Below are 54,951 nucleotides of genomic sequence, written 5' to 3' on the forward strand. Positions count from 1 at the left end.
CTCCAGCGCTCCCACATCAACGCCTTCTGGCTTTCCGAGTAATAGATCCGAGGTCGCTGTTTCATCTGCAACACCCCTTCTGCCCGCGTAGGCTCTAGTGTGTTGCATCCACCGGTTGAATCCACAGGCCTTTGCTGTCTCTACCTTCCCTTGCGAATCAACTATTTCGAGAGGGTCGCCCGTGAGGCCGTTTATATTTGTCACTGCTATTGCTTGACGCTAATAGATTTTGCTTGTTACCGCTGTAACCGGAATCTGACCAGACTCCGTTGTGGCAGATTTCTGCTGGGCGGGACGTCCTGCCTCGCGACTGCGACGGTTGAATTTTAAGCTATTAAAAGGCCAGCCCCCTGCGAGGCGAGGAGGCTAGCTAGCATTCATACATGGAACTCGCGAAGGTTTTCAATATAGGCCTTCGTGAGGTATCTCTCTGCAAAGTACCGAGGGATTTTGTATCGTTCCGCGATAGCGGAATATTCCAAATTTCCATGCTGGAGAATTGCAGCACGTTCCGCGTAAGGGAAGAGGAACTCCATTGCTGCGATTTCGGCAAGCAATTCCGCTTGAGCAGATGGTGGAACGGGACATTCAAGCTCAGTAATGCCGCCGTGGAAATTGATCAGATGATCTTCGAGAGAAGAGTTCCAGTCTTCTTCACAGTCCAAAATGATGTGAAAAAGCTCCTTGCACAGTACAAACCGCTTCCAACAATTGTTAAGATCGCTAAGGGTGCAGATTTCATAGCGGTCATCTTTTACAATTACAAAGCTCTGTACCAAGTGGTTAAGTGCAGAGTCAGAATGTACGTACCAATCAATATTCTTCGCGAGATACGTGCGGCACAACTCCAGAAGGTTATTTACGCTGCGCTTCGTCGCATCCGATCCAATGAACTTAAGTCGGTATGCTTCTTTAATTTCCTGAACTTTGCTGAGCGTATTGGTGAGTTTTTGTTTGTTGATCAGCATAAAAAACAGCCCCTTTCGGGGCTTAATTGTTAGGTGTCTAGTTGACCAGTCGATATTTTTGGTGCGAGATTTTGAATCAAGCCGCGGAAGGCAGTACTTCTTCCGAAAAGTCTGCTACTGCGGACTTTTCGCTGTGAAGATATTTTGTCAGAACGTCAACTACGTCGTTTTGAAGGACGCTATAAAGTGCGGATTTGGCTTCCGGTTTAAAAAAGAATTTGACGTCCCGCACCCCTAGTCCGTTTAGTTCTTTCTGTACTTGCTGCAGCTTCACGTTAGCGACCATCTCGACCTCCACAAATTAATCAACTATATAAACAGATAAAAGTGGCTTCTTTCTCCTTGTAGAAAGAAGCCACTGCTCCGCCCAGCGTCAGGCGGGGTGTCCCGAAATTTTGGCACTTGCTTTGCGACGAGTCGCCATAACACACTGCGAAATCGCCGTCAATACATACGCTTTTAGTATAAGGAAACCAAGAGGGGGTGTCAAACACGTTTTTCGCAGGGAGTCAATGCGTGTTCGCGCCCCCTTCTGCTCTTACATGTTTTTCCTACCAAGGAAGGGGGGCGAATAGAGAGGGGGGTACTAGATGTTGTAGTTTTTGGGTTGACGTTCAGAGTGCTTTGTTTTTGTCACCCCTGCGGCGTGAGTGGTGGCGGAGGCTTTGATGACCATAGCCACAGATCCTTGACGGGGCATTGCTCAGTGGCTGGACGACGCTGGACGCACCTCGACCGAACCCTACCCACCTCCGACCAGACATCGACCAGACAACAAAAAGGCCAACCCCTTCAGGTTGGCCTTTTTTCTTGCAGATCAACGACCTGCCGGAATCCGATGTGGAGCGGGCGATGGGAATCGAACCCACGGCATCAGCTTGGGAAGCTGAGGTATTACCATTATACGACGCCCGCTCGGGAGCCCAAGATTGTACGCATCGGCGCGGGCGAGGGCAACGGGGGGCGTGATAAACTCGCGCCCATGACTTCCGCGACCCATCCGGCCCCGGCAACCGGGGCGACCCTCTCCCTCACGATCAACGGCGAAGCGCGCACGCTGGCGGCGCCGGCCACGGTGGCGGGCCTGCTCGACGAGATGGGCCTTGCCGGCAAGCGGCTGGCGGTGGAGCGGAACGGCGAGATCGTGCCCAAGGGCCTGCACGCCAGCACCCCGCTTGCCGATGGCGACGCGCTGGAGATCGTGGTGGCGGTGGGGGGCGGTTAGCCCAGGGTTTGGCGGGCCGTGTGGCCCGCTGTCGTTTTTCACTCCGATTTGATGAGGCCGACGCTTCGATGGACGATTTGCTGACGATTGCAGGCAAGGGCTATGCCTCCCGGCTGCTGGTGGGCACCGGCAAGTACAAGGATTTCGCGCAGACCCGCGAGGCCGTGGACGCGAGCGGGGCCGAGATCGTCACGGTGGCGATCCGCCGCACCAACATCGGGCAGGATCCCAACGCCCCGAGCCTGCTCGACGCGCTGCCCCCTTCGCGTTTCACCTACCTGCCCAACACCGCGGGCTGCTATACCGCCGATGACGCGGTGCGCACCCTGCGCCTCGCCCGTGAGCTGCTGGACGACCACCGGTTGGTGAAGCTGGAGGTGCTGGGCGATCCGCACACCCTGTTCCCCAACATGCCCGAAACCCTCAAGGCCGCCCAGGTGCTGGTGAAGGAGGGCTTCGAGGTGATGGTTTACTGCTCCGACGACCCGATCCAGGCAAAGATGCTGGAAGACATCGGCTGCGTGGCGGTGATGCCGCTGGCCTCGCTGATCGGCTCCGGCATGGGCGTGCTCAACCCCTGGAACGTGCAGCTGGTGCGCGACGCGGTGAAGGTGCCGGTGCTGCTGGATGCGGGCGTGGGTACGGCGTCGGACGCCGCCATTGCCATGGAGCTGGGCTGCGACGGCGTGCTGATGAATACCGCCATCGCCCTGGCGCAAGATCCGGTGAAGATGGCCGGCGCCATGAAGAAGGGTGTCGAGGCGGGCCGCGAGGCTTTCCTGGCCGGGCGCATGCCCCGCAAGTTCTATACCGCCAGCCCCAGCTCGCCCACCACGGGGATGATCGGCAGCTGAAGCGGCAACACGATTGATCGACGGCGCGCTGCGGCGCGCCGTTTTCCTTGAATCAACCCCTGCAGATCGGGCTGAAGGTCGATCCGCAGGGTGCAATGAAAAGCCTTGACCGCCATGAGCGACGAACAGCAAGCCATCCAGTCCGACGACCAGCCGCAGGGCGGCGGCCGTCTGACGTCACAGTCCATCCGCAGCTTCGTGCTGCGCCAGGGCCGCATGTCGGATGCCCAGCATCGCTTCCTCGACGAGATGATGCCCAAGGTGGGCGTGCAGTACCGGCCCGAGCCCATCGACCTCGCCGACGTCTTCGGTCGCAAGGCGCCGCAGATCGTCGAGATCGGCTTCGGCATGGGCCAATCCACCGCGGCGATCGCCCAGGCCCGGCCGGGGGACGACTTCCTCGGCATCGAGGTGCACGCGCCCGGCGTGGGCAGCCTGTGCAAGTTGATCGACGAGGGCGGCATCGCCAACCTGCGCATCGTCCAGCACGACGCGGTCGAGGTGCTGCGCGACATGATCCCGGAGGGCTCGCTGGCCGGCGTGCACATCTATTTCCCCGACCCCTGGCCCAAGAAGCGCCACCACAAGCGCCGGCTGGTGCAGGGGCCGTTCGTGAAGCTGATCGCCAGCCGCCTCGCCCCCGGCGGCTACCTGCACTGCGCCACCGACTGGGAGGAATACGCCCAGCAGATGCTGGAGGTGCTCGGGGCCGAGCCGCTGCTCGCCAACACCGCCGACGGCTACGCGCCCAAGCCCGATTACCGCCCGCTCACCAAGTTCGAGAACCGCGGCATCAAGCTTGGCCACGGGGTGTGGGATCTGGTCTTCAAGCGGGTGTGACGATGGGGCTCAAGCGACTGCCGGCCGGCGCGTGGCTGATGGGCGTTCCGGGCCTCGCCTGCCTGATCGCGGGGTTGTTGCTGCTGGCGGGCTTTGGCGAGGGGCTGCATCCGCTGCTGCAGGAATCCGGCGCCGGGCTGGTGCTGGTTGTATCCGGCGTGGCGCTGGTGGGCAGCGCGGCGTTTCCGCTGGTGCTGGCGGAGCTTGCCGCGAAAGATGGTCAGGAGGGCTGAGGCCGCCCCGGCCGTCCGGTTTCAGTAGAGCTTCGGCTCGCCCGGCGGGCGGGTCTTGAAGCGGCGGTGCACCCAGTAGTACTGGGCCGGCATGGTGCGGATCTGGTCTTCGATGCAGGCGTTCATCCGGCGCACGTCGGCGTCCACGTCGGCGGTGGGGAAGTCGCTCCACGGCTCGCCCAGCTCCACCACGTAGCCCTGGCCGCCCGGCAGCATGCGGGTGAAGCAGGGCATCACCACCGCGCCGCCCAGCTTCGCGAGGCGCGGCAGGGCCGACAGGGTCGCCGCCGGCACCCCAAAAAAAGGCACGAAGATGGATTCGTGCGGCCCGTTGTCCATGTCCGGCAGGTAGTAGAACGGCCGGATCTCCTTCATCGCCTTGATCGACGCCCGCACGCTCTCGTCCCGGCGCAGGAGCTGCTGGCTGCCGAAGCGGCTGCGGCCGTGGTAAAGCCAGCGGTCGATCACCGGGTCTTTCTGGCGGGCGTAGATGCTCACGCAGTCGAAGGAGATGGCCATCCGGGTGCCGCCCAGGTCCAGCCCCAGGAAGTGGGGGGTGAGCAGGATCACCGGCTGGCGGGCTTCCACCAGCTGCTTCAGGCGATCTTCGCCGTCGATGCGAACCAGCTTGCGCAGGCGCGCTTCCGGGGCAAACCACGCCAGCCCCCGTTCGATCATGCTGCGCCCGGCCAGGGCGAAGTGCTCCTTCGCCAGCGCCTTGCGTTCGGTGTCGGAGAGCGCGGGAAAGCACAGCCGCAGGTTGGTGAGGGTGACCTTGCGGCGGGCCGGGATCAGCCAGTACAGCAGCCTGCCCAGACCGCGGCCGATGGGGGCCTGGACCGACAGCGGCAGCCAGTGGATCAGCCACAGCAGGGCGACGAGGATTCGACTCATGATGGGTTTGCGGCGGTGGTGGGGGCGGGGGCCGGAGGCCCGTCCTTCGGGCGCTTGTAGCGGTTGTAACCCCACAGGTATTGGGTGGGGTTCTCGCGGATCTGGGCTTCCATCTCGCGGTTGATGGCGGCGGCGCGGGCGTCGGTGTCGCCTTCGAGGGGGGCGAGCGGGGGGCGCAGGCGCAGGTGGAAGCCCTCGCCGCCGGGCAGGCGCTCGGCCCAGGCGAAGATGGTGGAGACGCCGGCGACCTCGGACAGTCGCGCCGCCAGCGTCATGGTGTAGGCGGGGCGGCCGAAGAAGGGCACCCAGGCGCCTTCGCCGGCGCCGGGCACCTGGTCGGGCAGCATGCCCACCGCCTCCCGGGCGCGCAGGGCCTTGATGAGCCGGCGCACGCCGCCCACGTCGGCCGGCGCCAGATGCATGTTGCCGCGGCTGCGGCCAGCGTTGATGACCGGCTGCAGCACGGCCTTCTTGGGCGCGCGGTAGAGCACGGTGATCGGCCGGTGGGTGGAGAAGTACTGGGCGGTGATCTCGAAGCAGCCCAGGTGCGGGGTGATGAAGAGGATGCCGCCGCCGCGGGCCTCGGCGGCCTCGACATGCTCCCAGCCGCTCACGCGGACGACCTTGGCGACCAGCTCGGCCTGGGGGCGCAGCAGCATCCAGGGCAACTCCAGCGCCTGCTTGCCGGTTTCGCCCACGGCACGGCGCCACACCCGGTCGGCCTCGGCCTTGCCCAGGGCGTGTTCGAGGTTGGCGCGCAGGCGCCGGCGGTAGGTGGGCGACAGGGCGTAGGTGACCCAGCCGGCAAACACGCCCAGCTTTTGCAGCGTGCCCAGGGGCAGGCTGGCGAGGAAGGAGAAGATCGACGACGCCATCGGCAGTGGAGGACGGGGGTGTAGGGAATCGGCTTAATTGACGGCCGGAGGCGCAAAGTTATAATTGTGATTCCGCCGAGTTAATCCGACAACTTGCAGGGCGGAGGAGGTGCACGGCAGTGCCGTGTCCCAGGCCAAAAAATACTGCTAAAGCGTCGCCGCTCAGACGAATCCCCAGAGACGGCAACGGCGCCAGTCCCGGGGATTTTGTTTTTTAGGAGTGCCTCATGGCCAAAGAATACCTGTTTACCTCGGAATCCGTCTCCGAAGGCCACCCCGACAAGGTTGCCGACCAGATATCCGACGCCGTCCTCGACGCCATCCTGGCCCAGGACCCGCGCGGCCGCGTAGCCTGCGAGACGCTGGTGTCCACCGGCCTCGTCGTGATCTCCGGCGAGATCACCACCAAGGCCGACATCAACTACATGGACATCGCCCGCGAGACGGTCAAGCGCATCGGCTACGACGATTCCGACATCGGCTTCGACTACAAGAGCTGCGCGGTGCTCACCGCGATCAACCGCCAGTCCTCCGACATCGCCCAGGGCGTGAACGAAGGCGAGGGCCTCGACCTCGACCAGGGGGCCGGCGACCAGGGCCTGATGTTCGGCTACGCCTGCAACGAGACGCCCAGCCTGATGCCCTTCCCGATCTACTACGCCCACCGCATCATGCAGCGCCAGGGCGAGGTGCGGAAGGACGGCCGCCTGCCGTGGCTGCGCCCGGACGCCAAGAGCCAGCTCACCGTGCGCTACGTGGATGGCAAGCCGGTGGCGATCGACACTGTGGTGGTGTCCACCCAGCACCATCCGGACAAATCCCACAAGGAGATCGAGGAGGCGGTGATCGAGGAGATCATCAAGCCGGTGCTGCCCAAGGAGATGCTCTCCGACAAGGTGCGCTACCTCATCAACCCCACCGGCCGCTTCGTGATCGGTGGCCCGAACGGCGACTGCGGCCTTACTGGCCGCAAGATCATCGTCGACACCTACGGCGGCGCGGCCCACCACGGCGGCGGTGCGTTCTCGGGTAAGGATCCGTCGAAGGTGGACCGTTCCGCCGCCTACGCCGGCCGCTACGTGGCGAAGAACATCGTCGCCGCCGGCCTGGCCGACCGCTGCGAGGTGCAGGTGGCTTACGCCATCGGCGTGGCCCAGCCGGTGAGCCTGATGGTCGAGACCTTCGGCACCGGCAAGGTGTCGGACGAGACCATCGTCGAGCTGGTGCGTCGCCACTTCGACCTGCGCCCGAAGGGCATCATCGCCAGCCTCGACCTGCTGCGCCCGATCTACTCGCGCACCGCCGCCTACGGCCACTTCGGCCGCGACGAGGTGGATTTCACCTGGGAAACCACCGACAAGGCCGCCGCCTTGCGCGCCGACGCCGGGCTGTAAGCCGGGCCGGTTTCCGGTTCAAACAACAAGGGCGACCCGCGGGTCGCCCTTGTTGTTTGCGGCGATGCCGCGCTTACTTGTCGGTGCGGATCGGGCTGTACTCCACCGGCACCCAGGCGTAGCCCTTGCCTTCGGTGCGCACATGGCCGATGCCGGGGAAGGGCAGGTGCATGCCGGAGACCAGCAGCTTCTCCTTGGCGGCCCAGGCGAACAGCTTCTTGCGGGCGGCGATGGCGGCCTTCTTGTCGGTGTCGAACTCGATGGCCACCTCCGGGCGGGCGAACTGAACCGCGTGGGCGTGCACCGCGTCGCCCAGGATGAGCAGGCGCTGGCCGCCGGACTCGACGAGGTAGCTGGTGTGGCCGGGGGTGTGGCCGTTGGAGGGCACGGCCTTCACGCCGCCGAAGTCGGCTTCGCCGGTGAAGGTCTTGTACTTGCCGATGGCCTGGTAGGGGGCCACGGACTTGCGGGCCAGCTCGAAGAAGGGCTTGAAATCCTTGGGCGCGCTGGCGGCGTTGGCTTCCGACAGCCAGAAGTCGCTTTCGGCCTTATCTACGTGGATCTCGGCGTTGGGGAACAGCGGCTTGCCTTCGGGGGTCAGGATGCCGGCCACGTGGTCGGCATGGAGGTGGGTGAGGAGCACCACGTCCACCTGTTCGGGGCTGTAGCCGGCGGCGCGGAGCTGGTCGCCGATGAAGCCGAGGGTGGGGCCGAAGGCCTTGGCGGCACCGGCGTCCACGAGGATCAGCTTGCCGCCGGCGTTGATGAGGTAGGCGTTGACGGCGGTCTGCACCTTTTCGCCGGCGATGAACTTGCTGGCGAGCAGCTTCTGCACGTCGGCCTTGCTGGCGCCGAGCAGCACGCTGGCGCCCAGATCGACGTAGCCGTCGTAGAGGGCGGTGATCTCGAGCTGGCCCAGGGCCATGCGGTAGTAGCCCGGCACCTGGGTGCCGACGGCGGGGGCTTCGGCGTGGGCGGGGGCGGCGAAGGGAAGGAGGCTGGCGCCCACGGCGATGGCCAGGGCGGTGAGGCTGCGTCGGATCATGGGGTGTTCTCCGGTGGATGGAGGACAGGAGAATACGACAATCTGCGCGGCGGCGGTGTCAGGGCGCGACGTGCACGGCCAGCCAGACGGTGTCCGGCCCGGTGGCGGCGACCCGGTGGCGGCAGCCGGCGGGGATCAGCAGCCAGTCGCCCGGGGCAAGCCGCTCGCGGCGGCCGTCGTCGAACTCGAGTTCGGCGCTGCCCTGGGCGAGCATCACCCACTCGTCGGCGGTCTGGTCGTACCAGAAGCCGGGCGGGCTGGCGTGGCGGTGGGAGACGATGCGCTCGATGCGCACCCGGGGGCTGACGAAGAGGGTCTCGAAGTGCTCGTCGGGGCCGGGCGGCGGGAGCGGCGAGAGGAGGTTGGGGGGGGACATCGGGGGAGAAAAAGTGGGCGCCGGGATCGGTCTCTGTGGGGTCTTGGGGGGTATTGTGTGATTTACCCCGGCGCGCCGAGTGCAGCTTGCTAGCCTGGGCCACCCTTGAGGGGCAGCCGTTTCAGACATTGGGCCATGCTACGGCAGTGCCGCCACGGCGCCAATTGTTTATTGCGATGCTCAGAATAGGCTGCGGCTATTCTGGCGGCGCCGTGGCCCGGCGCCGGCCGGAGGTCAGGGCAGGACGCGGTCGATGCGCAGCCGGATGCCGCTGGCGCCGGCCTTCACCGGGCCCGCTTCGCCGGCCAGATCGCCCGGTTGGGCGGTGGCGTCGCCGCGCTTGGAGACCCGGGCCTCGATGCGCAGCTCGCCGGCGGAGGAGAGCTTCAGCTCGGGGCTCATGGCCATGCTGTCGTCGAGGGTGAAATCCACCGGCAGATCGGCAACCCTGGCGCGGACCACGGCGAGGGGCATCCGCGGGCCCTGGGCGGCGCGGGCGAAGATGAAGACCACGTCGTCGAGGCCGGCCTTGGCCTTGAGTTCGGGCGCCAGCTCGACCTTGCCGCTGACCTTGCCCGCGCTGGCGGCCGACTTTCCGCCGGCGGGGGCGGCGCTCATCCGGCTGCGGGCGCTTTCGATGCCGGCGCTGAGGTTCTGGGCGTCCGGGGAGTCGGGCGGGACCATGGCGAGCAGCTTCTCCCAGTGCTTCACGGCGTCGGCGTATTGGGCCCGGGCATAGGCGTCGTAGCCGGCGAGGACCAGCGCCTGGGGGTTGTCGGGCTGATCGGCCAGCACTTTCTGGAGCAGCTGGCGGGCCTTGCCTTCGATCTTGCCGTCGTTGCGTTCGGCCGCGAGTTCGACGAGTTCCAGCATCAGCTCGGGGTCGCTCTCCATGGCGGCGCCGGCCTTCTCGAAGGCCTGGGCGGCGTCGTCGAAGCGGCCGAGGGCCTTGTAGCTGCGGCCCAGCATGGCCCAGCCCTGGGGGTTGTCCGGGTTCTTTTCGAGCCGCGCGGCGAGGGTGGCGACCATCTGCTCGACTTCGGCGGCGCTGGGGCCGGCGTTGTGGGCGGTGGCGGCCGGGTCGAGGGCGGCGGGGTTGCCGAAGACGAAGTAGAGGGCGACGGCGGCCAGGGGCAGGGTGAGGACCAGACCCAGGGCGGTGCGCGGCAGGCGACGGGGGGCGTCGGCGGGGGCGCTGTCGTCGGCCACGTCTTCGAGGACGCGTCGTTCGATCTCGCTGCGGGCGCTGGCGTAGTCGGCCTGGGAGAGGGCGCCGCTGGCCAGATCCCGGTCGAGTTCGGCGAGCTGGTCGCGGTAGATGGCGGTGTTGATGGCCTGGCGGGAGGCGTGGGCGGCGGGCTTGTGACGCAGCAGCGGCCAGCACAGTACGGCGAGGACGAGGGTGCCGAGCAGGCCGGCGGCGATCCAGAAGGCGGTCATGCGTCGTTTTTCGGGCGTTGGGGGGAGTGTGCACCGAGGAGGGCGTCGGCGGCGGCGCGCTGTTCGGCGGTGAGGTCGGGGGCGCTCACCCGGCCGGCTCGCCGGCGCAGGTAGGCGACGAGGCCGACGGCGCCGCCGGCCAGCAGGGCGAAGGGGCCGAACCACAGCAGCCAGGTGGTGGGCTTGACCGGTGGGCGGTAGAGCACGAAATCGCCGTAGCGGGCCACCAGGTAGTCGCGGATCTCGGCGTCGGACTTGCCCTGGTGGATGAGCTTGCGGACTTCCTCGCGCAGGTCGTTGGCGAGTTCGGCGCGGGAGGCGGCGAGGCTTTCGTTCTGGCAGACGAGGCAGCGGACTTCTTCGGAGTTTGTTACGTTCCGGTGCTCTCCCGCCGGGTCTTCGGCCTTGCCGGTGGCGTCGGCGGCGTGGAGGTGGAGGCTGGCGGCGAGGAGCAGGGCGGCCACGGGGGCGAGCAGGCGACGGGTCATGGCGGTCGTTACTCCGCGGCCAGCTGCTTCGCCAGCGGCAGGATCTTCTGGCTCAGGGCTTCGGGGGTGATCGGGCCGATCTGCTTGAAGCGGATCACGCCTTTCTTGTCGATCAGGTAGGTCTCGGGCACGCCATACACGCCGTAGTCGATGCCGACCCGGCCGTCCATGTCGAGCACCGACAGGCGGTAGGGGTTGCCGTGGCGGTCGAGCCAGGCGCCGGCCCGTTCGCGGGTGAGGGCAAGCTCCTGCCCGGGGGGCAGCTTCCTGGCGTCGAGGCTGCCGTCGCCGCGCACCTCCTTGTAGTTGAGGCCGACCACCGGGAGCTGACCCTCCTTGGCGAAGGCCACCAGCAGCGGGTGTTCGGCACGGCACGACACGCACCACGAGGCCCACACGTTGAGCAGCCACACCTGACCGCGCATGTCGGCGGGGGAGAACTCCTTGGCCGGATCGGCCAGGGTGGCGAGACGGAACTCGGGCGCCGGCTTGCCGACCAGCGGCGAGGGCACCTCGTGGGGGTCGCGGTTGAGGCCGATGGCGAGGAACACGACCAGCACCAGGAATATGCCGAGGGGGATCAGGAAGCGTTTCACGATGCGGCTCCGGGGGCGAGCTGGGTGGCGGCGCGGGTGGCGGATTTGAGCCGGTAGCGGCGGTCGCTGGCGGCGAAGAGGCCGCCCAGGGCCATCAGCACGGCGCCGGCCCAGATCCAGCTGACGAAGGGCTTGTAGTACACGCGCACGCTCCAGGCGCCGTCGCCGCCTTCGAGCGGGTCGCCCAGCGAGACGTAGATGTCGCGGGTGAGGCCGGGGTCGATGAAGGCTTCGGTCATGGGCATGGCGGAGGAGAGGTACTTGCGCTTCTCGGGGTGGAGCGGCATCAGCACCCGGCCGTCCTTGAGCAGCTCGAGATTGCCGCGGGCGGCGTTGTAGTTGGGGCCGGTCACGCCCTCCACGCCCAGGAAGCGGATGGTGTAGCCGCCGGCCGCCACGGTGTCGCCGGGGGCCATGCGCACGTCGCGCTCGGTTTCGTAGTGCTTGACCATCACGATGCCGACCACGGTGACGGCGATACCCACATGGGCCAGGTGCATGCCCCAGAAGGCCGGCGGCGGCATGCCGGACTTGGCCCTGGCGAGGATCTGCAGCACCGACGCGCCGACGATCCACATGGCGAGGCCGAGGCCCAGCGCAACGCCGGCAGACCATTCACCGGCCGCAAACGGGGCGCCGACGCCCACCAGCACCGCCAGCGCGAAGGCGGCGCGCAGGGGGCGGACGATGTCGGCGAGGCTGGCCTGCTTCCAGCGGGCCACCGGGCCGGCGGCCATCAGGAACAGCACCGGCACCATCAGCGGCGCGAACACCGCGTTGAAGTAGGGGGGGCCGACCGACAGCTTGCCCAGGTTGAGGGCGTCGATCACCAGCGGGTAGAGGGTGCCCAGCAGCACGGCGCCGGCGGCGCACAGCAGCAGCAGGTTGTTGATGAGGAGCAGGGTCTCCCGCGACACCAGCGCGAAGGCGCCGCCCAGGCTGACCTTGGGCGCCCGCCAGGCGAACAGGGTGAGGGAGGCGCCGACCACCACCGCCAGGAAGATCAGGATGAACACGCCGCGCTTGGGGTCGGACGCGAAGGCGTGCACCGAACTGAGCACCCCCGAGCGGACCAGGAAGGTGCCCAGCAGCGACAGGGAGAAGGCGCCGATGGCCAGCAGCACCGTCCAGTTCTTGAAGCTGCCGCGCTTCTCGGTGACGGCCAGGGAGTGGATCAGCGCGGTGCCCACCAGCCACGGCATGAAGGAGGCGTTCTCGACCGGATCCCAGAACCACCAGCCACCCCAGCCCAGCTCGTAGTAGGCCCAGATCGAGCCCAGGCCGATGCCCAGGGTGAGGAAAACCCACGCGGCGGTGGTCCACGGCCGCGACCAGCGGGCCCAGGCGGCATCCAGCCGGCCCGACAGCAGCGCGGCGATGGCGAAGGCGAAGGCCACCGAGAAGCCCACGTAGCCCATGTAGAGCATGGGCGGGTGGAAGATCAGGCCCGGGTCCTGGAGCAGCGGGTTGAGGTCGCGCCCGTCTTCGGCGCCGGGCAGGAGGCGCACGAAGGGGCTGGAGGTGGCCAGGATGAACAGGATGAAGCCGGCCGCCACGAGGCCCAGCACCCCCTGCACGCGGGCCACCATGTCGTCGGGCAGGCTGCGGGAGAAGGCCGCCACCGCCAGCCCCCACAGGGACAGCATCAGCACCCACAGCAGCAGCGAGCCCTCGTGGCCGCCCCACACGCCGGCGATGCGGTACTCCAGCGGCAGGCGCGAGTTGGAGTGCTGGGCCACGTAGAGCACCGAGAAGTCGTTGTCGATGAAGCTGGCGGTGAGGCAGCCGAAGGCCACCGCGATCAGCAGGAACAGGGTGGAGGCGGCCGGTCGGGCCAGCGCCACCCAGGCCGCCACGCCCCGCTGGGCGCCGACGAGGGGCAGGGTGCCCTGGACGAGGGCCACCAGCAGGGCCAGCACGAGGGCGAAGGTACCGATTTCGGGGATCATGGGTTTGCTCGCGCGAGGAGGTGGGGGGCAGGAGTGAGGCGTGAAGCGGTGGCCGAGTGAATCGGGAGGGCACGAGGCCCGTACTCGGCCTCCTCACTCATCTCTCTTCACGCCTCACTGTTTCAGGGTTCGGGAGGCTTCGTGGGCTTTATCCACCGCGGCCTGGGCCTCGGGCGGCATGTAGTTCTCGTCGTGCTTGGCCAGGACTTCGGTGGCGGTGAACTGCCCGTCCTGCCCTAACGAACCCTGGGCGACCACGCCTTTGCCCTCGGAGAACAGATCCGGCAGGATGCCCTTGTAGGTGACGGGGATTTCCTTGGCGGTGTCGGTGACCACGAAGCGCGCGGTGATGTCGGTGCGCTCCAGGCTGCCCTCCTTCACCAGCCCGCCGATGCGGAAGGCGCGGCCCTTGGGGGCCTCGCCCGCCGCCACCTGGGTGGGCGTGAAGAAGAACACCAGGTTGCTCTGGAAGGCGTTGAGGACCAGGGCGGCGGCGATGCCGAGGGCAGCCAGCCCGCCCACGACGATGGCGAAGCGTTTTTGACGTGGTTTCATGTCAGCCTTGATCGTTGCGGTCGGCGGCAAGTTCCCGGCGCAAGGTGCGGCGGGTGTCGGCAAGCCGTTTCCTGACCAGCAGGGTTTCCATCAGCAGGGCGGCGGCGGTCACGCCGAAGCTGCCCCACACGTAGAGGCCGTAGCCCCCCATTGCGAAGAATTCGCTGGCGCTGCCCCAGTTCATCGCTGCATCTCCGGCAGTTCGGCCACCCAGGTGGTGTGGCGTTCGCGTTCGAGGATGATCGCCCGCACCCGGTAGAGCGCGATGGCGATGCTGTACATCCAGAAGGCCAGCGCCATCAGCAGCATGCCCCACAGCATGGTGGTGGCCATCGACGGCGCCTTGGTGAGGGACACCGACGCGCCCTGGTGCAGGGTGTTCCACCACTTCACCGAGAAATAGATGATCGGCACATTGACCACGCCCACCAGCGCCACGATGGCGCCCGCCTTGTCGGCCCGGCGCGGGTCGTCGATGGCGGCGGTGAGGGCGATGTAGCCGATGTAGAGGAAGAACAGGATCAGCTCGGAGGTGAGGCGGGCGTCCCACACCCACCAGGTGCCCCACATGGGCTTGCCCCACAGGGCGCCGGTCCACAGCGAGATGAAGGCGAACAGCGCGCCGGTGGGGGCCAGGGCCGCGCTCATCATGCCCGACAGGCGGGTGTTGAAGGTGATGCCGATGGCCGCCCAGAAGGCCATCACGCAGTAGATGAACATGGACATCCACGAGGCCGGCACGTGGATGAAGATGATCCGGTAGCCCTCGCCCTGCTGGAAATCGGTGGGGGCGACGAAGAAGCTGAGCCACAGCCCGGCGGCGCAGAAGGCCGTGGCGAGGGCGGCAAACCACGGCCAGGCCTTGCCGGCGAGGGGGTAGAAGCTGGCCGGTGAGGCGAACTTGAACCAGTTGATGAGGCGCTGACTCATGGGACGAATCCGGTAAAGGGTGGGGCGGCGCTATTCGAGGGCGATGCGCAGGGCGGCGGTGGCGGCCCACGGGGCAAAGAACACGCCGAGCGCCAGGAGGGCGCCCAGCAGCGACAGGTGTCCGCCCACGCCGAGGCCGGCCATGTCGGCCTCCACCGCGCCGGCGCCGAAGATCAGGGCCGGAATATACAGGGGCAGCACCAGCAGCGACAGCAGCACGCCGCCGCCGCGCAGGCCCAGGGTGAGCGCCGCGCCGATCGCCCCGATGAGCGACAGCAGCGGGGTGCCCAGCAGCAGCGACAGCATCAGGATGCCCAGCGAGCGCATCGACAGATCGAACTGGATGCCCAGCACCGGCGCCAGCAGCACCAGCGGCAGCCCGGCGGTGAGCCAGTGGGCGAGGGTCTTGCCGGCCACCAGCAGGGCCAGCGGGGTGGGCGACAGAGCCATCTGCTCCAGGGTGCCGTCGGCGTGGTCGGCGGCGAACAGGCGGTTGAGGGACAGCATGGCCGCCAGCAGCGCCGCCACCCACAGCACGCCGGGGGCGATGCGGCGCAGCAGCGCGGTCTCGGGCCCGATGCCCAGCGGGAACAGGCTCACCACGATCATGAAGAAGAACAGCGCGGTGAGCACCTCGCTCTTGCGGCGGGCGGCCAGCAGCAGGTCGCGGCGGACGATGGCGAGGAAGGCGCTCATTGGCCCAGCCTCACGCTGGAGGGCGTGCCGCCCAGCTGCACGGCCTGGTGGCTGGTGAACAGCAGCAGGCCGCCGCGGGAGAGGTGCTCGTCGAGGATCTCGCAGAGCTGGGCGACGGCGGCCACGTCGAGGGCCACGAAGGGCTCGTCGAGGATCCACAGCCGGGCCTGGCTGCACAGCAGGCGGGCCAGCGCCACGCGGCGCTTCTGGCCCTGGGAGAGTACCCGGGTGGGGAGGTCTTCGCGGCCCTTCAGGCCGATCCGGCGCAGGGCGGTGAGGGCGGTGTGTTCGTCCAGCGGGCGGCCGGCGATGGCGGCGGCGCTCTGGAGGTTCTCGAGGGCGGAGAGGTCGTCCTTGATGGAGGGGGCGTGGCCCAGGTAGAGCAGGCGGGCGTGGTACTCGTCGCGCACCTCGGAGACCGGCCGGCCGTCCCAGTCGATGCGCCCGTCGGCCGCCGGGGCGAGCCCCGCGACGATGCGCAGCAGGCTCGTCTTGCCGGCCCCGTTGGGGCCCTCCACCTGCAGCCATTGGCCCGGGGCGAGGGCGAAGTCTACAGCGGAGAAAAGACGGCGGTCGCCGCGATCGCAGGCAAGACCGTGAGCAGTGAGCATCGGCGGGTACGCAAGTCGGAGTCGGCGCATTCTGCCCGACCGACCCCGACGGGTAAACCGCGCGGATCAAGGAATTGTTCCTGCCCGCCGGCGGCGCGCGCGCCGGCCCGCCGGGGTGGCCGCGGCGCAGGCGGCCGCGGGGTGCGGCCTCAGGCCCGGAACTGGGCGGCCAGGGCTTGCAGCTTGTCGGCCAGGCGGCCGATCTGGCGCGCTTCGGCGGCCGAATCGCGGGCGATGCCGGCGTCGGTCTCGGCGCTGCGGGCGACGGATTCCATCTGCTCGGCGATGTGGCGGGTGGCGGCGCTGCTCTCGGCGAGGCTCGCGCCGATCCGCTCCACCGCGTTGCCGGCTTCGATCACCGAGGCCTCTACCGACGCGGCCACCTCGCCGGCCTGCAGGGCGTTGCGGGCGCCGGCGCCCACCTCCCGGCTGCCGGCCGCCACGGCGCCGGCCACGAGGGTGCTGGTGTCCTGGATGCGCTTGACGACCTGGGCGATCTCCTGAGTGGAGCTGCCGGTGCGTTCGGCCAGCTTGCGCACCTCGTCGGCCACCACCGCGAAGCCGCGGCCCTGCTCGCCGGCGCGGGCCGCTTCGATGGCGGCGTTGAGGGCCAGCAGGTTGGTCTGGTCGGCAATGTCGTGGATGACCTGCACTACCCGGCCGATCTCGGCGGACATCCGGGCCAGCTCGACGATGCTCTCTTCGGTGTCGGCCACGACGCGGGCGGCGCCGTTGATGCTCTCGGCGGCGTTGCGGCTGATGGTGGCGCTGTTGCGGGTGCTGGCGATGGAGCTGCGGGCGGCGGCGAGGGCGTCGCCGGCCGTGTCGCTCATCGACGCGCTGCTGGCCGACAGGCGCTCGACGGTGTCGGCGATGCCGCACAGCACGCTGGACTGGGCGGCGGTGGCGTCCACCGTGGCCTCGCTCGCGCGGGCCAGCCGGGCGCTGGAGGTGGCCAGCTCGCGGGCGCTCTGCTGGATCAGGCTGATGGCTTCGTGGAGCCGGTTGCGGAGGATGGCGACGTGGGTGAGGATCTCGCCGATCTCGTCGGTGCTGCCCGGGCGGATCGCCATGGAGAGGTTGCCGCCGGCGACGGTGGCCACCATCGCCCGGGCCCGTGCGGCCTGCCGGGCGGTGCGGGCGAGCAGGCCGGCGCCAAGGAGGAGGCCCAGCAGCACGGCGCCCAGACCGAGCCCGAGGCTGCGCCGGATGCCGGCGTCGGAGGCCGCCTTGAGTTCGGCCAGGAGGCGCGGCGAGGCTTCGTCGAGGCGCTTGATCTCGGCCAGCAGGAGATCCCGCATCTCGCGCCACTTGGGCGTCTCGTCCTTGTTGAGGAGGGCCCGGGCCTCTTCGCCCCGGCCGTCCTTCACCAGCGCGAAGATCCGCTCGTGGATCTGCTTCTGGGTGTCGCGCAGGGTCTGGACGTGGGCGGGCAGGCCCGAGGCGAAGTGCTGCTCGTCGAGGCCGCGGGCCTTGCCGGCCACGTTGTCGAAGGCGTCGGCGGCCTTGGTGTAGTTGTCGTAGGCCTTGGGGTTGCCCGGGTCGAGCATGGCGTTGCGCAGGGCCTGGCCCATCTGCAGCCCCTGGGCGTACATGCTGTAGAACTCCACCCGCCGCGCCCCGTCGCGGGCGATGTGCTCCTGGTAGCGGGCCTCGATCTGGCGCGCCGAGCGCTGGCTGTCGGCGAGAGTGGCGCAGAGCAGGACCATCACGATGACCATCACCCCGAGCAGGCGGCGGCCGATGGGCATGTTGTCGATCCGGGCCACGCTGCGCTGGGCGAAGCCGGCCAGCCCCCGCCGGCGCACGCGGCCTTCGTGCAGGCGGATCGACGGGTCGAGCTTCATCTGCCGGTAGAGGGCTTCGGCGGCGCGCACCTCGTCGGCGCCGGGCTTGACCCGCACCGACATGAAGCCGCCTTCGGGCTTGGGCGTGACCGAGGCGCGCACCCAGTAGAAGTCGCCGTTCTTGCAGCGGTTCTTGACCAGGCCGGACCAGGGCCGGCCGCGCTTGAGGGTGGCCCACAGGTCGCGGAAGGCTTCGACCGGCATGTCCGGGTGGCGGACGATGTTGTGGGGCTGGCCCAGCAGCTCGTCGCTCGAGAAGCCGCTGACGGTGACGAAGTCGTCGTTGACGAAGTTGATCCGGCCCGCGTCGTCGGTGTGGGAAATGATGGCGACGTCGTCGCCGAAAGTGCGTTCGGTGGTGGTGGTCGGCTCGTTGCTGCGCATCTGCGTGCTCTCCCTGTCGCCGCGGTGGGCGCTGTCTCGTCCGACAGTTATTTCGGCGCGCCGGGGGAAAACCTCAGCGTTCGTAGGGTCTTTTTTTCAAGCGTGCGATGGCGGCAGGGGGCGCGGCCGGCGGTCAGTGGCGGGCGGCGCTGGCGTAGCCCTGGGGCAGGGCGGCGGCGGGGATGGCGGCCGTGGGCTGGGCGGTGTGCCGGTCGGCCTCCGCATCGCCGATCTCGAGGATCTCCAGCACCTGCCGGGCCAGGCTGCGGCAGGCGTTGCCGAGGTTGGAGGGCAGGCTGTCGGGGATCTGTTTCTGCAGCAGCAGCTTGGAGGCCGACAGGCTCGCCACCGGCTGCAGCAGGCGGTCGCGGTAGTCGCCCAGGAGCTGGGCCACGTTGCGGTCGGCGGCGTCCCGTTGCCAGGCGTTGGTGGGCCACTGGGAGGGCAGGCCGTAGGCGTGGGGGAAGGTCTGCAGGTCTGCCAGGGTGGTGCGCAGGTCTTCGTGGGAATCCCGGAAGGGCACGATCACGATGTCCGAGAGGCTGTCGAGCAGGCGGTCCACGTCGGCCCGGTTGCCACCGCCGTCGATCACGCCGACCCAGCCTTCCATGGTGCGCAGCTTGCCGACGATCTTGTGCAGAGCCTCCGGCGTGCGTCCGTCGGCGGTCACGTAGCGGCGTCCGTCGGGGGCCAGCGGCTCGCGATGGGTGTCGGTCAGCACGCAGGCCGAGCGCTGACCGAGCAGGCCCAGGCCCTGACACAGCATGTGGGACAGGGTCGTCTTGCCGGTGCCGCCCTTGTTGCCGATGACGCAGATGATGCGGGACATGGTGGAGATCCTCTCGCTGAACGCAAGGCGCGATGACGCCATTATTGCTGCCTTAACGGCCGGACGAGGGGCGGAATTGAGGGGGGATTCGACCGCTTATCGGCGATCAAAACCTTTTGACGCCAAGGGCTTGGGGGCGGGCTCAGGGCCGGCGGGCAGGTAGCAGTAGAGCCGCGTGCGGCGGCGGTCGGGCACCTCGATCACCTGCTCCGGTTCGACGCCCCCGACCGGAAAGCTGTTGCTCACCAGCAGCGCGCCGGGGCGCAGTTCGGCGCGGGCCTTGTCCCACACCGCGTTCATCGGCACCGGGGAGAGGAAGGCATACACCAGATCGTAGTCGCCCCAGGGCATCTTGAAGAAGTCGCCCCGGGCCAGCGCGATGTTGGGCTGGTGGCGGGCCAGCAGGCGCGACAGCAGGTAGGGCGCGGGGGCCGATTCGACGCCCTCGCAGCGGCAATCCGGCCGCAGCCGGGCCAGCGGGCGCAGCAGCGAGCCGGTGCCGCTGCCCAGATCGAGCACCGACGGCGGCCGATCCCGGCGCAGCAGGCCGGCCACCGCCTCGGCGGTGCGCGGGTTGGAGAGGAACAGCGGCACCTGGGTGCGGAAGCTGCTCCAGTAGATCGCCGCGAACACTGCGAAGGCCGCCAGATACCAGCCCGGGGCGATCTGCAGCGCCAGCGCACCGGCCACCACCGGCATGAAGCCCAGGTGGATCCAGCGCCACCAGCGGTCGCTGCGGAGCAGCGTGGCGATGCCCGCGGCGGCGATGGCCTGGACGGCCACCACCGGCCACGCCCCCGGCGGCAGCAGCCCGCCCCGTCCCGCCGCGTAGGCGACACCCACCCCGCCCAGCTGGGCCAGCAGGGCCTTGAGGGCGGGCGGCAGGGTGAAGGCAGACAGGCGGCGCATGGGCTGCAGTTTAGCGTGTTGCACACGATGGGCGTAGGCGCGAAAGACGGCGGAATGCCGATGGTATTCTGTCGTCCCTTTCCTTGCGGAGTTGAACGTGCAGCCTGAGCATGCCCTCGCCATCGTCGGGCGAGCCTTGAACCGCGCTGCGTCGGCGCCGGGCGGCCTGCCCTCCAACCGGGAGCTGCGCGCAGCGGTGGCCTGCCTGCTGGCCGTGCCGCCGGTGCCGGCCCTGGCGGCCGAGCGGGCGCGCCTGGAGGCGGCCCTCGCGGCGCCCACCCTGCGGATCGACGCGGCCTTCGAGGCGAGCCTGGCGGCGCTGGCCGATCACCTGCGCAGCCTGCACCCCGTGGCGCCGCCTGGGTGGGCCGGGGAGGCGCCGGCGGGCTGCCCGCCCGACGACATTCCGCGGGGCGTCCGGCTGGGGCGCGCGGCGGCGTTGTGCATCCTGGCCTACGCTGGGTACGGCCTGTTCGTCGACAAGCGGCTCATCCAGTTGCCGGTGCGGTGGCGGGCGCGGCTGGTGGATTCCCTGCACCTGCACGGGGTGGTGGCGTGGACCATGGCCGCCGCCGTGCTGTGCGCGGTGGCGGTGCTCCTCAGCGCGGTGGTGGATCACTACGACCCGCGCGATAACGGTGCGGCCTACCAGCGCTTCGCGGCCCGGGGCTATCAGGCTGCGTGGACGCTCGGCGTCGTCGCGATGCTGCTGCACGGCGTCACGCTGCTGCTCGTGCAAATAAAGGGCTGACGCCTCAGGCCGCGTCTGCCGGTCGGTGGCCGGCCTCGCGCCACCTTGCCAGCAGCGCCTCGCGCTTTTCGGCCGCCCGCTGCATGGCCGCCGCCTTGACGTGCCCGTAGCCGCGGATCTCGTCCGGCAGGCGGGCCAGCTCGATGGCGATGGGCAGGCGCCCGGCGTCGAGTTCGCCGATCAGTCGGCCAAGGTCGGCTTCGTACCGGGCGATCAGCGCCCGCTCGGCCTTGCGCTCCGGGTGGTAGCCGAAGACGTCGAAGGGCGTGCCGCGCAGGCGCCGCAGCTTCGCCAGCCAGCCAAACGCCGTCTTCATCCAGGGGCCAAACTTGAGCTTGCGGATGCGTCCGGAGTCCGGATCGGGCCGCGCCAGGAAGGTGGGCGCGAGGTGGAAGCTCACCCTGAAATCGCCCTCGAAGCGCTCGCCGATCTGCTGCCAGAAGGCCGGGTCGGCGTAGAGCCGGGCCACCTCGTACTCGTCCTTGCAGGCCAGCAGTTTGAAGTAGCCGTCGGCCACCGCGTCGGCGAGGCGCTGGCTGCCCAGGGCGGCTTCGGCCTCGCGCACCCGGGCGACGAAATCGGTGTAGCGGCGGGCGTAGGCGGCGTCCTGGTAGGCGGTGAGGAAGGCCGCGCGGCGGGCGATGCGCTCGTCCAGGTAGCGGGGCGCCGAGGCTGGACGCAGCGGGATGACGGCCGGCGGCGCCACGACGCGTTCGACCGCGGCCCGGTCTACCGCCGCCCGGCGGCCCCAGGCGAAGGCCTGACGGTTCATCTCGATGGCCGCGCCGTTCAGCGCGATGGCCTTGTCGAGGCTGGCCTCGCTCACCGGCACCCAGCCCTTCTGCCACGCAAAGCCGAGCAGGAACAGGTTGGTGGCGATGGCGTCGCCCAGGAGCGCGGTGGCCAGCGCCGTGGCGTCGAGGAAGCTGCAGCCCTCGCGGCCGACGGCCTCGACGATCGCGGCCTGCATCTTGTCGAGGGGGAACTGCCAGTCCGGGTTGCGGGTGAATTCCGATGTGGGCGTCTCGGCGCAGTTGACCACCCCGTGGGTGGTGCCCACCGCCATCCGCGACAGGGCGTCGGCGCTGGCGGTGACCACCACGTCGCCGCCGATCACCGCGTCGGCCTCGCCCACCGCGATGCGCACCGCGTGGAGCTGGGCCGGGTCGTCGGCGATGCGGATGTGGCTGAACACCGAGCCGCCCTTCTGGGCGAGGCCGGTCATGTCGAGCACGGTGACGCCCTTGCCGTCCAGGTGCGCGGCCATGCCGATCAGCGCGCCGATGGTGACCACGCCGGTGCCGCCCACGCCGGTGACCAGGATGCCCCACGGCCGGGCGGTGGCGGGCAGGGCGGGGGCGGGCAGGGGCGGCAGGTGGCTGGCGTCCATCGCGGCGGCGCGGCCCTTCTTCAGCCGCCCGCCTTCGATGGTCACGAAGCTCGGGCAGAAGCCGTTCATGCACGAGAAATCCTTGTTGCAGGCCGATTGGTCGATCTGCCGCTTGCGGCCGAACTCGGTCTCGACGGGCAGGATCGCCATGCAGTTGGATTCGCGCCCGCAGTCGCCGCAGCCCTCGCACACCGCCTCGTTGATGAAGACGCGGGTATGCGGGTCGGGGTAGGTGCCGCGCTTGCGGCGGCGGCGCTTTTCGGCGGCGCAGGTCTGGTCGAACACCAGCGCCGACACGCCGGGCAGGGTGCGCAGCTCGCGCTGGATCGTCTCCAGCTCGTCCCGGTGGCGGATCGCCACCCCGTGGGGGATGTCGGCCACGTGCCAGGGGCGGTCGGTGCCGTCGGTGACCAGCACGATGCTGCCCACGCCTTCGGCCTGGAGCTGGCGTAGCAGCCGCGGCACGGTGAGTTCGCCATCCACCGGCTGGCCGCCGGTCATCGCCACCGCGTCGTTGAAGAGGATCTTGTAGGTGATGCCGCCGGTGGGCTGGCGGCCCCGGGGGGCGCGGTTGAAGGCCGCCACCGCCTGACGGATCGCCAGGATGCCGGAGTGGAAATAGGTGCCGTCGCCCAGGTTGGCAAAGATGTGCGGCTCGTCGGTGAAGGGCGCCTGGCCCACCCACGGCACGCCCTCGCCGCCCATCTGGGTGAAGGGGCCGGTGCGCCGGTCGGGCATGAAGCTGGCCATGTAGTGGCAGCCGATGCCGGCGGTGGCGCGGCTGCCTTCCGGCACCTTGGTGGAGCTGTTGTGGGGGCAGCCGGGGCAGAAGGTGGGCACCCGGTCGATGGCGAACACCCGGTGGGCCAGGGTGTTGTCCTTGGCCTGCAGGAAGGCCAGCCGGCTCTCGATGCGCGCCGAGGTGAAGAAGCGCCCGATGCGCGCGGCGATCGCCCGGGCGATCATCGCCGGAGAGAGTTCGCCCGCCGCCGGCAGCAGCCACTCGCCGTGGTCGACGGTGACCCGCCCGTCCGGCCCCGGCGTGGCGATCGTCGCCCACTCGCCTTTCTCGTCGAACTTGCCCACCACCCGCGGGCGTACGTCCTCGCGCCAGTTGTAGAGTTCCTCCTTGAGCTGGTATTCGAGCAGCTGGCGTTTTTCTTCCACCACCAGGATCTCGTCCAGCCCTTCGGCAAAGCGGCGCACGCCCTCGGCCTCCAGCGGCCACACCATGCCCACCTTGTAGAGCCGGATGCCGATCTCGGCCGCGAGCGCCTCGTCGATGCCCAGGTCGTCGAGGGCCTGCCGCACGTCCAGGTAGCTCTTGCCCGACGTGATGATGCCCAGCCGCGGCGCGGGGGAGTCGATCGTCACCCGGTTGAGCCGGTTGGCCCGGCAGTAGGCCAGCGCGGCGTAGAGCTTGAAGTGCAGCAGGCGGCGCTCCTGCACCAGCGGCGGGTCGGGCCAGCGCAGGTTGAGGCCGTCCGGCGGCAGCGCAAAGTCGGTGGGCGTGACGGTGGTCACCCGCTGCGGGTCCACATCCACCGACGCCGAAGTCTCCACCGTGTCGGCCAGCGCCTTGAAGGCCACCCAGCAGCCCGAATAGCGGGACAGCGCCCAGCCATGCACGCCGTAGTCGAGGTACTCCTGCACCCCCGCCGGGGCCAGCACCGGCATCATCATCGACTTGAAGAAGTGGTCGGTCTGGTGGGGCAGGGTGGACGACTTGGCCGCGTGGTCGTCGCCGGCGATGGCCAGCACCCCGCCGAAGCGGCTGCTGCCGGCCGCGTTGGCGTGGCGGAACACGTCGCCGCAGCGATCCACCCCCGGCCCCTTGCCGTACCACATGGCAAACACGCCCTGCACCCGCGCCTTGGGCGACAGGGCCACCTGCTGGCTGCCCCACACGGCGGTGGCGGCCATGTCCTCGTTCACGCCGGGCTGGAACACGATGTCGTGGCGGGCCAGGTGGTCCTGGGCCTTCCACAGGCTCAGGTCCAGCCCGCCCAGGGGCGAACCCCGGTAGCCGGACACGAAGCCCGCGGTGTTGAGCCCGGCGGCCCGGTCGCGCTCGCGCTGGATGAGCAACAGGCGCACCAGGGCCTGATAGCCGGTGAGATACACGCGGCCGCTGTCAACGGTGTATTTGTCGTCGAGACTGGCGCCGGGGGTCGGCTTGAGGGGGAGGTCCTGCTCGGCCATGGTGGTGTCCTCGCCAAATCGGGGTGCGACTGCGGGATGGCGCGGCCTTGTGGGCGGCGCCCGGTCCGGGGCGGAATCTGGAGTTTGGATACAAAGAATTGCCGCGGGTTCCGGCGGCATGCAAGGCCGGTGCAAAGCGGGGCCGTTATGCTTGCGGCTGGAGCGACGACCGGAAGGCTGCGATGGCCAGGCAACGAACCGCCCGGGGGGCACCCGCCCCCGCGGGCCCCAGCGACGAACTCATCCTTGGCCGGCTCGCCTTCGGGCCCGGTCCGGCGGCCGAGCGCCAGCACCTGCGCGAGGCGGGCCTGTCGGCGTGGCTGGCCGAGCAGCTCGCCCCGCCCGAGGGCGACGACCCCGACTGCGCCGCACGGCTGGCCGCCGCCCGCCTGCGCATGCGCTACGACGCGGGCAAGGCGCCGGGGCCGGAATACCCGGCGATGGACGAGCTGCGCCCCCTCGATACGCTTGCCGCGCCCATCGCCCAGCTCTGGCCGCTCACCGACTACAAGCGCCCGATGGCCGGCCCCGAACGCTTCCGCCCGCGCAGCGAGGTGGCCGCGGCCTGCCTGATCCGCGCCGTCTACAGCCGCTGGCAGCTGCGCGAGGTGCTGGTGGATTTCTGGCACAACCACTTCAACGTGGACGCCAGCCAGACGGTGCAGGTGGCGGTGGCCCTGCCCACCTACGACCGGGACGCGATCCGCCGCCACGCCCTGGGCAACTTCCGGGAGTTCCTCGAAGCCGTGGCCGGCAGCACCGCCATGCTCTACTACCTCAACAACCGCTCGTCCCGCGCCGGCGCCGCCAACGAGAACTACGCCCGCGAACTCTTCGAGCTGCACAGCCTGGGCCGCGAGCACTACCTCAACGAGTTCTACAACCGCTGGCGCGACGTGCCCGGCGCCCTCAAGGGCCAGCCGCGCGGTTTCATCGACCAGGACGTGTACGAAGCCGCCCGCGCCTTCACCGGCTGGGTGGTGGAGGACGGCAGCGGCCTGGGCGGGGCCGAGCGGCTGCCCGCCAGCGGCCGCTTCGCCTACGTCGAAGGCTGGCACGACAACTACCAGAAGCGCGTGCTGGGGGTGGAGTTCGACCCCTTCCAGCCGGCCCTCGCCGACGGCCGCAAGGTGCTCGATCTGGTGGCCGACCACCCCGCCACCGCCCGCCACCTGAGCGGCAAGCTGTGCCGTCGGCTGGTGGGCGAGGGCGCCTCGCCGCGGCTGCTGTCCGCCGCCGCCGACCTGTGGTGGCGGGCCCGCCGCCAGCCGGACCAGATCGCCCGGGTGGTGGAACTTATTGCCCTGTCGCCCGATTTCGCCCGCAGCGGCGGCGCCCGGGTGCGGCGTCCGCTGGCGCTGGCGGCGGCCTTCGTGCGCGGCAGCGGCATGGATTTCAGCGCCAGCGAGGGGCTCGTGGCCGGCCTGGGCTACGCCGGGGAGCGCCTGTTCGGCTGGGGGCCGCCCACCGGCCACCCCGAGGAGACCGCCTACTGGCTCAGCGCCAACGGCCTGCGCCAGCGCTGGCAGCTGGTGCAGGGGCTGGCGGAGAACCGCTGGGGCAACGGCGCGGTGGACCCGGCCCGCCTGCCCGGCGCCGCGGCCGGCAGCGCCGGGCAGGTGGCCGAGGCCCGCGCCGCGCGCCGCGTGGGCCCGGCCGGCGCCCCGGTGGCGGCGGCGATCCTGGCCGGCCTCGCCGTCGACCCGGCCCGGCCGCTGGATGCCACCCGCCCCGCCGACGCCAACCTGCTGCGGCGCATCCTGGCCTTCGCGGCGATGAGCGCCGAGTTCCAGACCTGCTGACGAGAGGCGCCCCATGACGACCCGCCGCGATTTCCTCAAAGCCTGCGCCGCCGCCGGTGCCCTCGCCCCGGGCCTGGGGCTGGGCCGGCTGGCCTTCGCCGCCGACGGCCCGCCCGCGCCGCTGCTGCTGGTGGTCTTCCAGCGCGGTGGTTGCGACGGGCTCAACCTCGTCGCCCCGGCCAACGACAAGCCCTACATCGACGCCCGCCCGCCCGAGCTGCGGGTGCTCGACGGGGGCGAGCGCCCCGGGCTGGCGCTGGCCAACGGGCTGGGCAGCGGGCTCGACTTCCGCCTGCACCCGGAGGCGACGCCGCTCTTCGAGCTGTACGAGGCCGGCCGGCTGGCGGTGATCCACGCCGCCGGGCTGATGAACGCCACCCGCAGCCACTTCGAGGCCCAGGATCTGATCGAGCGCGGGGTGGTGAATCAGCTCGACTACGCCCGCAGCGACAGCGGCTGGCTTACCCGCTATCTGGCCGCCATCGGCGAGCGCGGGGGCGACGACCGGCGCATCGCCGCGGTGTCGGCCAACGCCGGCCTGTCGGCCTCGCTGCTGCGTTACGACGACGCGCTGGCGCTGCCCGATCTCTCCGGCGGCGTGCCGCTGGCCGGGGGCAAGGACGCCGCCGCCGTGCTCGCCCGGCTCTACCCCGCCGGCACGGCCGACCCGGTGCGCCAGGCCGGCGCCCGGGTGCTGGCCCGCACCGCGCTGATCGATGCGCGCCTGCCCCGCCAGCCCGACGGCCGGCTGGCGCCCTACGCGCCGCCCGGCGCCAACTACGAGAACAACGGCTTCACCCAGGGCCTGCAGGCCATCGCCCGGCTGGCGAAGATGGACGTGGGCCTGCGGGTGGCGTGCATCGACCACGCCAGCTGGGACACCCACGACGCCCAGCCCGGCCGCTTCAACGCGCTGGTGGGCCAGCTCGCCCGCGGGCTGGCGGCCTTTCACCGGGACATGGCGGCCGCCGGGCTGCCGCTGCGGGTGGTGGCGATGACCGAGTTCGGCCGGCGCCTGCGCGCCAACCGCAGCCAGGGCACCGACCACGGCCACGGCGCGGCGATGCTGGTGCTGGGCGACGGGGTGCGCGGCGGGCGGATGGCCGGCGAGTGGCCGGGGCTCGAAACCCCGCACCTCGATCAGGGCGTCGATCTGGCGGTGACCACCGACCACCGCCACGTGCTGGCCGAGCTGCTGGCGCTGCCCGAGCGCGACCGGGCGGCGGTCTTCCCGGGCCTCGCGGCGCGGCCCGCGCTGGGGCTGGTGGGCTAGAAGTAGCGCTGCCAGCCCAGCGCCATGCGGCGCTCCTGGCGCCCGTCGGCGCTCAGTTCGGCGCGGGTCCATTCGTACTCCGCCACCAGGTTGTTGTCGCGGCCCAGGCTGTGGCGCAGCAGGGCGCGGGCCTGGCTGCGCTCCAGGCGCCCGTCGTTGAACCACTGGCGGCTGGCCTCCAGCTGCAGGCGGGTGGCCGGGGCCGGATCCCACAGCACGCCGGCCAGGGGGCCGGTGCCGATGGCCCAGCGCTTCTCCAGGTGGCCGTGGGCGAGGAGCTGGTTCTCCAGGAAGACGTAGCCCATCAGCGGGCCGGCGCCCGACGTCCATTCCCACGCCGCGCCGGGGCCGCCGGCCACCGTGGGGCTGGGGGCGAGCCGGTAGCCCAGGCTGCGCTCCCAGCCGAAGCGCACCTTCCACGACAGGGGCTGGGTCCATTCCCGGCGCGGGGCGACGGAGACGATATCCACCGGCAGAAAACGATCCAGCCGCCAGCCGTGGCCTTCGCGCTGGCTGGCTGCGATGTCGAAGAAGCGGATCTGGGCGCCGCGGCTGTAGCCGGTCTCCGGGTCGAGCAGGTCGTGGTAGGCCGGGCGCAGGCCCAGGAACAGCGCCGGGGCGCCGGCGGCCCGCCCCGCCGCCAGCCCGAAGCGGCCGGAGGCGTGGCCGGTCTCGGGGCGGGGCGGCACCGGCACGCTGCCGGTGTCGATGGCGGGCAGCTGGCTGCGGGTGGTCTGGATGGCCTTCAGGCGGGCCAGGGCGTCGTCCCGGTCGAGCTTGCCGGCGTGGCCGCGGAAGGCCACCAGCCGGTCGGCAAACTCCAGCTGTTCGATGGCCAGCGGCGCGGTGCCCAGGCTCGCGGGCGTCTGCCGGCCGTCGGCCACCGCGATGGCGGCGGCCATGGCCGCGGGCGGCAGGCGGCTGGCCCGGTGGGCAAGCTCGGTGCCGCCGGCGGGGCGGAAGGCGATCTCGGTCACCAGGCCCGGCACCTCCACCACGCCCTTGACCGTATCCACCGGGATGGCGGTGAGGGGAAAGCGCCGGGACACCCGCAGGCCCGGCCGGGCCACGTCGAGCAGGCGCAGGATCATGTACGAGCAGTTCTCGTCGAAGAACCAGTAGTCGAAGCGCGTGGCGCCGATCTCCCAGGCGTGGCGCAGCAGCTGGCGGGTCTCGTCGGGCGTCAGGTTGAGCCGGTATTCCCACACGTCGCGGCTCTCCATGTCGCTGTATTCGCGCACCTTCACGTAGTAGGGCGAGCTGGACAGGGTGCCGGGGTAGAAGCCGAAGAGGCCCTTCATGGCGAAGGTGAAGCCGTCGGTGGCGTCGGCCTTGGCGGCGTAGTTGATGGTGTAGGCGAGCAGCCGGGTGGCGTCGGTCTGGCCTTCGGCGTCGATGCGCAGCAGGGTGTGGCCGAACATCGAGGCGGGGCTGTTCACGTAGGCCGACGGGAACACCAGGGTGGCGCCCGCCGGGCGGATTTCGGCGGCCCAGGCGGAAAGCCGCGGGCAGGGCCGGTCGGGGGTGGCCTGGGCGAGCTGGGGCAGGCGCGACTTGAGCCAGTGGAATCGGGCCGGGAAGCGGCACTGGGGGTGCTCGTCGGGGGCGTCGGGGCGGGCGGGCTCGACGAGCCGGGCGAGGGTGGCGTCGAGTTCGGCGGCGGCGTTGGTGGCGCCGTCGGGGGCGTTGAAGAAGCCGGCGTCGTCGGCCAGGCTGCGCAGGCGGCCGGTGACCGGGGCGGGCTCGTACTGCAGCAGGTCGGCCCAGGCGGGGTCGTCGGCGAGCTGGGCTGCGCGGGCGGCGGCCTGGAGTTGGGGCAGCGCGATGGCGGTGTCGGCCCGGGCGGGCTGCGCGGCCAGCGCGAGCAGGGGGATGAGGGCGGAGATGAGGACGGGGACGAGGGGGGCGGGCAGGGTCTTCATCGGGGGCGGGCAGGCAACAAAAAGCCCTGTGCGGGCACAGGGCTTGAGGTGCGGCGGGTGGGCATCGCCAGCCCGCCGGAGAGGGGCTTACACCGCGTCGGCGTACTTGGCCAGGCGGGCGTCGGATTGCAGCGCGGCCTTGAGCTGGGTGGCGATGCTGTCGGCGGAGTCGACCGAGGCGAAGATGTCGGCGTGACGGGCCTTGGCGAGGCTGACGAAGGCGGCCTTGTCCTGGGCGTCGATCTTCAGCAGGGCGGCCAGCGCGTCCAGGGTTTCGCCCTGGCCGGAGGCGGCGTCGCGGGCCAGCTGGGCCTTGTTGCCGTCGATGAACATGGCGGTCTTCCAGTTGGAGCTGACCACGCCGTCCTGGGTGCAGCCCAGGGTGCCGGAGGTGATGCCGAAGGTCTGGTTGCCGAAGGTGCCGTTGGTGGTGACGGCCAGCACTTGCGGGACGATGCCCTTCTGACCTTCGAACACCTTGGAGCCCAGACCGCAGGAGCCGACGTTGTTGGCGGTGGCAAAGGCGGAGGCGGGGAGGAGGACAGCCAGGGAAATCAGCAGTTTCTTCATAGTCGTTACCCTCTTCATGCGTTGTTGGAAGTTTGTTCGTGCTGCCGGATGATGCCGGAACGATGTTAGCGCATTCCGGCGGGAGCGGTGCTTACCCGCTTCAAATGTTGTATTTGCGCAAATCGGGTGGCGGGTGGGTCAGAACAGGTCGATCTCGCCGGCGCTCACCGCGGTCTGGCCGACCGCCTCGAAGCGGATCTCGGCGGCGGAGCGGGTCGACTCGTGGAGCAGGTGGGTGAGGGTGCTCACCCGGCGCTGGATGCGGGTGAGGCCGTCCTTTTCATCCACGTCCCGGTGGGCGTCGAAGAAGCCCTGGGTGTAGCGGCGCATGAAGGCGGTGTGCTGCTGCAGCTTGCCCAGCACCTGGCTCACGATGTCCTCGAACTGCATCGACAGGATGCCCTGCATCACCAGCCGGTGGATCGATTCGGACACCTCGTTGATGCGCTGCGCCTGCACGGCAGTGCGGGCGTTGAGTTCGCTCATCTCGGCCCAGATGGCGTTCACGTTGTCTTCCGACGCGCGGGCCTTGCTGATGTCGGTGGAGGCCGACACATCCACCGCCACCCCCACGTCGTCGATGGCGACGTGGATCTCCCGGAGCAGGGTTTCGATCTGGGTGCTGAACACCTCGGTGCGCTGGGCGAGCTTGCGCACCTCGTCGGCCACCACCGCAAAGCCGCGGCCCGCCTCGCCGGCCCGGGCGGCCTCGATGGCGGCGTTGAGGGCCAGCAACTCGGTCTGGTTGTTGATCTGGTTCACCTCGGTCATCAGCCGGGTGACCGCGTTCACCTTCTCGCGCATGGCCATGAAGCGGGCGGCGATGTCGGCGCCGCTGGTCTGCAGCGCCCCCACGGTGAGCACGAACGCCCGCAGCGCCTCGCGGGTTTCCTCGGCAAAGCGCTGCAGCCCGCTGTGCTGCCGGGCCTGGTCTTCGTTGGCGGCCAGGGCCACCAGCTCGTCCACCTGCTGGCGCAGCTGCTCCCGGTGGTCGTTGCCGCCCATGGCCTGGGCGGCGCTGGCCACCACCTCGTTCATCTGGGTGAGGGATTCGCCCAGCCGGGCGTAGTGGGCCTCGCTCTCGGCGGCGATGCGGTCGCACAGGGTGTCGTACTCGAGCACCCCGGAGTCGATGCGCTCGCGCTGCCGGCGGGTGTGCTCGCGGGCGCGGGCCCGGGCCCGGTGGCTGATGACGGTGGCGGCGATGAGCGCCGCGATCACCCCGCCGCCCAGGGCGTAGTGCAGCCAGGCCGGGGCGCCGGCGGTGTGGGCCACGATGCCGGCCAGGGCCAGCACGATGCCGGAGAGCGTGGCGATGTCATCGGCGCGGATGGAGGAGGCGGACATGGCGGATCGCGGGGGTGCGGTGGACGATCCCTCGGGTATCGACCCCGCCCAGGCCGACTTGATCGCCGGATTGTTAATTCCGGATAAATCTGCGGGCCGCCCCGCCACCCCCCGCCGGCGGGAGGATCAGCCGATCACCTTGCCCGGGTTCATCAGCCCCAGCGGGTCGAGCGCGGCCTTGAGGCTGGCCATCACCGCCACCCCCTCGCCGTGCTCGGCGAGCAGGAAATCCTTCTTGCCGATCCCGATGCCGTGCTCGCCGGTGCAGGTGCCGTCCAGCTGCAGCGCCCGCTCGACGATGCGCCGGCCCAGGGCCTCGGCGGCGTGCACCTGCTCGGGCTTGTCCGGCTCGGTGAGGATCACCACGTGGAAGTTGCCGTCGCCCACGTGGCCCACGATAGGGGCGATCATCCCGCTGGCGTCGATCTCGGCCTGGGTGGCGGCGATGGCCTCGGCCAGCCGCGAGATGGGCACGCACACGTCGGTGGTGATGCCGCGGCTGCCCGGCAGCAGGTTGAGGCAGGCGAACAGCACGTCGTGGCGGGCCTGCCACAGGCGGGTGCGGTCTTCGGGGCGGGTGGCCCACTCGAAATCCAGCCCGCCGTTGTCGCGGGCCAGCTCCTGCACGGTCTGGGCCTGCTCCTCCACGCCGGTGGGCGAGCCGTGGAACTCGAAGAACAGCATCGGCGATTCGCGAAGCAAGGTCTTGCTGTAGCGGTTGACCGCCTGCACCGTGAGGGTGTCGAGCAGCTCGATGCGCGCTACCGGCACGCCCAGCTGGATGGTCTGGATCACCGTGCGCACCGCGCTGGCCACGTCCGGAAAGGCGCAGGTGGCGCTGGAGATCGCCTCCGGCAGCGGATGCAGGCGCACCGTAAGCTCGGTGACGATGCCCAGGGTGCCCTCCGCGCCCACGAACAGGCGGGTCAGGTCGTAGCCCGCCGACGACTTGCGGGCCCGCCCGCCGGTGCGGATCACCCGGCCGTCGGCCAGCACCACCTCCAGCCCCAGCACGTTCTCGCGCATGGTGCCGTAGCGCACGGCGTTGGTGCCGCTGGCCCGCGTCGAGGCCATGCCGCCGAGGCTCGCATCCGCGCCCGGATCGATGGGGAAGAACAGCCCCGTGCCGTGCAGCGCCGCGTTGAGCGCCTTGCGGGTGACGCCCGGCTGCACTACCGCGTCCATGTCCTCGTCGTGGAGGGCGACCACCCGGTTCATCTCCGACAGATCGACGCTGATCCCGCCGTTGGTGGCCAGGATGTGCCCCTCCAGCGAGCTGCCCACCCCAAACGGGATCACCGGCACCCGGTGCGCGTGGCACAGCCTGACCACCTCCACCACCTCGTCGGTGGAATGCGGCCACACCACCCCATCGGGCAGCGCATCGGCAAAGTGCGACTCGTCGTGCCCGTGGTGGGCGCGCACGGCTTCGGCAGTGGAGAAACGCTTGCCGAACCGTGCGGCAAGGGCTTGGGTGAAGGCATCGGGCAGGGGCATGGCGGGGGGGAAGTGGGGATTGGGAAGTGGGCGAGAGGGTAGCGCGGTTTGGGGCCGTGGGGCAGTGGGGAGTGGGGAGTGGGGGGTGAGGAGTGAGGGGTGAGGAGTGAGGAGTGAGGAGTGAGGAGTGAGGAGGGCGGGCGGCGCTAACGCCGATTTACGGAGATGCGCGCGCCCACCCGGCGGGGTGTAGGTCGGCGTTAGCCCGCAGGGCGTAACCCGACGTTGGGGTAGTGAGGCGTAGGTCGGGTTCGCGCAGCGTCACCCGACATGTCCCCGCCCCGTCCGACACCCCGACCGGATGAAGCGCCCGTCACACCTGCCACCCCAGGCACCGGCCTCGCCCGGCGCCAAACGACTCCCGCCTGACACGCCCGGCCGCCGGGGTAAGGCCGACCCCTTCGAGGGGCCCGTTCACCCTCGATTGCCTAATCTTTAGGCAATCGACCCTCCCGATTACCCTCTGCTGCCTAAACTTTAGGCACTGCCGCCTCATTGTCAGGCAGCGCTGCCTAAAGTTTAGGCAATGTCGCCTAAAAATGAGGCAGTCGAGGGTGCCGTTCACCCTCGATTGCCTAAAGATCAGGCAGCGTCGCCTAAAAGTTAGGCAGTGGAGGGGGGCAATTACCCCCTGTCGATGAAAAACCACCCCCCACCCCCTCAAACCCCGGGCCGGGCTCAGGCCGCGCTGTCGGCCTTGGGCGGCGCGGTGCGGCGCACGTTGGAACGCATGGTCTCCTTCAGCGGCGTCACGTTGTCGGCCTTGCCGAAGGTCTTGAGCAGCCGGTAGCCGTCGTAGCTCGCCGAGAGGATGTCACTGCCCAGGGCCACCTGGGTATCGGCGCACTTGGCCGCCAGCGCCTGCAGGCGGATCAGCCGCGGGCGCAGCGCATCGAAGGCCGCCAGATCGCGCTTCAGCTCGTCCAGATCGAAGCCCGGCGGCAGGGCCTGCCTGTTCTGGTCGAGGATCGCGACGGTCTGCCGGCAGAAAGTCTCGCTCTTGTCCCCGATCTTGGTGAGCTGCCGCATCTGCTCCGGCGTAAGCGACACGAAAACATCCATCACCCCCTCGATGGCATCCAGCGCCCCATCGAACTTGGGCAGGTTGTCGGTGAGATCGAGGGACACGAGGTTTTGCGTCATGACGGTTCTCCTGAAGTCGGATGATGTTGTGTGAAAGTACAGCAATGCGTTGTTTACGCTTTTCAAATAATACATGAATGTAGGCGACATAGATTTGTGGGTGACGGGTGGGTGTGCGCAGCCGGATTGTTGGCGAGCCTCGAAAACCGCGGTAAGAGTAACGTCGCGACCGACGAAGCGCTGCTGGTCCGCCAGCGATTTGGCGGTGGCTCGGGTGGGGGCGAACACAGCAGCGGGGCTGGGCTCAGGCAGGACGTTACCGTTGAGTTGGCTGCTGCTGGGCGCGGGGTTAGCGTTGGTGTAGAGCGCGGGGAGAACCACGGCGCCGGCGAGTTCGCCGGATGGAGCGAGGATAAGCACTTGCTCCTCGACGGTGGGCGCGCTCTAGCTGGGGTGCGCCAGCCCGCCACGTAAACCAGGGGAGCCAGGTGGTGACGATGTCGCCGGAGCGGACGCGGACGCGGGCGGCGGGGTGGTCGATCTGCTCGATGGTGCCGAGGCGATGCGTGTTGGCCAGCCGGCGGGCGAGGTTGATTACGTCGAGGAGATCAGGGGAGAGGGATGGCATGCGCGGCGATCCGTGATGGGGGGGCCGTCAGGATGCCGCGCGCGCGGGAGGGGGAGGGAGGTTAGGGTTGTACTGTGGTTGGCCTTACTTCATTCACGACAAGTATCTGAATCTTAAATTTGAACTTGATATTCTTTTTAGATGGCCAACAATGAAAAGTGCTCGTATGAGCATTTCATTCAAACCATCGATCAGCCTTGGTCGGTGCGTCGACACCACAGGGAGGCATCATGAAAGTCAGGACTGTAGTTGTCGGTTCGGTTTCCGCTTTGCTGCTTAACGCGTGCGGATTCATGAACGTTAAGGACCCGGACGAAAAGATCGCGAGCGTGTCTGAGGTGCTCAATCTCGTCAAAGACGAGATTACGGTTTACCGGATGACGGAGGCAAAGGTGCAGCCGAACACGGGGACGTGCTACGACGGGAAAAAGCCGATGAACTTGGTTCCGAAGGCAGTGACGGCAACGCTCAAGACCGTTGCGACGCGCACGCGTGAGCCGACTGCGGGTGTTGCGGACCCGATTGGCGTAGTGAGCTTCGATCCGAGCTTTTCAGGGGAATACGGGCGGACCCACTCTCAGACGGTGGTGGTAAGTCTCGTGCCGCAGGATCAAACGAGCGATACCAAGCCGAAGGAAGGTAACCATGAGATCGCTTCGGCGATCAGTGCTCTCCGCGATCAGATACTGGCGGTTGACCATAGTCGCGTCCCTTGTCTGAGTACTGAACTCGGCAAGGACAATCCGATCAAGTTGTCCGTTGAGTTCAGCGTGTCGAACAAGAGCACCGGTGGCTTCGAGTTGAAGCTCGTGGCCTTCAAGTTTGGGAACAAATACACCAAGTCGAGCGAGTACACGCAGACGCTCGACATGGAGTTTGCAATGTCACCTGGCGCAACCGTTTTGGCGGTTCCAAAGGCAGACCAGTAAGCGGGCTGAACGGGCATGTAGCGAGCTGCACGTGCTACATGCCGCGCTCCATCTTGCCCCAATCACCCAATGATTCAGGAACTGGCGATCTCGGGCACCCAGCACTCGACGCCCGTGCCGGTGATCCTGCTGTTCGTCGTGTAGCTGTCGAGGCTGGGGCGGCCTGCGGGGGCCGCATCGTCCTCGAAAGCCGCGCTGGGCGCGGCGGTTACCTTTTGGCCGGGATTGTTCACAAATTTGTGAACAATGTAGTCGGTGTCTTCCTGGAAGCCGAATTGCTCGATGCGATTTTCGACATGGCGATGCCCCTTATTGGTCGGCCAGCAGCTGGGCGAGGAAGGCCTGGAAGGGGGCGTCGGCGCGGGCGGCGGTGAGGGCGTGGATGGAGAGGTGGACGATGCCGTCTTTGCAGATGGCTTCTTTGCTGGCGGCGCCGCCTTTGTGGCGACGGCGGCCGGTGTAGAAGTGGCTGAAGAGGGGATCGGCCTGGAGGATTTCGGGCGGGGTCCAGACGTGGATGACGCGGTCGAGGTGCTGGAGACGGACGGGCCCGAAGGTTTGGGCCGGGCGGTTGATGATGAGCGGCCGGCGGCCGTCGGCGGGCTTGTGGGACATGATCGGGCTCCTGCTGAATTGAGAGAGCCGCTTCCCGTCGCCAAACGGGGTGGGCGGCACCAAGTGGGGTTGGCGAACCGGCAGCAGGGACCGGCAGACCCGAAGGTCTCCCCACCTGGGCCGCCCATTGAAAAGGACGCGCGCAGGCGCGTGCGGACGCAAAAAAAGCCGCGGGGCGGCTGTCCGCCTGCTGAAATCCAGGTCGCCAAACCTGTGTGCTTTTGTCTTAGCGAGCTGAGAGTATCGGTGTCGGAAGTGCGTACGTCAACGTTGAATGCAGCATCGTTAAACGCACAAAAGCCGGCCGGTGGATGATCCACCGACCGGCTTTTCGTTTGACTTCGCTTACTCAGGTCGCCGTACTGAGATGATCCCCGAGGGGAAGAAATAGCAGCAGCGGGTCATCGGGGGCTGACTCGAAGCCGTAGCGTTGGTAGAACGCCGCAGCTTGGTCATTCTTTGCATCCACGGCGAGGGCAACTCCACCTCCGTTGTTGGAGATTTCGTTCGCTCGCTCGATGGCGTTCATCAGCAAGAATTCCCCCATCCCTTGCTGTTGCAGTTCCTTGCTCACCGCCAGACGTCCGAGACGGATAACTGGCAGGCGGCGCGGTTGAGACCTGCGCGACGGGTAGGAAGCTCCGTCCACTTCGCTGATTGTCAATGTGTAGTAAGCCAGAATGACTTCTGGATTTGCTACGTCGACAAATACGAAGGTTCTCGACTGCCTTCTTTTTTGTTGCTGGAGCGACTGCTCGGCCAGCCAGAGGTTGAGAGCGGCCTCGCCGCAATCGAACTTGGTCCGGTCATGCTCCGAACTCAAACGTTGAATTTGAGCCTTCACTGCTTGCCTTTCTAGCGTTGTAACGCTTCATAGCGTTCGCCAGCGTAGGGGTAGGAGGCGGTGGATTGTCGATGAGGTCGAAAAACCAGGCGGCTGATTGTGCCGACATTCTGATGACTCGCTCGTTCTCGATGATTCTTTCCGCTTTTTCCAGTGCTGCCTGCGCGACGAACTGACTGACGGTGGAGCCGACCATGCTTGCGGCCAGATCCAGTGTTTCTACAAGAGATTGAGGCACTCGGGCGGTAATCCGGCCCCGGTTTTCGGGAGACGTTTCGCGCACCTTGGTGTTAGCCATGAAGGTATTCCTAGAGATATGAGTATCGAGTTCGAGTAGGTCAGTGAGTTCGAGTAGGTCAGTGAGTTCGAGTAGGTCAGCGAGTTCGAGTAGGTCAGCGAGTTCGAGTAGGTCAGCGAGTTCGAGTAGGTCAGCGAGTTCGAGTAGGTCAGCGAGTTCGAGTAGGTCAGCGAGTTCGAGTAGGTCAGCGAGTTCGAGTAGGTCAGCGAGTTCGAATCCTTCATGCGTTGCCCAACGAACGGCTTGATGGGCAGTGGCATGGTGCCAAAGTGGCACCATGCTGTCAACTGCGGTGCCACTTTGGCACCGGATCTATCGCATGAACGGGGATGAGTCGCTACTCCCTCGCAAGGTGACTATAGATGGCCGAGGTGAGCACTTCACTGTCCGAAGGCGTAATCCCTAGCGCCTGCTGAATCGGATACCTCACCCTCAGGTGCGGACTGACCTGATCCATCTGCCCGTAGTGGTGGATGCGGGCGATGCGTTCCTCGCGCGGGGAGAAGCCGATCTCGACGAGGTTGGCGGTGGCGACGCGGACGCGGATGCGGAGGCGGGCGAAGACGGCTTGGCGGATCTTGCTTTTGGCGGCGAGGCTGAGGTGCTCGTGATCGGAGAGGGCGTTAAGGAGGCGGCGTAGGGTGGGGGAGCGTGCCGGTGTTCGGTTCATGCGGCGCCAACCCGCCCTGTCTCCACCTCCCCCTTGCTGGTGAAGCCCCCATTCCCGGTAAACTCCGCCCATCCAACCCACGGAGCTTTCTCCCATGTCCAAGACGATCATCGCCACCCCCAACGCCCCTGCCGCCATCGGCACTTACTCCCAGGCCGTCAAGGCCGGTGACACGGTTTATATGTCGGGCCAGATCGGCCTGGACCCGGCTTCCATGCAGATGGTCGAGGGCTTCGAGGCTCAGACGGTGCGCGTGTTCGAGAACCTCAAGGCGGTGGCCGAGGCCGCTGGCGGTTCGCTCTCCGATGCGGTCAAGCTCAACATCTACCTCACCGATCTGGCCAACTTTGCCAAGGTGAATGAGGTGATGGCCCGCTACTTTGCCGAGCCCTTCCCGGCCCGCGCGGCGGTGGGCGTGAAGGAGCTGCCCCGCGGCGCGCTGGTCGAGGCCGACGCCGTGCTCGTGCTGGGCTGATCTTGCCCGACACCGCCGCGCCTGCCACGGCCACCGCCGCGCCGCCCAGAAAGGCGGCGGTGCGCGGCTGGCCGGGCGTGGGGCCGCAGCTGGCCGAGCGGCTGGCCAAGCTCGACATCTTTGCCCCGGCCGATCTGATCCTGCATCTGCCGCTGCGCTACGAGGACGAGACCCGCCTGACGATGCTGGCCGACCTGCGCCCCGGCGTGCCGGCCCAGTGCGAGGTGGAGGTGATCTCCTGCGAGGTGAGCCCGCCGCCCCGGCGCCAGCTGCTGGCCCGGGCGTCGGACGCCAGCGGCGAGGTGATGCTGCGCTTCGTCCACTTCTACCCCAGCCAGCAGAAGCAGCTGGCGGCCGGCAGCCGGCTGCGCATCTTCGGTGAGCTGCGCGACGGTTTCTTCGGCGCCGAGATGATCCACCCGCGCATCAAACCCGTGGCTGCCGGTGAGCCGCTGCCCGACAGCCTCACCCCGATCTACCCGACCACCGCGGGCCTTGCCCAGTCGGCGCTACGCAAGCTCATCGGCGGCGCGCTGCGCCACAACCCGCTCTCCGACGATCTGCCCGAGCCCCTGCGTCGTCGCCTCAACCTGCCCACCCTGTCGGATGCGCTCGCCACGCTCCACGCGCCGCCGCCGTCGATGGCGATTCTGGACATCGAGGACCGCGGCCACCCGGCGTGGCAGCGCATCAAGCTGGACGAGCTGCTGGCCCAGCAGATTTCGCTGCGCCGCGCCTACGCCGCCCGTCGCGCCAAGAACGCCCCCAGCCTGCCCGGCCACGACACGCTCACCCGCAGCCTGCTGGAACAACTGCCCTTTGCCCTCACCGGCGCCCAGGGCCGCGCCTTTGCCGAGATCGCCGCCGATCTGGCCTCCGACCACCCCATGCAGCGCCTGCTGCAGGGCGACGTGGGCTCGGGCAAGACCTGCGTGGCGGCGCTGGCCATGCTGCTGGCCGCCGAAAACGGCCGTCAGGCGGTGCTGATGGCGCCCACCGAGATCCTCGCCGAGCAGCACTACCGCAAGCTGGCAGACTGGCTCGCGCCCATCGGGCTGGAGGTGGCGTGGCTCTCGGGTAGCCGCAAGAAGAAGGCGCGCGAGGCCACGATGGCCCGCCTCGCTGCCGGCGAGATTCTGCTGGCGGTGGGCACCCACGCGCTGATCGAAGACCCGGTGGCCCTGCCGCTCCTGGCCCTGGCGGTGGTGGATGAGCAGCACCGCTTCGGCGTACGCCAGCGCCTGGCCTTGCGCGAGAAGGGGCAGGCCGGCGAATCGCCCCACATGCTGATGATGTCCGCCACGCCCATCCCGCGCACGCTGGCGATGAGCTACTACGCCGACCTGGACGTGTCGGTGCTCGACGAGCTGCCGCCGGGGCGCACGCCCATCGTCACCAAGCTGGTGTCGGATCAGCGCCGCGACGAGGTGATCCGCCGCGTGCACGACGCCTGCGTGGCCGGCCGGCAGGCCTACTGGGTGTGCCCGCTGATCGAGGAATCCGAAGCCCTGCAGTTGAAGACCGCCCAGGAAACCTTCGAGATGCTCCAGGCCGCGCTGCCCGACTTGAAGGTGGGGCTGGTGCATGGCCGCCTCAAGAACGACGAGAAATCCGCCACCATGGCCGCCTTCGGCGCCAACGAGGTGCAGGTGCTGGTGGCCACCACGGTGATCGAGGTAGGTGTGGATGTGCCCAACGCCAGCCTGATGGTGATCGAGCACGCCGAGCGCTTCGGCCTCGCCCAGCTCCACCAGCTGCGCGGGCGGGTGGGGCGCGGCGTGCATGAGTCGGTGTGCATCCTGCTGTACGCCCAGCCGCTGTCGCAGGCCGGGCGCGAGCGCCTGAAGGCGATCTTCGAGCACACCGACGGCTTCATCATCGCCCGGGAAGACCTGCGCATCCGCGGCCCCGGCGAGTTCATCGGCGCCCGCCAGAGCGGCGTGCCCCTGCTGCGCTACGCCGACCTCGAAGCAGACGCGGTGCTGGTGGACATCGCCCGCGAGCTGGCCGAAACCCTGCTGCGCGACGCGCCGCGGGTGGCGGATTCGATCACCGCCCGCTGGTTCGGCGGCCGGGCCTCGCTGCTCAAGGCGTGACGCCCGCCGGCTTGCCTGCGGTTCTCCGCCCCCGCCATAAGCCGTACAATTGCGCCGCCCGTCCGCGGGCGATCTTCGTTTCTCCGCACACCGATGACCCTCGCCCACTTTCCGGGCCGCGACCCCTTCCGCATGGCTGCCTGGCAGGCGCCGCGGCAGATGCGCGGCTGGCTGACCGACGACAGCTCCCTCACCGCCCGCATCCGCAGCCGCTGCGGGCGCTTCTCGCTGCAGGTGGTGAGCCAGGGTAAGGGCGTGGTGCTGCCGGACGAGATGGCCGCCCTGGGCGTGCATCGCCACGGCCGGCTGTGGCAGCGCGAGGTGTTGCTGATCGCCGACGGCACGCCGGTGGTGTTCGCCCGCTCGCTGGTGGCCGACACCGGCATCCCGGCCGACTGGCACCTGCTGCACGGGCTGGGCGGGCGGCCGCTGGCGGCGGTGCTCTTCGACGACCCGCGGGTGGCCCGCTCGCCGCTGGAGGCGGCCCGCCTGGATGCCCGCGATTCCCGCTGGCACCACGCCGCCCGCGCCACCGGCCGTGCCGATCTGCCGGCCCTGTGGGCGCGTCGCTCGGCCTTCCGGCGCAATGGCGCGCCGCTGCTCGTCACCGAAATCTTCCTGCCCGCCATCCGGAGCCTGGCCCCATGAGTTCGCCGATGCCCACCCTCACCCTGCGCGAGCGCCTCGCCGAATACGAGAAGCTGATGCGCCTCGACAAGCCCATCGGCATCCTGCTGCTACTGTGGCCTACCCTGTGGGCCCTGTGGGTGGCGGGGGAGGGCCGGCCGGCCTTGCCGGTGCTGGCGATCTTCGTGCTGGGCACGGTGCTGATGCGCTCGGCCGGCTGCGTCATCAACGACTACGCCGACAAGGATTTCGACGGCCACGTGGAGCGCACCCGCCACCGCCCGCTGGCGGCGAAGCGGGTATCGCCGAAGGAGGCCCTGTGGCTGGCAGCCGGGCTGGCGGGGGTGTCCTTCCTGCTGGTGCTGCCCCTCAACCTGCTGACCATCCTGATGAGCGTGCCGGCGGTGTTCCTGGCGGGCAGCTACCCCTTCACCAAGCGTTTCCTGGCGATTCCGCAGGCCTACCTGGGCATCGCCTTCGGCTTCGGCATTCCGATGGCCTTTGCGGCGCTGCAGGGCGAGATCCCGCTGGTGGCGTGGGCGATGCTGGTGGCCAACGTGTTCTGGGCGGTGGCCTACGACACCGAGTACGCGATGGTGGACCGGCCGGACGACCTGAAGATCGGCATCAAGACCTCGGCGATCACCTTCGGCCGCTTCGACGTGGCGGCGGTGATGCTGTGCTACGCGGCCACGCTGGCGATCCTGGGCTGGGTGGGGGCGGTCACCGGCGCCGGGGCGGCCTTCTTTGCCGGGCTGGCGGTGGCGGCGGGCCTGATGGGCTACCACTTCACCCTGATCCGCGAGCGCGACCGGCCCAAGTGCTTCCGGGCCTTCCTGCACAACAACTGGGTGGGCGCGGCGATCTTCGCCGGCTGGGTGGCGGACTACCTGCTGCGCGGCTGACTTACGGCCGCTGGGGCCGGGAGCCCCGCAGCAGCGGGGTGAGCATGTCCATGGTGCGCCCGGTGGCGCCCCGGTGGGATTGGGCAAAGCTGCGCCCGGCCTGCCCCATGGCCGCGCGGCGGGGCGGGTTGGCGAGGATCTCGAGGGCCTCCTCGACGGCATCCTGGATGTCGTCGGCGCGCACCGCGGCGCCCACCTCGATGGCCTGCTCGCACACCGCCTTGAAGTTGAAGGTGTGGGGCCCGACGATCACCGGGCAGCCCACGGTGCTGGCCTCGATGGGGTTCTGCCCGCCGAGCTTCTCCCAGGCGCCGCCGATGATCGCCACGTCGGCCGCCGCGCAGTAGGCGTACATCTCGCCCATCGAATCGCCCAGCCACACCCGCGTGTCGGCCATCACCGGCTCGTCCCGGGAGCGGCGCTGCAGCTTGACGCCGGCGCGCTTGACCAGCTTGGCCACCTCGTCGAAACGCTGCGGGTGGCGCGGCACCAGCACCAGCAGCACCTCGGGCGGGCACAGCCGGGCGAAGGCTTCGACGAGCGGGCCTTCCTCGCCCTCGCGGGTGCTGGCGGCCAGCAACACCTTGCGCTGGGGGCCGAAGCGGTTGCGGAAGCTGGCACCCAGGGCCAGCATCGGCGCCGGCGGGGCGATGTCGAACTTGATGTTGCCGGTGACCATCACGTAGCGGGCGCCCAGATCGGTCATGCGCTGGCCGTCGGCTTCGGTCTGGGCGCCGATGGCCGACAGGTGGGCGAAGGCCTTGCGCGCCAGCGCGCCGGCCCGCGCGTAGCCCCTGGCCGAGCGGGCCGACAGGCGGGCATTGACCATCGCCAGCGGGGTGCCGGTCCGGCGGCAGGCCTCGACGAGATTGGGCCACAGCTCGGTTTCCATCAGGATGCCCAGGCGCGGGTGGAAGTGCCGCAGGAAGCGCTCGACCGCCCACGGGAAGTCGTAGGGCAGATAGACGCTCTGGACCCGCGGGGCGAGGCTGCCGAAGAGTTCGGCCGCGGTGGCGCGGCCGGTGGGCGTCATGTGGGTGAGCAGCACCGAGTGATCCGGGTGGGCGTCGAGCAGGGCGTGGAGCAGCGGCGCGCAGGCCCGGGTCTCGCCCACCGACACCGCGTGCAGCCAGATCACCGGGCCGGGCGGCAGCGTGCGGTAGCGGCCCAGGCGCTCGCCCAGGTGCTGCAGGTATTCCGGCTGCCGACGGGCGCGCCACAGCAGCCGCAGCGCAACCAGCGGCGCGGCAACATACCAGACGGCGGTGTAAAGGCTGCGATGGATCAAGGGGATGAGTGTCGGTGCGATCGTCGCGGAGTATACCGGGCGTTGCAGATGCCACGGCACAAGTTGTGTCTTCGATTTACGCTGTCATGGTGCCGTGCGAAAATGACGAGCTGACGGTTCTGCCCCCTCGGCGTGCCCGCCCCACAACCCGCATCGTCCTCTACGACCATGAAAATTCTCGTTACCGGCGCTGCCGGCTTCATCGGCTCGCACACCAGCCTGCTCCTGCTGGCGCGCGGCGACACCGTCGTCGGCCTCGACAACCTCAACGATTACTACGACGTCCAGCTCAAGCTGGATCGCCTCGCCCGCCTCACCCCCCACGAGAACTTCCGCTTCGTGAAGCTCGACGTGGCCGACCGGGAAGGCATGGAGAAGCTCTTCGCCGAAGAGAAGTTCGACAAGGTCATCCACCTGGCCGCCCAGGCCGGCGTGCGCTACTCGCTGGTCAATCCCCACGCCTACATCGAGAGCAACATCTCGGGCTTCATGAACATCCTCGAGGGCTGCCGCCACAACAAGGTGCAGCACCTTGTGTACGCCTCCAGCTCCAGCGTGTATGGCGGCAACACCAAGATGCCCTTCGCCGAGTGCGACAGCGTCGACCACCCGGTGAGCATGTACGCCGCCACCAAGAAGGCCAACGAGCTGATGGCGCACACCTACAGCCACCTGTTCGGCCTGCCCACCACCGGCCTGCGCTTCTTCACCGTGTATGGCCCGTGGGGTCGTCCGGACATGGCCCTGTTCCTGTTCACCAAGGCGATCCTCGAAGGCCGTCCCATCGACGTGTTCAACCACGGCAAGATGAAGCGCGACTTCACCTACGTGGACGACATCGTCCAGGGCGTCATCAAGACCCTCGACCACACCGCCGAGCCGGACGCCACCTACAACGCCGACGCGCCCAACCCCAGCACCAGCAACGCGCCCTTCCGCGTGTTCAACATCGGCAACAACAACCCGGTCGAGCTGATGAGCTTCATCGAGGCCATCGAAGACGCCGTGGGCCAGAAGGCCGAGAAGAACTTCATGCCGCTGCAGGACGGCGACGTGCCGGCCACCTACGCCAACACCGACGCCCTCAACGCCTGGACCGGCTTCGTGCCGGCCACCCCGGTGCCGGTGGGCATCGGCCGCTTCGTCGAGTGGTACCGGAGCTACTACAAGGTTTGATCGCCTTCGTGCGGGGCGGCGTCCTGCCGCCCGCCATCTCCGGTGACGGGCGTCGATGGAACGCCTGACCGTCAGCCTCGTGCTGTACCGGCCCGACGCCGGGCAGCTTCGGGCCACCCTGGATTCGCTGGTCGCGGCGAGCCGGGCGGCTCGGGTCGTCCCCGATCTCTTCCTCATCGACAACGGCGGCAGCGACGCCGTGCTGGACGGCCTGCGCCTGCCCGACGACTGGCAGGTGCATGTGCTCCGGGGGCACGGCAACGTCGGCTTCGGCTGCGGGCACAACCTCAGCCTCGACGGCGCCGGCGATTTTCACCTGATCCTCAACCCCGATCTCGAGCTGGCGCCCGACGCCCTCGTCGAGGCCCTGGCCTTCCTGCGCGCCCACCCCGAGTGCGGCCTGGTCGCCCCCGCCGTGCGCTGGGAGGACGGCCGCGTGCAATACCTGTGCAAGCGCGTGCCGGCGGTGTTCGACCTGTTCCTGCGCGGCTTTGCGCCGGGCTGGCTGCGCCGCCGCTTCGCCGCGCGGATGGCCCGCTACGAGATGCAGGACGTGATCGGCGACGCCGTGGTGTGGGACCCACCCCTGGTGAGCGGCGCCTTCATGTTCTTCCGCGCGGGGGTGTTGCGGCGCCTGGGGGGCTTCGACGCCCGCTTCTTCCTCTACTTCGAGGACTACGACCTCAGCCTGCGCGCCGCCCGGGGGGCGCGGATCGCCTACGTGCCGGCGGTCAAAGTCGTGCATCATGGCGGTCACGCGGCCAGGAAGGGCTTGTATCACATCCGCCTCTTCGTGCAGGGTGCCGCGCTGTTCTTCCGATTGCACGGCTGGAGATGGTTCTGAAGATTGCGTCCGAAACCCGCCGCCGGTGTCTGCGCGGCGGGGTCTGTGCCGCCCTCGCGGTGGCGTTGGGCGGCCCGGCCCGGGTGTGGGCGGGGGCCGATGCGCCGCCGCTGCTCCTCGCCGAGGTGCTGCGCGGCGACGTGGACCTCACCCGCTACTGGGTCAGCGAAAAGCTCGACGGCGTGCGCGCCGTGTGGGACGGGCGCAGCCTGCGGTTCCGCAGCGGCCGCGCGGTGAATGCGCCGGCCTGGTTCGTCGCCGGCCTGCCGCCCGAGCCGCTGGACGGCGAGCTGTGGATCGGCCGCGGCCGTTTCGAGGAGTTGTCCGGCATCGTCCGCCGCCGCGAGCCCCGCGACGACGACTGGCGCCGGGTGCGCTTCATGGTGTTCGAGCAGCCCGGCGGCGCCGGCCCCTTCACCGAGCGCATCGCCCGCCTCAAGGCCATCGTGGCCCGGGCCGGGGTGCCGTGGCTGGCCTGCGTCGAGCAGTTCCGCGTGGCCGACCGGGCTGCGCTCCAGGCGCGGCTGGATGAAGTCGTCGCCGGTGGCGGCGAGGGGCTGATGCTCCATCTGGCCGACGCGCCTTACCTCACCGGCCGCAGCGACGCCCTCCTCAAGCTCAAGCCGCTCCTCGACGCCGAGGCCACCGTGATCGCCCACCTGCCCGGCCGCGGGCGGCTCGCCGGCCTGATGGGCGCGCTGCTGGTGGAGACCGCCCAGGGCGTGCGCTTCCAGTTGGGCACCGGCTTCACCGACGCCGAGCGGCGCAACCCGCCGCCGGTGGGCAGCCTCGTCACCTTCGTGTATCGCGATCTGACCCAGGACGGCGTGCCGCGCTTCGCCAGCTACCTGCGGCGGCGCGAGGCGTTCTGATCGCCATGGGCATCCTCGTTACCGGCGGACACGGCTTCATCGGCGGGCGCCTCGTGGCGGCCCTGCGCGCCGACGGGCTGGACGTGCGGGTGCTCACCCGCCGCCCGCCCGCCGGGGTGGGCGAGATCCAGGGCGACCTGTGCCAGCCGGCCAGCCTGGCGGCGGCCTGCGCGGGCATCGACACGGTCTTCCACTGCGCCGGCCACGCCCACGCCTTCGGTGCCCGCAGCGAGGCCGACGCGGCCCGTCACCGGCTGGTCAATCTGGAGGGCAGCCGGGCCCTGGCCGACGCCGCCGGCCGGGCCGGGGTGCGGCGGCTGGTGTTCCTCTCCAGCGTCAAGGCGATGGGCGAGCCGGGCGAGGCCTGCGTGGACGAAACCTGGCCGGCGCCGCCCACCTCTGCCTACGGCCTGGCCAAGCGCGACGCCGAGGAGGCCCTGCTGGCGGCCGGCGAGCGCTTCGGGATGCACGTGGTGTGCCTGCGGCTGGCGATGGTTTATGGCGCCGGCGGGCGCGGCAACCTGGAGCGGATGGCCGCGCTGGTGCGGCGCGGGTGGTTTCCGCCGCTGCCCGAGACCGGCAACCGGCGCTCGATGGTCCACGTGAGCGACGCGGTGGCGGCGATGCGGACGGTGGCGGGCGATCCGCGGGCGGCCGGGCGCCGCTACATCGTGGCCCATCCCGATACCCATTCCGGGCGGCAGCTCTACGACGCGCTGCGGGCCGCGGCCGGGCTGGCGCCGGTGGGCTGGGCGGTGCCCCGCGGGCTGCTGGTGGCCGCCGCCCGGCTGGGCGATCTCGGGGCCGCCGTGGCCGGGCGACGCGTGCCCCTGGACAGCGAGGCGCTGGATCGGCTGCTCGGGTCGGCCTGCTACTCGCCGGCCCGCATCGAGCGGGAGCTGGGCTGGCGGGCGACGGTGGACCTGGCCGCCGGCCTGCGGGAGATGCGCCGTGGCGGCTGACGCGGTGTTGCTCGCGGCGCCGCTGCTCGCCTTTGGCGTGGCCTGGGCGGTCACCTGGCTGTGCTGTCGGCCAGGGTCGTGGCTGCACTTCCTCGATCACCCCAACGAGCGTTCGCTGCACGTCAAGCCCATTCCGCGCACCGGCGGGGTGGGGGTGATGGCGGGCGCGCTGGCCGGCGGGCTGGTGGCGGTGCTGGGCGCCGGCGCCGGGCGCGGGCTGGTGGCGGCGCTGGGGGGCGGGCTGGCGCTGGCGGTCGTCGGGCTGCTGGACGACCGGCGCAGCCTGTCGGCCCGGCGGCGGCTGGTGGCCCAGCTGCTGGCCGCGGCGGTCTTCCTGGCGTTGCTGGCGCCGGCCGGGGGCTGGGCCTTCGCCGCGCTGTGCCTGCTGGGGCTGACGTGGATGGCCAACCTGTACAACTTCATGGACGGCGCCGACGGCCTCGCTGGTGGCATGGCCCTGGCCGGCTTCGCGTGTCTGGCCTGGGTGGCGCTGGCGGCCGGGCAGCCGGCGCTGGCGGCGGCCTGCGCGGGCATCGCGGCGGCGGCGGCCGGCTTCCTGTGCTTCAACTTTCACCCGGCGCGGATCTTCATGGGCGACTCGGGCTCGGTGCCGCTGGGTTTCATGGCCGGCGCGCTGGGGCTGGCGGGGCGCGAGGCGGGCGCGTGGCCGCTGTGGTTCCCGCTGCTGGTGTTCTCGCCCTTCGTCATGGATGCGACCGTCACCCTGCTGCGCCGGGCCCTGCGCGGCGAGAAGATCTGGCAGGCCCACCGCACCCACTACTACCAGCGCCTGGTGCAGATGGGGCTGGGCCACCGGGGCACGGCGCTGGCGGCCTACGCCCTGATGGCGGCAGTCGGCGGCACGGCTGTTGCAGGCTTGCCACTAGGGTTTTCGCTGCAGTGCGCCATGATTACAATGTGGGCATTCATCTACCTCGTCCTCGGTTGGGCGATCGACCGCGCATGGCGCCGGTTCGAGGCCGCCAAGGCGCCCTTGCCTTGACTCAGAAAAGATTCCACCCCTCGCTGGTCTATCTGTCCGACGTGGTCGGCGTGGCGCTGGCCTGGTGGCTGGCCTACCTCGTGCGGTTCAACTTCGACATCCCGCGGGAGTTCCACGCCGGGCTCACCCAGGGCCTGTTCGTGGTGCTTGTGATACAAGCTTTGCTCCTTCGGGCCTTCGGTTTGTATCGAAGCATCTGGATCTTCGCCAGCCTGCCCGATCTGGTGTGCATTGCCCGGGCGGTGGCGGCGGCCACCCTGCTGACGCCCTTGTTCGTGGTGGTGGCGGTGCGCGCGGCGCCCGAGGTGCCGCGGCTGGTGTTCCTGCTCCAGCCGCTGCTGCTGGCGATGTACATGGGCGGCTCGCGGGTGCTCTACCGCACCTGGAAGGAATCCCGGCTGTACGGCGGGCTGCGGGCGCTGGGCCAGCCGGTGGTGGTGCTGGGCGCCGGCGACGCGGCGGTCAATCTGGTGCGCGAGCTGTCCCGCTCGGCCGAGTGGCGGGTCGTGGGCCTGCTCGACGACAGCCAGGCCAAGCAGGGGCGCGAGGTGTACGGCTGCAAGGTGCTCGGGCGCATCGCCGACCTGGAGCGCATCGCCGACGAGTACAAGGTGGGCCACGCCATCATCGCCATGCCCAACGAGCGCCACGAGGTGCGCCGCAAGGTGGCCGGCGCCTGTGTGCGGGCCGGGGTGAAGGCGCTGATCGTGCCGGCCATCGACGACGTGATGACCGGGCGCGTCAAGGTGAGCGAAGTGCGCGACGTGGATGTGGAGGATCTGCTCGGGCGCGACCCGGTGCGCATCCACACCGCCGAGGTGCGCGAGTACCTGCGCGGCAAGTCGGTGATGGTGACCGGGGCCGGCGGCTCCATCGGCACCGAGCTGTGCCGCCAGATCGCCCGCTACGAGCCGTCGATCCTGGTGTGCTTCGACATCGGCGAGTTTGCGCTGTACCGCCTGAGCGAGGAGTTCGCGGCGCACTTCCCCAACATCCAGCTGGTGGCGCTGGCCGGCGACGTGAAGGACGCCGTGCGGGTGGACGAGGTGATGGGCCGCTACCACCCCCACGTGATCTTCCACGCCGCGGCCTACAAGCACGTGCCCCTGATGGAAGACGACAATGCCTGGCAGGCGGTGCGCAACAACGTGCTGGGCACCTGGCAGGTGGCGCGCAGTGCGGTGGCCTGCGGGGTGTCGCGCTTCGTGCTGGTGTCCACCGACAAGGCGGTGAACCCGACCAACGTGATGGGCGCCACCAAGCGCCTCGCCGAGAAGGTCTGCCAGGCCATGTCGGCCGAGGGCAAGACCCAGTTCGAGATCGTCCGCTTCGGCAACGTGCTGGGCAGCGCCGGCAGCGTGATCCCCAAGTTCCAGGAGCAGATCGCCGCGGGCGGCCCGGTGACGGTGACCCACCCCGAGATCACCCGTTTCTTCATGTCCATCCCCGAGGCCGCGCAACTGGTGCTGCAGGCGGGCTCGATGGGCAAGGGCGGCGAGATCTTCGTGCTCGACATGGGTGAGCCGGTGAAGATCGCCGAGCTGGCGCGGGACATGATCCGCCTGTCCGGGCGCAGCGCCGAGCAGGTCCGGGTGGTGTTCACCGGCCTGCGGCCCGGCGAGAAGCTCTACGAGGAGGTGCTGGCCGACGCCGAGGAGACCCGCCCCACCCACCACCCCAAGCTGCGCATTGCCCGCGCCCAGCCGGTCGAACCCGGCACCCTCGACGTGCTCCTGCAGTGGCTGCGCCAGCGCCGCCCGGTGGGCGCGCTGGAGGTTCGGCGGGAGCTGCGCCGCTGGGTGCCCGAGTACACTCCGTCCCCCTCGCCACCTGCGCTGCAGGTGGTCGACACGCCCGGCCGACGGGCCTGAACATCATGGCGACTTACGCGATCGGCGACATCCAGGGCTGCTTCACGTCCCTCACCGCACTGCTCAACCGGATCGACTTCGACCCCGCCCGGGATCGCCTGTGGCTGGTGGGCGATCTGGTCAATCGGGGGCCGGATTCCCTCCAGACCCTGCGCTTCGTGCGCGATCTGGGGGCGTCGGCGGTCACCGTGCTGGGCAACCACGATCTGTACCTGCTGATGGTGGCCTACGGCTCGGTGCGCGCCCGGGGCAAGGACGACACCATCCAGGCGGTGCTCGACGCGCCGGATCGGGATGCCCTGCTGGGCTGGCTGCGCACCCGCCCGCTGATGCACCTGGAGGACGGCTTCGCGATGGTCCACGCGGGCTTGCTGCCGGGATGGACGGCGCCCCAGGCGCGGGCGCTGGCGCGGGAGGTGGAAGGCGCGCTGGCCGGCCCCTACCACAGCGATCTGCTCCACAACATGTGGGGCAGCGAGCCGGCCGCCTGGCACGACGGGCTGCGGGATTACAAGCGCATCCGGGTGATCGTCAACGCGATGACGCGGATGCGCTTCTGCACCCCCGACGGGGTGATGGACTTCAAGGTGAAGGGCGAGGTCACCAAGGCGCCGAAGGGCTTCGTGCCGTGGTTCGAGGTGCCGGGGCGCAAGAGCGCCGACACCACGGTGGTGTTCGGCCACTGGTCGGCCCTGGGCCTGCGCATCGAGCCCAGGCTGCTGGCCCTGGATTCCGGCTGCCTGTGGGGGCGCGAGCTGACCGCGGTGCGGCTGGAAGACCGCAAGGTGTTCCAGGTGGCCTGCCCGGGCCTCACCCACGGCAAGCTCAAGCCGTCCTGAGCGGGCCCGATCCGGCCCGTCCTTCCTGCTGTCGATCCGACTTGAAGCCTGCCGGGCCGGCGGGCTTCAGGCGCTTTCGATGCGTTCCAGGATCGCTGCCCGGGCGGTGTGGGCGAGGGCCTTGCGATCCGGCGTGGCGCGGGTGTCGAGCGCCGGCGCCACATCGATGCGGGCGACGATGTGGCGCTCCGCCACGATGGCCCGCAGGCATTCGCCCAGGCTCACGTCGCCGTCGTAGGCCGGGGCGCGGGTGAAGCGCCCGTCGGGCAGGCGGTAGGCGATGGCCAGCGGCTGGATCGGCGCGCCGGCGTCGATGGCGGGCTGCAGCAGCGCGCCGTGAAAGTTGTGCAGGCTGCGGCCGTCGGTGGTGGTGCCTTCGGGGAACAGCGCCACGTACTGCCCTTCGCCCAGCAGCGTGGCGATCTCGCCATTGACCACCCTGGCGTGGCCGCGGCTGCCCCGGTGCAGGAAGACGGTCTCGCTCTTCGCCGCCAGCCAGCCGAACAGCGGCCACTGCCGTACTTCGGCCTTCGAGATGAAGGCCGCCGGCCACGCGGCGTTGATGAGGAAGATGTCCAGCCACGAGACGTGGTTGGCCACCAGCAGGCAGCCGGGTGCCACGTCGTCGCCGCCGTGGATCTGCAGCTCGACCCCGAGGCTGCGCACCAGCCGCGCCGACCACCAGCGCTTGAGCCAGCGCCGGCGCAGCGGGCCAAGGAAGGGGAAGACGAGGGCAGCGAGCGTCACGCCGGCCAGCACGTGGGCGGCGAGCGTCAGATAGCGGGCAAGGCGCAGCAGGAAGGGCGCGGGGCGGTCGGGTTTCAGTCCTTGCGTCCCATGAAGTGCTTGGCGTAGCGGGCGTCCAGCCGGGAGACCGGCAGCAGGACGGGCAGGTCGGCCGTGTTGAAGTCGGGGTCCCAGGCCGGCTCGCCGCAGATCCAGGCGCCAGCCCGCAGGTAGCCCTTGATGAGCGGCGGGGTGTCGGCGTCGAGATCCTGGCGCAGGGCGGCGAGGGGCAGCGGGGTGCGGGGGAACACGCGGTATTCGAGGGGGCAGAGGTGTTCTTCCTTCAGCCGATTATACAGGCTGGCCGCCATGTGCCCGCCGTCGGCCATGCTCACCGAGGCGCAGCCGATGAGGTAGTCGTAGTTGTTCTCGAGCATGTAGCGGGCGAGCCCCGACCACAGCAGGGCGATTACCGCGCCGGAGCGGTATTCGGCGTCGATGCAGGAGCGGCCGATCTCGACCATGCGGCTCTTGAGGTGGCGCAGACGGGTGAGGTCGAACTCGTCTTCCGAGTAGTAGCTGCCCACTTCTCGGGCGGCGGAGGGCGACAGGATGCGGTAGGTGCCGACGATGCGGCCGGCGTCTTCGTCGCGGACGATCAGGTGCTCGCAGAACGGGTCGTAGAGGTCGCGGTCGACGCCGGGGATGCGGCTGGAGAGGCGGGCGCCCATCTCGTCGGCGAACACCCGGTAGCGCAGCTTCTGGGCTTCGAGCACTTCGGTGGGGCTGCTGGCGAGGCCTACGTGCAGGTTGCGACCGGGGCGTTGGGCAGCGTGTTGTTGCTTGTGCAGCATGGCGGAAATCCTCGTGGGGTTTCCGCGCATTGTGGGAAGGGCGCGTTGCGGTGCGGTGAAGGGGCGGTTACCGGCGTGTGACGACGCGCGGAAGACGCAGGGCGCCCCGGGGGCGCCCCGCGCTATCGGGGGGAAGGCCGGGTCAGCGGGTGACGCGGGTGGTGCGGCCGTCCTGCAGCAGGCGGACGCGTTCGCCGGGCTGGAACTTCTCGCCCTGGTCTTCCTGGGTGACGGCGAGCATCTCGCCGTTGTCCATCTTGAGGGTGATCTCGACGCCCTGGGAGCGGGTCATGCCTTCTTCGGCCGCCGCACCGGCGAGGCCGCCGACCACCGCGCCGACCACCGCGCCGATGGCCGAGCCCTTGCCGGAGCCCACCGAGCTGCCGGCGATGCCGCCGACGGCGGCGCCGCCCAGGGTGCCCACAGGCGACTTGGTGCCTTCGAGCTTGACGGCGCGCACGCCTTCGATCACGCCCATCCGCACGCTCATCACGCGGCGGGTTTCGGCGCGCTGGTAATCGCCGGCGCCCTGGCCGGTGGCGCAGCCCGCGAGGGTGACGGCGGTAAGCAGGGCCAGGCCCAGATTGAGGATTCGCATCGTTCTTCCTTTCACCACAGGGTTGAACCGAAGGCCTTGCGATAGGCTTCGGCGATCTCGTCGCGGCTGGGCGCGTGGTTCTGGCCGCCGCGGCTGGCTATCTTGATGGCGCCCATCAGCGAGGCGAGGCGCCCGGTCTGGTCCCAGTCGAGGCCGCGGTCGATGCCGTAGAGCAGGCCGGCGCGGTAGGCGTCGCCGCAGCCGGTGGGGTCTTCGACGCGGGCCGGTGCGGCGCAGGGGATGTCGATGCGGGTGCCGCCCACGTGGATCTCGGAGCCTTCGCCGCCGCGGGTGACGATCAGGGCCTTCACCTCGCCCGCCAGGGATTCGATCGAGCGGCCGGTGCGTTCGCACAGCAGGCGCGCTTCGTAGTCGTTGACCGTGCAGTAGTCGGCCAGTTTCAGGCAGGCGAGGAGTTCGCTGCCGTTGAACATGGGCAGGCCCTGGCCCGGATCGAAGATGAAGGGGATGCCGGCCTCGGCAAACTGCCGCGAGTGCTCGAGCATGCCGTCGCGACCGTCGGGGGCGACGATGCCAAGCCGCACGCCGGTGGCCTGAGTGACGGTGTTGAGGTGGGCGTGCACCATCGCGCCGGGGTGGAAGGCGGTGATCTGGTTGTCGTCGAGGTCGGTGGTGATGAAGGCCTGGGCGGTGAAGGTGCCGGGCACCTGGGTGACGTGGGTGCGCGGCAGGCCGAGGGCGTCGAGGCGGGCCAGATAGGGCGTGGCGTCGTCGCCGACGGTGGCCATGATGAGGGGCTCGCCGCCCAGCAGCTTGAGGTTGTAGGCGATGTTGCCGGCACAGCCGCCGAACTCGCGCCGCATCTCGGGCACGAAGAAGGAGACGTTCAGGATGTGCAGCTGCTCGGGCAGGATGTGATTACGGAAGCGGTCATGGAAAACCATGATCGAGTCGTAGGCGATGGAACCACAGATCAGGGTGGACATGATTAGGGCGATGGTTGGGCGGTTGAGTGCCGGTGGCTGCGGTCAGGGGTAGAAGACGTACACGCGGTAGCCGGCGGCGGCGACGCCGGGGGCCTCGAAGCCGATCCGGGTGGCAACTTCGCGCTTGGCGGCGAAGGCATCCTTGGGGGCGTCGGCGGGCAGCCACTGGGCGGGCTCGAGCACCTTGCGGACCAGGGCCTTGTCGCGGGCGTCGGTGAGGGTGATCTCCAGGTGCGGGTAGGCCTGGGGATAGTCGGCCCGGTTGCGCAGGGTGGCGTGCAGGGTGAAGTAGGCTTCGCGGGTGGCGTCGGGCTGGATGTCCGAGCTTTCGATGGCGATGTCGGCGGCGTTGCGTGGCAGGGGCAGCTCGCAGCCGAGGGCGGCGCACAGGCTTTCCATGAACGGCCGGGTCTGGGGGGAGGACTGGACGATCTCGCTGCGGAACACCAGCGCGCCCTGGGCGAGCAGGGCGAGGCTGAGGAGGGTGGCGCCGGCGGTCCAGGCGGCCTGCCGGAGCATCGGCGGCGGGGCGGGTTCGGGCTCGGGTTCGATGGTCGGCTCGTCGTCGGCGTCTTCGTAGGATTCGACGGTCTTGACGGTTTCGGCGACGACCTTGGGGGCGTCGGCGGCGGTGTCGATCTCGATGGGGGCGAGGGGGGCTTCGGCCTGGGCCTGGGCGAGCATGGCGGCGGGCTCTTCGCTGGCGGGCCAGGGTTGGTCGCCCGGCGTGGCGGCGAGAGCTTCCGGCGGGGTCGGGTCTTCGTCCTGCTTGACGAGCAGGGCGTCGAAGTCGACGGGCTCGGCGGGCGCGGCCTTCAGGTCGAGATCGGCGGCGGAGGGCCAGTCGGTCTGGAAGGGCGGGGTTTCGAAGGGGGCGACGGCGGGGGCTTCGGCGTGGCCGACGGCGTCGTCGAGTTCGTCGCGCTCGTCGGTGCTGCCGAACTCGGTGACGGGCGGGGCTTCCGGGGGCTGGCTGGCGGTGTCGAAATCGATGTCGATGTCGGCAAAGGGGGCGACGGGCGGGGCTCCCGGGGGCCGGCTGCCGGCCACGACCCCCCTGCCGACGCCGGCCACGGGGGCGCCGGGCGGGGGGTCGTCGCCGGTGAGCG

General features: G+C 69.4%; 56 protein-coding genes and 1 tRNA gene (1 of these 57 only partly in view). 21 read left to right on the top strand and 36 right to left on the bottom strand.

Going from position 1 to position 54,951, the window contains the following annotated elements:
* Positions 1-377: 377 nt before the first annotated feature.
* The 3 genes from ACE3N6_RS08015 to ACE3N6_RS08025 form a co-directional block, all read right to left on the bottom strand.
* A complete protein-coding gene (locus ACE3N6_RS08015; RefSeq protein WP_374244660.1) occupies positions 378-968 on the bottom strand; it encodes an ImmA/IrrE family metallo-endopeptidase in 591 nt (196 codons plus the stop codon).
* A 76-nt stretch (positions 969-1,044) separates the two neighbouring features.
* Positions 1,045-1,242: a hypothetical protein gene (locus ACE3N6_RS08020; RefSeq protein WP_374244661.1), complete on the bottom strand. Its 198-nt coding sequence runs from the start codon at positions 1,240-1,242 to the stop codon at positions 1,045-1,047.
* 567 nt (positions 1,243-1,809) lie between these two features.
* Positions 1,810-1,883: transfer RNA gene (locus ACE3N6_RS08025), tRNA-Gly, on the bottom strand.
* A 67-nt stretch (positions 1,884-1,950) separates the two neighbouring features.
* On the opposite strand from ACE3N6_RS08025, the gene thiS reads away from it, so the two are divergent.
* The 4 genes from thiS to ACE3N6_RS08045 all read left to right on the top strand — a co-directional run bounded on the left by thiS (position 1,951) and on the right by ACE3N6_RS08045 (position 4,120).
* Complete coding sequence (thiS, locus tag ACE3N6_RS08030; RefSeq protein WP_374244662.1) at positions 1,951-2,193, top strand: sulfur carrier protein ThiS; 243 nt, start codon at positions 1,951-1,953, stop codon at positions 2,191-2,193.
* A gap of 68 nt (positions 2,194-2,261) precedes the next feature.
* Positions 2,262-3,047, top strand: a complete 786-nt coding sequence (locus tag ACE3N6_RS08035) for a thiazole synthase (protein ID WP_374244663.1) — start codon at positions 2,262-2,264, stop codon at positions 3,045-3,047.
* Between the two features lie 114 nt (positions 3,048-3,161).
* Positions 3,162-3,887 carry a tRNA (guanosine(46)-N7)-methyltransferase TrmB gene (trmB, locus tag ACE3N6_RS08040; RefSeq protein WP_374244664.1) on the top strand — a complete coding sequence of 242 codons (726 nt, stop codon included), beginning with the start codon at positions 3,162-3,164 and terminating at the stop codon, positions 3,885-3,887.
* 2 nt (positions 3,888-3,889) lie between these two features.
* Positions 3,890-4,120 carry a hypothetical protein gene (locus ACE3N6_RS08045; protein ID WP_374244665.1) on the top strand — a complete coding sequence of 77 codons (231 nt, stop codon included), beginning with the start codon at positions 3,890-3,892 and terminating at the stop codon, positions 4,118-4,120.
* Positions 4,121-4,141: 21 nt separating this feature from the next.
* Here ACE3N6_RS08045 and ACE3N6_RS08050 read toward each other — a convergent pair whose 3' ends face one another.
* Both ACE3N6_RS08050 and ACE3N6_RS08055 read right to left on the bottom strand, forming a co-directional pair.
* On the bottom strand, positions 4,142-5,014 hold the full coding sequence (locus tag ACE3N6_RS08050; protein WP_374244666.1) for a lysophospholipid acyltransferase family protein: 873 nt from the start codon (positions 5,012-5,014) through the stop codon (positions 4,142-4,144).
* Positions 5,011-5,889, bottom strand: coding sequence for a lysophospholipid acyltransferase family protein (locus ACE3N6_RS08055; protein WP_374244667.1), 879 nt, complete (start codon positions 5,887-5,889; stop codon positions 5,011-5,013). Before ACE3N6_RS08055 ends, ACE3N6_RS08050 begins: the two co-directional genes overlap by 4 nt.
* A 227-nt stretch (positions 5,890-6,116) precedes the next feature.
* Here ACE3N6_RS08055 and metK point away from each other — a divergent pair, with 227 nt between their 5' ends.
* A complete protein-coding gene (metK, locus tag ACE3N6_RS08060; RefSeq protein ID WP_374244668.1) occupies positions 6,117-7,283 on the top strand; it encodes a methionine adenosyltransferase in 1,167 nt (388 codons plus the stop codon).
* 73 nt (positions 7,284-7,356) lie between these two features.
* Here metK and ACE3N6_RS08065 read toward each other — a convergent pair whose 3' ends face one another.
* The 14 genes from ACE3N6_RS08065 to ACE3N6_RS08130 all read right to left on the bottom strand — a co-directional run bounded on the left by ACE3N6_RS08065 (position 7,357) and on the right by ACE3N6_RS08130 (position 19,938).
* On the bottom strand, positions 7,357-8,328 hold the full coding sequence (locus ACE3N6_RS08065; RefSeq protein ID WP_374244669.1) for an MBL fold metallo-hydrolase: 972 nt from the start codon (positions 8,326-8,328) through the stop codon (positions 7,357-7,359).
* A 58-nt stretch (positions 8,329-8,386) separates the two neighbouring features.
* A complete protein-coding gene (locus ACE3N6_RS08070) occupies positions 8,387-8,704 on the bottom strand; it encodes a cupin domain-containing protein (protein ID WP_374244670.1) in 318 nt (105 codons plus the stop codon).
* 234 nt (positions 8,705-8,938) lie between these two features.
* Positions 8,939-10,144, bottom strand: coding sequence for a c-type cytochrome biogenesis protein CcmI (gene ccmI / locus ACE3N6_RS08075; RefSeq protein ID WP_374244671.1), 1,206 nt, complete (start codon positions 10,142-10,144; stop codon positions 8,939-8,941).
* Positions 10,141-10,632 (bottom strand): cytochrome c-type biogenesis protein, encoded by a 492-nt coding sequence (locus ACE3N6_RS08080; RefSeq protein ID WP_374244672.1) that lies wholly within the window; start codon positions 10,630-10,632, stop codon positions 10,141-10,143. Before ACE3N6_RS08080 ends, ccmI begins: the two co-directional genes overlap by 4 nt.
* 8 nt (positions 10,633-10,640) lie before the next feature.
* The gene (locus ACE3N6_RS08085; protein WP_374244712.1) at positions 10,641-11,231 is read right to left on the bottom strand and encodes a DsbE family thiol:disulfide interchange protein; all 591 of its coding nucleotides are present in this window, start codon (positions 11,229-11,231) and stop codon (positions 10,641-10,643) included.
* A complete protein-coding gene (locus tag ACE3N6_RS08090) occupies positions 11,225-13,177 on the bottom strand; it encodes a heme lyase CcmF/NrfE family subunit (RefSeq protein ID WP_374244673.1) in 1,953 nt (650 codons plus the stop codon). The genes ACE3N6_RS08085 and ACE3N6_RS08090 overlap by 7 nt, the downstream gene beginning before the upstream one ends.
* 114 nt (positions 13,178-13,291) lie before the next feature.
* The gene (ccmE, locus tag ACE3N6_RS08095; protein WP_374244674.1) at positions 13,292-13,732 is read right to left on the bottom strand and encodes a cytochrome c maturation protein CcmE; all 441 of its coding nucleotides are present in this window, start codon (positions 13,730-13,732) and stop codon (positions 13,292-13,294) included.
* A gap of 1 nt (position 13,733) precedes the next feature.
* The gene (gene ccmD, locus ACE3N6_RS08100) at positions 13,734-13,916 is read right to left on the bottom strand and encodes a heme exporter protein CcmD (RefSeq protein WP_374244675.1); all 183 of its coding nucleotides are present in this window, start codon (positions 13,914-13,916) and stop codon (positions 13,734-13,736) included.
* The gene (gene ccmC / locus ACE3N6_RS08105) at positions 13,913-14,662 is read right to left on the bottom strand and encodes a heme ABC transporter permease CcmC (RefSeq protein WP_374244676.1); all 750 of its coding nucleotides are present in this window, start codon (positions 14,660-14,662) and stop codon (positions 13,913-13,915) included. The genes ccmD and ccmC overlap by 4 nt, the downstream gene beginning before the upstream one ends.
* Before the next feature lie 30 nt (positions 14,663-14,692).
* Entirely contained in the window at positions 14,693-15,358 is a 666-nt protein-coding gene (ccmB, locus tag ACE3N6_RS08110; RefSeq protein WP_374244677.1) for a heme exporter protein CcmB, read from the bottom strand.
* Positions 15,355-15,969, bottom strand: a complete 615-nt coding sequence (gene ccmA, locus ACE3N6_RS08115) for a cytochrome c biogenesis heme-transporting ATPase CcmA (protein ID WP_374244678.1) — start codon at positions 15,967-15,969, stop codon at positions 15,355-15,357. Before ccmA ends, ccmB begins: the two co-directional genes overlap by 4 nt.
* Positions 15,970-16,118: 149 nt before the next feature.
* Positions 16,119-18,200, bottom strand: a complete 2,082-nt coding sequence (locus tag ACE3N6_RS08120) for a PAS domain-containing methyl-accepting chemotaxis protein (RefSeq protein WP_374244679.1) — start codon at positions 18,198-18,200, stop codon at positions 16,119-16,121.
* A gap of 133 nt (positions 18,201-18,333) precedes the next feature.
* Entirely contained in the window at positions 18,334-19,029 is a 696-nt protein-coding gene (locus ACE3N6_RS08125; RefSeq protein WP_374244680.1) for a hypothetical protein, read from the bottom strand.
* A 96-nt stretch (positions 19,030-19,125) separates the two neighbouring features.
* Positions 19,126-19,938 (bottom strand): trans-aconitate 2-methyltransferase, encoded by an 813-nt coding sequence (locus tag ACE3N6_RS08130; protein ID WP_374244681.1) that lies wholly within the window; start codon positions 19,936-19,938, stop codon positions 19,126-19,128.
* Positions 19,939-20,035: 97 nt separating this feature from the next.
* Between ACE3N6_RS08130 and ACE3N6_RS08135 the strand changes: the two genes are divergently transcribed.
* Entirely contained in the window at positions 20,036-20,689 is a 654-nt protein-coding gene (locus ACE3N6_RS08135; protein ID WP_374244682.1) for a hypothetical protein, read from the top strand.
* 4 nt (positions 20,690-20,693) lie between these two features.
* Here the strand turns inward: ACE3N6_RS08135 and ACE3N6_RS08140 are convergent, their stop codons facing one another.
* Complete coding sequence (locus ACE3N6_RS08140; RefSeq protein WP_374244683.1) at positions 20,694-24,281, bottom strand: indolepyruvate ferredoxin oxidoreductase family protein; 3,588 nt, start codon at positions 24,279-24,281, stop codon at positions 20,694-20,696.
* 182 nt (positions 24,282-24,463) lie between these two features.
* Between ACE3N6_RS08140 and ACE3N6_RS08145 the strand changes: the two genes are divergently transcribed.
* Positions 24,464-26,083: a DUF1800 domain-containing protein gene (locus ACE3N6_RS08145; RefSeq protein WP_374244684.1), complete on the top strand. Its 1,620-nt coding sequence runs from the start codon at positions 24,464-24,466 to the stop codon at positions 26,081-26,083.
* Between the two features lie 13 nt (positions 26,084-26,096).
* A complete protein-coding gene (locus ACE3N6_RS08150; protein ID WP_374244685.1) occupies positions 26,097-27,356 on the top strand; it encodes a DUF1501 domain-containing protein in 1,260 nt (419 codons plus the stop codon).
* On the opposite strand, the gene ACE3N6_RS08155 is transcribed toward ACE3N6_RS08150, so the two are convergent.
* The 6 genes from ACE3N6_RS08155 to ACE3N6_RS08180 form a co-directional block, all read right to left on the bottom strand.
* On the bottom strand, positions 27,353-29,278 hold the full coding sequence (locus tag ACE3N6_RS08155; RefSeq protein ID WP_374244686.1) for a DUF4105 domain-containing protein: 1,926 nt from the start codon (positions 29,276-29,278) through the stop codon (positions 27,353-27,355). The two genes, ACE3N6_RS08150 and ACE3N6_RS08155, sit on opposite strands and share 4 nt — an antisense overlap.
* Positions 29,279-29,365: 87 nt before the next feature.
* Positions 29,366-29,848 (bottom strand): DUF3015 family protein, encoded by a 483-nt coding sequence (locus ACE3N6_RS08160; protein WP_374244687.1) that lies wholly within the window; start codon positions 29,846-29,848, stop codon positions 29,366-29,368.
* Between the two features lie 138 nt (positions 29,849-29,986).
* Entirely contained in the window at positions 29,987-31,195 is a 1,209-nt protein-coding gene (locus ACE3N6_RS08165) for a methyl-accepting chemotaxis protein (RefSeq protein WP_374244688.1), read from the bottom strand.
* A 126-nt stretch (positions 31,196-31,321) separates the two neighbouring features.
* Positions 31,322-32,692: an FAD-binding oxidoreductase gene (locus ACE3N6_RS08170; RefSeq protein ID WP_374244689.1), complete on the bottom strand. Its 1,371-nt coding sequence runs from the start codon at positions 32,690-32,692 to the stop codon at positions 31,322-31,324.
* A 678-nt stretch (positions 32,693-33,370) separates the two neighbouring features.
* Positions 33,371-33,835, bottom strand: coding sequence for a hypothetical protein (locus ACE3N6_RS08175; RefSeq protein ID WP_374244690.1), 465 nt, complete (start codon positions 33,833-33,835; stop codon positions 33,371-33,373).
* A 289-nt stretch (positions 33,836-34,124) separates the two neighbouring features.
* Positions 34,125-34,403 (bottom strand): phage baseplate assembly protein V, encoded by a 279-nt coding sequence (locus tag ACE3N6_RS08180; protein ID WP_374244691.1) that lies wholly within the window; start codon positions 34,401-34,403, stop codon positions 34,125-34,127.
* 230 nt (positions 34,404-34,633) lie between these two features.
* On the opposite strand from ACE3N6_RS08180, the gene ACE3N6_RS08185 reads away from it, so the two are divergent.
* Positions 34,634-35,332, top strand: a complete 699-nt coding sequence (locus tag ACE3N6_RS08185) for a hypothetical protein (RefSeq protein WP_374244692.1) — start codon at positions 34,634-34,636, stop codon at positions 35,330-35,332.
* Positions 35,333-35,641: 309 nt separating this feature from the next.
* On the opposite strand, the gene ACE3N6_RS08190 is transcribed toward ACE3N6_RS08185, so the two are convergent.
* The 4 genes from ACE3N6_RS08190 to ACE3N6_RS08205 all read right to left on the bottom strand — a co-directional run bounded on the left by ACE3N6_RS08190 (position 35,642) and on the right by ACE3N6_RS08205 (position 37,600).
* Entirely contained in the window at positions 35,642-35,947 is a 306-nt protein-coding gene (locus tag ACE3N6_RS08190) for a hypothetical protein (RefSeq protein ID WP_374244693.1), read from the bottom strand.
* Positions 35,948-36,296: 349 nt separating this feature from the next.
* Positions 36,297-36,791: a GNAT family N-acetyltransferase gene (locus tag ACE3N6_RS08195; protein ID WP_374244694.1), complete on the bottom strand. Its 495-nt coding sequence runs from the start codon at positions 36,789-36,791 to the stop codon at positions 36,297-36,299.
* Positions 36,754-37,089, bottom strand: coding sequence for a DUF1778 domain-containing protein (locus tag ACE3N6_RS08200; RefSeq protein ID WP_374244695.1), 336 nt, complete (start codon positions 37,087-37,089; stop codon positions 36,754-36,756). Before ACE3N6_RS08200 ends, ACE3N6_RS08195 begins: the two co-directional genes overlap by 38 nt.
* A gap of 337 nt (positions 37,090-37,426) precedes the next feature.
* Positions 37,427-37,600 (bottom strand): phage virion morphogenesis protein, encoded by a 174-nt coding sequence (locus ACE3N6_RS08205; RefSeq protein WP_374244713.1) that lies wholly within the window; start codon positions 37,598-37,600, stop codon positions 37,427-37,429.
* On the opposite strand from ACE3N6_RS08205, the gene ACE3N6_RS08210 reads away from it, so the two are divergent.
* The 5 genes from ACE3N6_RS08210 to ubiA all read left to right on the top strand — a co-directional run bounded on the left by ACE3N6_RS08210 (position 37,526) and on the right by ubiA (position 41,862).
* Entirely contained in the window at positions 37,526-37,729 is a 204-nt protein-coding gene (locus tag ACE3N6_RS08210) for a hypothetical protein (protein ID WP_374244715.1), read from the top strand. The two genes, ACE3N6_RS08205 and ACE3N6_RS08210, sit on opposite strands and share 75 nt — an antisense overlap.
* A 124-nt stretch (positions 37,730-37,853) precedes the next feature.
* Positions 37,854-38,234 carry a RidA family protein gene (locus ACE3N6_RS08215; RefSeq protein WP_374244696.1) on the top strand — a complete coding sequence of 127 codons (381 nt, stop codon included), beginning with the start codon at positions 37,854-37,856 and terminating at the stop codon, positions 38,232-38,234.
* Between the two features lie 77 nt (positions 38,235-38,311).
* Entirely contained in the window at positions 38,312-40,330 is a 2,019-nt protein-coding gene (gene recG, locus ACE3N6_RS08220; protein ID WP_374244714.1) for an ATP-dependent DNA helicase RecG, read from the top strand.
* Positions 40,331-40,423: 93 nt separating this feature from the next.
* A complete protein-coding gene (locus ACE3N6_RS08225; protein ID WP_374244697.1) occupies positions 40,424-40,978 on the top strand; it encodes a chorismate lyase in 555 nt (184 codons plus the stop codon).
* A complete protein-coding gene (ubiA, locus tag ACE3N6_RS08230) occupies positions 40,975-41,862 on the top strand; it encodes a 4-hydroxybenzoate octaprenyltransferase (RefSeq protein ID WP_374244698.1) in 888 nt (295 codons plus the stop codon). Before ACE3N6_RS08225 ends, ubiA begins: the two co-directional genes overlap by 4 nt.
* A 1-nt stretch (position 41,863) precedes the next feature.
* Here the strand turns inward: ubiA and waaA are convergent, their stop codons facing one another.
* Positions 41,864-43,150, bottom strand: coding sequence for a lipid IV(A) 3-deoxy-D-manno-octulosonic acid transferase (gene waaA / locus ACE3N6_RS08235; RefSeq protein ID WP_374244699.1), 1,287 nt, complete (start codon positions 43,148-43,150; stop codon positions 41,864-41,866).
* A gap of 168 nt (positions 43,151-43,318) precedes the next feature.
* Here waaA and ACE3N6_RS08240 point away from each other — a divergent pair, with 168 nt between their 5' ends.
* From ACE3N6_RS08240 to ACE3N6_RS08270, 7 genes are read left to right on the top strand one after another with little or no spacing between them, the layout of a single operon-like run.
* Positions 43,319-44,326 carry an NAD-dependent epimerase gene (locus ACE3N6_RS08240; RefSeq protein ID WP_374244700.1) on the top strand — a complete coding sequence of 336 codons (1,008 nt, stop codon included), beginning with the start codon at positions 43,319-43,321 and terminating at the stop codon, positions 44,324-44,326.
* Positions 44,327-44,381: 55 nt separating this feature from the next.
* A complete protein-coding gene (locus ACE3N6_RS08245; RefSeq protein WP_374244701.1) occupies positions 44,382-45,170 on the top strand; it encodes a glycosyltransferase family 2 protein in 789 nt (262 codons plus the stop codon).
* Positions 45,161-46,042, top strand: a complete 882-nt coding sequence (locus tag ACE3N6_RS08250; RefSeq protein WP_374244702.1) for a DNA ligase — start codon at positions 45,161-45,163, stop codon at positions 46,040-46,042. Before ACE3N6_RS08245 ends, ACE3N6_RS08250 begins: the two co-directional genes overlap by 10 nt.
* Positions 46,043-46,047: 5 nt before the next feature.
* A complete protein-coding gene (locus tag ACE3N6_RS08255) occupies positions 46,048-47,004 on the top strand; it encodes an NAD-dependent epimerase/dehydratase family protein (protein ID WP_374244703.1) in 957 nt (318 codons plus the stop codon).
* Positions 46,994-48,007 carry a glycosyltransferase family 4 protein gene (locus ACE3N6_RS08260; RefSeq protein WP_374244704.1) on the top strand — a complete coding sequence of 338 codons (1,014 nt, stop codon included), beginning with the start codon at positions 46,994-46,996 and terminating at the stop codon, positions 48,005-48,007. The genes ACE3N6_RS08255 and ACE3N6_RS08260 overlap by 11 nt, the downstream gene beginning before the upstream one ends.
* Positions 48,004-49,878, top strand: a complete 1,875-nt coding sequence (locus ACE3N6_RS08265; RefSeq protein WP_374244705.1) for a polysaccharide biosynthesis protein — start codon at positions 48,004-48,006, stop codon at positions 49,876-49,878. Before ACE3N6_RS08260 ends, ACE3N6_RS08265 begins: the two co-directional genes overlap by 4 nt.
* A gap of 5 nt (positions 49,879-49,883) precedes the next feature.
* Positions 49,884-50,717 carry a symmetrical bis(5'-nucleosyl)-tetraphosphatase gene (locus ACE3N6_RS08270; RefSeq protein ID WP_374244706.1) on the top strand — a complete coding sequence of 278 codons (834 nt, stop codon included), beginning with the start codon at positions 49,884-49,886 and terminating at the stop codon, positions 50,715-50,717.
* 66 nt (positions 50,718-50,783) lie between these two features.
* On the opposite strand, the gene ACE3N6_RS08275 is transcribed toward ACE3N6_RS08270, so the two are convergent.
* The 5 genes from ACE3N6_RS08275 to ACE3N6_RS08295 form a co-directional block, all read right to left on the bottom strand.
* Positions 50,784-51,464: a lysophospholipid acyltransferase family protein gene (locus ACE3N6_RS08275; RefSeq protein ID WP_374244707.1), complete on the bottom strand. Its 681-nt coding sequence runs from the start codon at positions 51,462-51,464 to the stop codon at positions 50,784-50,786.
* Between the two features lie 74 nt (positions 51,465-51,538).
* Positions 51,539-52,297, bottom strand: a complete 759-nt coding sequence (locus tag ACE3N6_RS08280) for a GNAT family N-acetyltransferase (protein WP_374244708.1) — start codon at positions 52,295-52,297, stop codon at positions 51,539-51,541.
* 142 nt (positions 52,298-52,439) lie between these two features.
* Positions 52,440-52,895 (bottom strand): glycine zipper 2TM domain-containing protein, encoded by a 456-nt coding sequence (locus ACE3N6_RS08285; protein ID WP_374244709.1) that lies wholly within the window; start codon positions 52,893-52,895, stop codon positions 52,440-52,442.
* An 11-nt stretch (positions 52,896-52,906) separates the two neighbouring features.
* Positions 52,907-53,842 (bottom strand): carbohydrate kinase family protein, encoded by a 936-nt coding sequence (locus ACE3N6_RS08290; protein WP_374244710.1) that lies wholly within the window; start codon positions 53,840-53,842, stop codon positions 52,907-52,909.
* Between the two features lie 42 nt (positions 53,843-53,884).
* Positions 53,885-54,951, bottom strand: part of the annotated coding region (locus ACE3N6_RS08295; protein WP_374244711.1) for a DUF3426 domain-containing protein (this coding region is incomplete at its 5' end). Its footprint extends 216 nt past the window's final position; 1,067 of its 1,283 annotated nt are in view.

It is taken from the genome of Zoogloea sp., assembly GCF_041904905.1.
GTDB lineage: Bacteria > Pseudomonadota > Gammaproteobacteria > Burkholderiales > Rhodocyclaceae > Zoogloea.

Bases quoted from the DNA above. Each gene is read 5' to 3' on its own strand.
- ccmA (WP_374244678.1), bottom strand. From the start codon at position 15,969: ATGCTCACTGCTCACGGTCTTGCCTGCGATCGCGGCGACCGCCGTCTT.
- ACE3N6_RS08055 (WP_374244667.1), bottom strand. From the start codon at position 5,889: ATGGCGTCGTCGATCTTCTCCTTCCTCGCCAGCCTGCCCCTGGGCACG.
- ACE3N6_RS08090 (WP_374244673.1), bottom strand. From the start codon at position 13,177: ATGATCCCCGAAATCGGTACCTTCGCCCTCGTGCTGGCCCTGCTGGTG.
- ACE3N6_RS08225 (WP_374244697.1), top strand. From the start codon at position 40,424: ATGACCCTCGCCCACTTTCCGGGCCGCGACCCCTTCCGCATGGCTGCC.
- ACE3N6_RS08170 (WP_374244689.1), bottom strand. From the start codon at position 32,692: ATGCCCCTGCCCGATGCCTTCACCCAAGCCCTTGCCGCACGGTTCGGC.
- ACE3N6_RS08165 (WP_374244688.1), bottom strand. From the start codon at position 31,195: ATGTCCGCCTCCTCCATCCGCGCCGATGACATCGCCACGCTCTCCGGC.
- ACE3N6_RS08200 (WP_374244695.1), bottom strand. From the start codon at position 37,089: ATGGCTAACACCAAGGTGCGCGAAACGTCTCCCGAAAACCGGGGCCGG.
- ACE3N6_RS08285 (WP_374244709.1), bottom strand. From the start codon at position 52,895: ATGCGAATCCTCAATCTGGGCCTGGCCCTGCTTACCGCCGTCACCCTC.
- ACE3N6_RS08175 (WP_374244690.1), bottom strand. From the start codon at position 33,835: ATGACGCAAAACCTCGTGTCCCTCGATCTCACCGACAACCTGCCCAAG.
- metK (WP_374244668.1), top strand. From the start codon at position 6,117: ATGGCCAAAGAATACCTGTTTACCTCGGAATCCGTCTCCGAAGGCCAC.
- trmB (WP_374244664.1), top strand. From the start codon at position 3,162: ATGAGCGACGAACAGCAAGCCATCCAGTCCGACGACCAGCCGCAGGGC.
- ACE3N6_RS08190 (WP_374244693.1), bottom strand. From the start codon at position 35,947: ATGTCCCACAAGCCCGCCGACGGCCGCCGGCCGCTCATCATCAACCGC.
- ACE3N6_RS08250 (WP_374244702.1), top strand. From the start codon at position 45,161: ATGGTTCTGAAGATTGCGTCCGAAACCCGCCGCCGGTGTCTGCGCGGC.
- ACE3N6_RS08160 (WP_374244687.1), bottom strand. From the start codon at position 29,848: ATGAAGAAACTGCTGATTTCCCTGGCTGTCCTCCTCCCCGCCTCCGCC.
- thiS (WP_374244662.1), top strand. From the start codon at position 1,951: ATGACTTCCGCGACCCATCCGGCCCCGGCAACCGGGGCGACCCTCTCC.
- ACE3N6_RS08130 (WP_374244681.1), bottom strand. From the start codon at position 19,938: ATGCGCCGCCTGTCTGCCTTCACCCTGCCGCCCGCCCTCAAGGCCCTG.
- ACE3N6_RS08120 (WP_374244679.1), bottom strand. From the start codon at position 18,200: ATGCGCAGCAACGAGCCGACCACCACCACCGAACGCACTTTCGGCGAC.
- ACE3N6_RS08290 (WP_374244710.1), bottom strand. From the start codon at position 53,842: ATGTCCACCCTGATCTGTGGTTCCATCGCCTACGACTCGATCATGGTT.
- ubiA (WP_374244698.1), top strand. From the start codon at position 40,975: ATGAGTTCGCCGATGCCCACCCTCACCCTGCGCGAGCGCCTCGCCGAA.
- ACE3N6_RS08240 (WP_374244700.1), top strand. From the start codon at position 43,319: ATGAAAATTCTCGTTACCGGCGCTGCCGGCTTCATCGGCTCGCACACC.
- ACE3N6_RS08140 (WP_374244683.1), bottom strand. From the start codon at position 24,281: ATGGCCGAGCAGGACCTCCCCCTCAAGCCGACCCCCGGCGCCAGTCTC.
- ACE3N6_RS08145 (WP_374244684.1), top strand. From the start codon at position 24,464: ATGGCCAGGCAACGAACCGCCCGGGGGGCACCCGCCCCCGCGGGCCCC.
- ccmC (WP_374244676.1), bottom strand. From the start codon at position 14,662: ATGAGTCAGCGCCTCATCAACTGGTTCAAGTTCGCCTCACCGGCCAGC.
- ACE3N6_RS08215 (WP_374244696.1), top strand. From the start codon at position 37,854: ATGTCCAAGACGATCATCGCCACCCCCAACGCCCCTGCCGCCATCGGC.
- ACE3N6_RS08125 (WP_374244680.1), bottom strand. From the start codon at position 19,029: ATGTCCCGCATCATCTGCGTCATCGGCAACAAGGGCGGCACCGGCAAG.
- ACE3N6_RS08185 (WP_374244692.1), top strand. From the start codon at position 34,634: ATGAAAGTCAGGACTGTAGTTGTCGGTTCGGTTTCCGCTTTGCTGCTT.
- ACE3N6_RS08035 (WP_374244663.1), top strand. From the start codon at position 2,262: ATGGACGATTTGCTGACGATTGCAGGCAAGGGCTATGCCTCCCGGCTG.
- ccmB (WP_374244677.1), bottom strand. From the start codon at position 15,358: ATGAGCGCCTTCCTCGCCATCGTCCGCCGCGACCTGCTGCTGGCCGCC.
- ACE3N6_RS08080 (WP_374244672.1), bottom strand. From the start codon at position 10,632: ATGACCCGTCGCCTGCTCGCCCCCGTGGCCGCCCTGCTCCTCGCCGCC.
- ccmI (WP_374244671.1), bottom strand. From the start codon at position 10,144: ATGACCGCCTTCTGGATCGCCGCCGGCCTGCTCGGCACCCTCGTCCTC.
- ACE3N6_RS08045 (WP_374244665.1), top strand. From the start codon at position 3,890: ATGGGGCTCAAGCGACTGCCGGCCGGCGCGTGGCTGATGGGCGTTCCG.
- ACE3N6_RS08255 (WP_374244703.1), top strand. From the start codon at position 46,048: ATGGGCATCCTCGTTACCGGCGGACACGGCTTCATCGGCGGGCGCCTC.
- ccmE (WP_374244674.1), bottom strand. From the start codon at position 13,732: ATGAAACCACGTCAAAAACGCTTCGCCATCGTCGTGGGCGGGCTGGCT.
- ACE3N6_RS08270 (WP_374244706.1), top strand. From the start codon at position 49,884: ATGGCGACTTACGCGATCGGCGACATCCAGGGCTGCTTCACGTCCCTC.
- ACE3N6_RS08280 (WP_374244708.1), bottom strand. From the start codon at position 52,297: ATGCTGCACAAGCAACAACACGCTGCCCAACGCCCCGGTCGCAACCTG.
- ACE3N6_RS08050 (WP_374244666.1), bottom strand. From the start codon at position 5,014: ATGAGTCGAATCCTCGTCGCCCTGCTGTGGCTGATCCACTGGCTGCCG.
- ACE3N6_RS08070 (WP_374244670.1), bottom strand. From the start codon at position 8,704: ATGTCCCCCCCCAACCTCCTCTCGCCGCTCCCGCCGCCCGGCCCCGAC.
- ACE3N6_RS08015 (WP_374244660.1), bottom strand. From the start codon at position 968: ATGCTGATCAACAAACAAAAACTCACCAATACGCTCAGCAAAGTTCAG.
- ACE3N6_RS08180 (WP_374244691.1), bottom strand. From the start codon at position 34,403: ATGCCATCCCTCTCCCCTGATCTCCTCGACGTAATCAACCTCGCCCGC.
- ACE3N6_RS08155 (WP_374244686.1), bottom strand. From the start codon at position 29,278: ATGAAGACCCTGCCCGCCCCCCTCGTCCCCGTCCTCATCTCCGCCCTC.
- ACE3N6_RS08245 (WP_374244701.1), top strand. From the start codon at position 44,382: ATGGAACGCCTGACCGTCAGCCTCGTGCTGTACCGGCCCGACGCCGGG.
- ACE3N6_RS08065 (WP_374244669.1), bottom strand. From the start codon at position 8,328: ATGATCCGACGCAGCCTCACCGCCCTGGCCATCGCCGTGGGCGCCAGC.
- ACE3N6_RS08150 (WP_374244685.1), top strand. From the start codon at position 26,097: ATGACGACCCGCCGCGATTTCCTCAAAGCCTGCGCCGCCGCCGGTGCC.
- ccmD (WP_374244675.1), bottom strand. From the start codon at position 13,916: ATGAACTGGGGCAGCGCCAGCGAATTCTTCGCAATGGGGGGCTACGGC.